The organism is Bacteroides sp. FSHCM14E1 (assembly GCF_019633785.1).
Classification (GTDB): domain Bacteria; phylum Bacteroidota; class Bacteroidia; order Bacteroidales; family Bacteroidaceae; genus Bacteroides; species Bacteroides hominis.
In genome coordinates this window covers 115,343-173,013 of sequence record NZ_JADKYL010000002.1, presented here as the reverse complement: position 1 = coordinate 173,013, position 57,671 = coordinate 115,343, and the positions used below count along the sequence as shown (strand labels likewise).

At 44.1% G+C, this 57,671-nt stretch carries 49 protein-coding genes (2 of these 49 running past the window's edge); 32 read left to right on the top strand and 17 right to left on the bottom strand.

What is annotated here, in order from left to right:
* The 25 genes from ISX59_RS03750 to ISX59_RS03630 form a co-directional block, all read left to right on the top strand.
* On the top strand, nucleotides 1-999 hold the 3' portion of the coding sequence (locus tag ISX59_RS03750; protein WP_220575682.1) for a DUF5458 family protein. The gene continues 381 nt to the left of window position 1, outside the view; 999 of the gene's 1,380 nt are visible here — the last part of the coding sequence; its start codon lies beyond the left edge, outside the window; the stop codon is at nucleotides 997-999.
* Between the two features lie 12 nt (nucleotides 1,000-1,011).
* Nucleotides 1,012-3,495, top strand: coding sequence for an ATP-dependent Clp protease ATP-binding subunit (locus ISX59_RS03745; RefSeq protein ID WP_005794654.1), 2,484 nt, complete (start codon nucleotides 1,012-1,014; stop codon nucleotides 3,493-3,495).
* Nucleotides 3,496-3,510: 15 nt separating this feature from the next.
* Complete coding sequence (gene tssD / locus ISX59_RS03740) at nucleotides 3,511-3,939, top strand: type VI secretion system tube protein TssD (RefSeq protein ID WP_032533091.1); 429 nt, start codon at nucleotides 3,511-3,513, stop codon at nucleotides 3,937-3,939.
* Between the two features lie 5 nt (nucleotides 3,940-3,944).
* Nucleotides 3,945-4,349: a type VI secretion system tube protein TssD gene (tssD, locus tag ISX59_RS03735; RefSeq protein WP_005794657.1), complete on the top strand. Its 405-nt coding sequence runs from the start codon at nucleotides 3,945-3,947 to the stop codon at nucleotides 4,347-4,349.
* 12 nt (nucleotides 4,350-4,361) lie between these two features.
* A complete protein-coding gene (locus ISX59_RS03730; RefSeq protein WP_011202659.1) occupies nucleotides 4,362-5,357 on the top strand; it encodes a hypothetical protein in 996 nt (331 codons plus the stop codon).
* Nucleotides 5,358-5,398: 41 nt separating this feature from the next.
* Nucleotides 5,399-5,755 carry a hypothetical protein gene (locus tag ISX59_RS03725; protein ID WP_224223382.1) on the top strand — a complete coding sequence of 119 codons (357 nt, stop codon included), beginning with the start codon at nucleotides 5,399-5,401 and terminating at the stop codon, nucleotides 5,753-5,755.
* A gap of 192 nt (nucleotides 5,756-5,947) precedes the next feature.
* On the top strand, nucleotides 5,948-6,355 hold the full coding sequence (gene tssD, locus ISX59_RS03720) for a type VI secretion system tube protein TssD (RefSeq protein ID WP_032533090.1): 408 nt from the start codon (nucleotides 5,948-5,950) through the stop codon (nucleotides 6,353-6,355).
* A 2-nt stretch (nucleotides 6,356-6,357) separates the two neighbouring features.
* The gene (gene tssD, locus ISX59_RS03715) at nucleotides 6,358-6,777 is read left to right on the top strand and encodes a type VI secretion system tube protein TssD (RefSeq protein WP_032533089.1); all 420 of its coding nucleotides are present in this window, start codon (nucleotides 6,358-6,360) and stop codon (nucleotides 6,775-6,777) included.
* Between the two features lie 4 nt (nucleotides 6,778-6,781).
* Nucleotides 6,782-7,240, top strand: a complete 459-nt coding sequence (locus tag ISX59_RS03710; RefSeq protein WP_005787085.1) for a DUF5456 family protein — start codon at nucleotides 6,782-6,784, stop codon at nucleotides 7,238-7,240.
* Nucleotides 7,237-7,677 (top strand): GPW/gp25 family protein, encoded by a 441-nt coding sequence (locus ISX59_RS03705; protein WP_005787083.1) that lies wholly within the window; start codon nucleotides 7,237-7,239, stop codon nucleotides 7,675-7,677. Before ISX59_RS03710 ends, ISX59_RS03705 begins: the two co-directional genes overlap by 4 nt.
* A gap of 30 nt (nucleotides 7,678-7,707) precedes the next feature.
* On the top strand, nucleotides 7,708-9,525 hold the full coding sequence (locus tag ISX59_RS03700) for a type VI secretion system baseplate subunit TssF (RefSeq protein WP_032533086.1): 1,818 nt from the start codon (nucleotides 7,708-7,710) through the stop codon (nucleotides 9,523-9,525).
* A gap of 25 nt (nucleotides 9,526-9,550) precedes the next feature.
* The gene (locus tag ISX59_RS03695) at nucleotides 9,551-11,401 is read left to right on the top strand and encodes a type VI secretion system Vgr family protein (protein WP_032540966.1); all 1,851 of its coding nucleotides are present in this window, start codon (nucleotides 9,551-9,553) and stop codon (nucleotides 11,399-11,401) included.
* 18 nt (nucleotides 11,402-11,419) lie between these two features.
* Nucleotides 11,420-12,109, top strand: coding sequence for a PAAR domain-containing protein (locus ISX59_RS03690; RefSeq protein WP_032540968.1), 690 nt, complete (start codon nucleotides 11,420-11,422; stop codon nucleotides 12,107-12,109).
* A 3-nt stretch (nucleotides 12,110-12,112) separates the two neighbouring features.
* Nucleotides 12,113-15,220 carry a toxin VasX gene (locus ISX59_RS03685; protein WP_220575681.1) on the top strand — a complete coding sequence of 1,036 codons (3,108 nt, stop codon included), beginning with the start codon at nucleotides 12,113-12,115 and terminating at the stop codon, nucleotides 15,218-15,220.
* Nucleotides 15,208-16,398 (top strand): hypothetical protein, encoded by a 1,191-nt coding sequence (locus ISX59_RS03680; RefSeq protein ID WP_233481276.1) that lies wholly within the window; start codon nucleotides 15,208-15,210, stop codon nucleotides 16,396-16,398. Before ISX59_RS03685 ends, ISX59_RS03680 begins: the two co-directional genes overlap by 13 nt.
* 85 nt (nucleotides 16,399-16,483) lie before the next feature.
* Nucleotides 16,484-17,332, top strand: a complete 849-nt coding sequence (locus tag ISX59_RS03675; RefSeq protein ID WP_032540971.1) for a TssN family type VI secretion system protein — start codon at nucleotides 16,484-16,486, stop codon at nucleotides 17,330-17,332.
* Between the two features lie 27 nt (nucleotides 17,333-17,359).
* Nucleotides 17,360-18,502, top strand: a complete 1,143-nt coding sequence (locus ISX59_RS03670; RefSeq protein WP_032540972.1) for a hypothetical protein — start codon at nucleotides 17,360-17,362, stop codon at nucleotides 18,500-18,502.
* 1 nt (nucleotide 18,503) lies between these two features.
* On the top strand, nucleotides 18,504-19,460 hold the full coding sequence (locus tag ISX59_RS03665) for a type VI secretion system baseplate subunit TssG (protein ID WP_032540973.1): 957 nt from the start codon (nucleotides 18,504-18,506) through the stop codon (nucleotides 19,458-19,460).
* A 5-nt stretch (nucleotides 19,461-19,465) separates the two neighbouring features.
* Complete coding sequence (gene tssO / locus ISX59_RS03660; RefSeq protein WP_005787050.1) at nucleotides 19,466-19,969, top strand: type VI secretion system TssO; 504 nt, start codon at nucleotides 19,466-19,468, stop codon at nucleotides 19,967-19,969.
* A gap of 12 nt (nucleotides 19,970-19,981) precedes the next feature.
* Nucleotides 19,982-20,509: a type VI secretion system transmembrane protein TssO gene (locus tag ISX59_RS03655; RefSeq protein ID WP_005794693.1), complete on the top strand. Its 528-nt coding sequence runs from the start codon at nucleotides 19,982-19,984 to the stop codon at nucleotides 20,507-20,509.
* On the top strand, nucleotides 20,506-21,399 hold the full coding sequence (locus ISX59_RS03650; protein ID WP_080715636.1) for a PKD domain-containing protein: 894 nt from the start codon (nucleotides 20,506-20,508) through the stop codon (nucleotides 21,397-21,399). The genes ISX59_RS03655 and ISX59_RS03650 overlap by 4 nt, the downstream gene beginning before the upstream one ends.
* Nucleotide 21,400: 1 nt before the next feature.
* The gene (gene tssR, locus ISX59_RS03645; protein WP_032540974.1) at nucleotides 21,401-23,773 is read left to right on the top strand and encodes a type VI secretion system protein TssR domain-containing protein; all 2,373 of its coding nucleotides are present in this window, start codon (nucleotides 21,401-21,403) and stop codon (nucleotides 23,771-23,773) included.
* A 40-nt stretch (nucleotides 23,774-23,813) separates the two neighbouring features.
* Nucleotides 23,814-24,116 carry a hypothetical protein gene (locus ISX59_RS03640; protein WP_233481277.1) on the top strand — a complete coding sequence of 101 codons (303 nt, stop codon included), beginning with the start codon at nucleotides 23,814-23,816 and terminating at the stop codon, nucleotides 24,114-24,116.
* 290 nt (nucleotides 24,117-24,406) lie between these two features.
* Nucleotides 24,407-24,628: a hypothetical protein gene (locus ISX59_RS03635; protein ID WP_032540975.1), complete on the top strand. Its 222-nt coding sequence runs from the start codon at nucleotides 24,407-24,409 to the stop codon at nucleotides 24,626-24,628.
* A gap of 59 nt (nucleotides 24,629-24,687) precedes the next feature.
* Nucleotides 24,688-24,888 (top strand): hypothetical protein, encoded by a 201-nt coding sequence (locus tag ISX59_RS03630; protein WP_032540976.1) that lies wholly within the window; start codon nucleotides 24,688-24,690, stop codon nucleotides 24,886-24,888.
* A 116-nt stretch (nucleotides 24,889-25,004) separates the two neighbouring features.
* Here the strand turns inward: ISX59_RS03630 and ISX59_RS03625 are convergent, their stop codons facing one another.
* Entirely contained in the window at nucleotides 25,005-25,214 is a 210-nt protein-coding gene (locus ISX59_RS03625; RefSeq protein WP_032540977.1) for a hypothetical protein, read from the bottom strand.
* A 471-nt stretch (nucleotides 25,215-25,685) separates the two neighbouring features.
* On the opposite strand from ISX59_RS03625, the gene ISX59_RS03620 reads away from it, so the two are divergent.
* Together ISX59_RS03620 and ISX59_RS03615 are read left to right on the top strand one after the other, a co-directional pair.
* On the top strand, nucleotides 25,686-26,249 hold the full coding sequence (locus ISX59_RS03620; protein ID WP_032540978.1) for a Crp/Fnr family transcriptional regulator: 564 nt from the start codon (nucleotides 25,686-25,688) through the stop codon (nucleotides 26,247-26,249).
* Between the two features lie 109 nt (nucleotides 26,250-26,358).
* Complete coding sequence (locus ISX59_RS03615; RefSeq protein ID WP_032540979.1) at nucleotides 26,359-27,498, top strand: acyltransferase; 1,140 nt, start codon at nucleotides 26,359-26,361, stop codon at nucleotides 27,496-27,498.
* 190 nt (nucleotides 27,499-27,688) lie between these two features.
* Here ISX59_RS03615 and ISX59_RS03610 read toward each other — a convergent pair whose 3' ends face one another.
* Together ISX59_RS03610 and ISX59_RS03605 are read right to left on the bottom strand one after the other, a co-directional pair.
* Entirely contained in the window at nucleotides 27,689-30,262 is a 2,574-nt protein-coding gene (locus ISX59_RS03610) for a hypothetical protein (RefSeq protein WP_220575680.1), read from the bottom strand.
* A gap of 51 nt (nucleotides 30,263-30,313) precedes the next feature.
* Complete coding sequence (locus tag ISX59_RS03605) at nucleotides 30,314-30,709, bottom strand: PH domain-containing protein (protein ID WP_032541002.1); 396 nt, start codon at nucleotides 30,707-30,709, stop codon at nucleotides 30,314-30,316.
* A gap of 224 nt (nucleotides 30,710-30,933) precedes the next feature.
* On the opposite strand from ISX59_RS03605, the gene ISX59_RS03600 reads away from it, so the two are divergent.
* Nucleotides 30,934-32,523: a glycoside hydrolase family 31 protein gene (locus tag ISX59_RS03600; RefSeq protein WP_032540981.1), complete on the top strand. Its 1,590-nt coding sequence runs from the start codon at nucleotides 30,934-30,936 to the stop codon at nucleotides 32,521-32,523.
* Nucleotides 32,524-32,602: 79 nt separating this feature from the next.
* Here the strand turns inward: ISX59_RS03600 and ISX59_RS03595 are convergent, their stop codons facing one another.
* From ISX59_RS03595 to ISX59_RS03580, 4 genes are all read right to left on the bottom strand, one after another.
* Nucleotides 32,603-33,076 carry a copper resistance protein NlpE N-terminal domain-containing protein gene (locus ISX59_RS03595; RefSeq protein WP_005776056.1) on the bottom strand — a complete coding sequence of 158 codons (474 nt, stop codon included), beginning with the start codon at nucleotides 33,074-33,076 and terminating at the stop codon, nucleotides 32,603-32,605.
* 41 nt (nucleotides 33,077-33,117) lie between these two features.
* Nucleotides 33,118-34,404, bottom strand: coding sequence for a hemolysin family protein (locus tag ISX59_RS03590; RefSeq protein ID WP_005776058.1), 1,287 nt, complete (start codon nucleotides 34,402-34,404; stop codon nucleotides 33,118-33,120).
* A 158-nt stretch (nucleotides 34,405-34,562) separates the two neighbouring features.
* Entirely contained in the window at nucleotides 34,563-35,363 is an 801-nt protein-coding gene (locus tag ISX59_RS03585) for a M48 family metallopeptidase (protein WP_005776059.1), read from the bottom strand.
* A 42-nt stretch (nucleotides 35,364-35,405) separates the two neighbouring features.
* Nucleotides 35,406-37,778 carry a TonB-dependent receptor gene (locus ISX59_RS03580; protein ID WP_032540982.1) on the bottom strand — a complete coding sequence of 791 codons (2,373 nt, stop codon included), beginning with the start codon at nucleotides 37,776-37,778 and terminating at the stop codon, nucleotides 35,406-35,408.
* A gap of 107 nt (nucleotides 37,779-37,885) precedes the next feature.
* Between ISX59_RS03580 and ISX59_RS03575 the strand changes: the two genes are divergently transcribed.
* The gene (locus ISX59_RS03575; RefSeq protein ID WP_005809635.1) at nucleotides 37,886-38,323 is read left to right on the top strand and encodes a putative signal transducing protein; all 438 of its coding nucleotides are present in this window, start codon (nucleotides 37,886-37,888) and stop codon (nucleotides 38,321-38,323) included.
* Nucleotides 38,324-38,355: 32 nt separating this feature from the next.
* Nucleotides 38,356-39,174 carry an alpha/beta hydrolase family protein gene (locus tag ISX59_RS03570; protein WP_005809632.1) on the top strand — a complete coding sequence of 273 codons (819 nt, stop codon included), beginning with the start codon at nucleotides 38,356-38,358 and terminating at the stop codon, nucleotides 39,172-39,174.
* 128 nt (nucleotides 39,175-39,302) lie between these two features.
* Here ISX59_RS03570 and ISX59_RS03565 read toward each other — a convergent pair whose 3' ends face one another.
* The gene (locus ISX59_RS03565; RefSeq protein ID WP_032540983.1) at nucleotides 39,303-40,124 is read right to left on the bottom strand and encodes a DUF4595 domain-containing protein; all 822 of its coding nucleotides are present in this window, start codon (nucleotides 40,122-40,124) and stop codon (nucleotides 39,303-39,305) included.
* A gap of 168 nt (nucleotides 40,125-40,292) precedes the next feature.
* Here ISX59_RS03565 and ISX59_RS03560 point away from each other — a divergent pair, with 168 nt between their 5' ends.
* Both ISX59_RS03560 and mnmA read left to right on the top strand, forming a co-directional pair.
* Nucleotides 40,293-41,579: an O-acetylhomoserine aminocarboxypropyltransferase/cysteine synthase family protein gene (locus ISX59_RS03560; protein ID WP_032540984.1), complete on the top strand. Its 1,287-nt coding sequence runs from the start codon at nucleotides 40,293-40,295 to the stop codon at nucleotides 41,577-41,579.
* A gap of 3 nt (nucleotides 41,580-41,582) precedes the next feature.
* The gene (gene mnmA / locus ISX59_RS03555) at nucleotides 41,583-42,644 is read left to right on the top strand and encodes a tRNA 2-thiouridine(34) synthase MnmA (RefSeq protein ID WP_005776066.1); all 1,062 of its coding nucleotides are present in this window, start codon (nucleotides 41,583-41,585) and stop codon (nucleotides 42,642-42,644) included.
* A gap of 31 nt (nucleotides 42,645-42,675) precedes the next feature.
* Here mnmA and ISX59_RS03550 read toward each other — a convergent pair whose 3' ends face one another.
* The 9 genes from ISX59_RS03550 to tilS all read right to left on the bottom strand — a co-directional run.
* Nucleotides 42,676-43,353 carry a response regulator transcription factor gene (locus ISX59_RS03550; RefSeq protein WP_005809625.1) on the bottom strand — a complete coding sequence of 226 codons (678 nt, stop codon included), beginning with the start codon at nucleotides 43,351-43,353 and terminating at the stop codon, nucleotides 42,676-42,678.
* A gap of 103 nt (nucleotides 43,354-43,456) precedes the next feature.
* The gene (locus ISX59_RS03545) at nucleotides 43,457-44,047 is read right to left on the bottom strand and encodes a DUF4251 domain-containing protein (RefSeq protein WP_005776068.1); all 591 of its coding nucleotides are present in this window, start codon (nucleotides 44,045-44,047) and stop codon (nucleotides 43,457-43,459) included.
* A gap of 68 nt (nucleotides 44,048-44,115) precedes the next feature.
* Nucleotides 44,116-45,546: a Na+/H+ antiporter NhaC family protein gene (locus ISX59_RS03540; protein WP_005776069.1), complete on the bottom strand. Its 1,431-nt coding sequence runs from the start codon at nucleotides 45,544-45,546 to the stop codon at nucleotides 44,116-44,118.
* A 24-nt stretch (nucleotides 45,547-45,570) separates the two neighbouring features.
* A complete protein-coding gene (locus ISX59_RS03535) occupies nucleotides 45,571-46,449 on the bottom strand; it encodes a VIT1/CCC1 transporter family protein (protein ID WP_005776070.1) in 879 nt (292 codons plus the stop codon).
* A gap of 5 nt (nucleotides 46,450-46,454) precedes the next feature.
* Complete coding sequence (locus ISX59_RS03530; protein WP_005776072.1) at nucleotides 46,455-46,892, bottom strand: hypothetical protein; 438 nt, start codon at nucleotides 46,890-46,892, stop codon at nucleotides 46,455-46,457.
* Nucleotides 46,893-46,923: 31 nt separating this feature from the next.
* Nucleotides 46,924-48,099 (bottom strand): MFS transporter, encoded by a 1,176-nt coding sequence (locus tag ISX59_RS03525; protein WP_032540985.1) that lies wholly within the window; start codon nucleotides 48,097-48,099, stop codon nucleotides 46,924-46,926.
* Between the two features lie 24 nt (nucleotides 48,100-48,123).
* Complete coding sequence (pbpC, locus tag ISX59_RS03520) at nucleotides 48,124-50,484, bottom strand: penicillin-binding protein 1C (RefSeq protein WP_032540986.1); 2,361 nt, start codon at nucleotides 50,482-50,484, stop codon at nucleotides 48,124-48,126.
* Nucleotides 50,485-50,503: 19 nt separating this feature from the next.
* Nucleotides 50,504-56,092: an alpha-2-macroglobulin gene (locus tag ISX59_RS03515; RefSeq protein WP_220575679.1), complete on the bottom strand. Its 5,589-nt coding sequence runs from the start codon at nucleotides 56,090-56,092 to the stop codon at nucleotides 50,504-50,506.
* 325 nt (nucleotides 56,093-56,417) lie between these two features.
* Nucleotides 56,418-57,671 carry the 3' portion of a tRNA lysidine(34) synthetase TilS gene (tilS, locus tag ISX59_RS03510; protein WP_044299718.1) on the bottom strand. The gene runs 42 nt beyond the window's last position, so 1,254 of the gene's 1,296 nt are visible here — the last part of the coding sequence; its start codon lies off the right edge, out of view — the gene reads right to left on this strand; its stop codon occupies nucleotides 56,418-56,420.

Below are 57,671 nucleotides of genomic sequence, written 5' to 3'. Positions count from 1 at the left end.
ATGGAACAGGCATACCGTGGAGTGATGTTGTTCTATAAGAATACGGAAGCGGACAAAGTGAACAACGTGACGATAGTCAATGCTTCCAAAGAACAACTGACCGACCTCGACAATCCCCGCTTCATTGATTTCGTTGCCCGCGAACTAAAACAGAACTATGACAAGTTGGATTTACGTCAAAATTACTCACTGTTAGCCATTCCGGGCTATCTTGGTTCGAATAAGGTGCTTGAAAAATGGGCGAAAATCGCTTATGAGAATAAAGTGATGCTCTATACGGACTTTGCCGACCTTGATAAGCCGGAAGATGTGGTGGAACTGTTCTCTTCCTCCAATATGGCAAGTGGGGAGGCCTTCAAAAGCAATACCTGCATGACCTGCAACTGGCTGGTGGGACGTGCCGGATATCGGGAAATCGGTGAAGAGGAAGACCTCCATGTTTCTCCGTCTATTGCTTTGATGGGTAAAGTTTACACCACTCTGATGTCTCAGGTAACTGCCGGTAAGAAGTATGGCGGCATTAATGAAATAGATGCGGTGGTATTCCCGTTGAAGAAAAGCGAAATCTCACAACTGGAGAAAATGGGTTTAATTCCGATGGTTAATGAATATGGTAAAGTGATGGCGTTCTCCGCAAAGACATTGTTCAACGGTGACAATCTGGGATTGCAAACTTATTCTGTGGTACGTGTATTCGACTATATTACCAAGGTGTTGTTTGATTTCCTGAACCGCCGTTCGTTCGAGAACTGGAGTTCTAAAACCGAACGTGACCTGAGAGGGCAGATTGTACAGTATCTTGATAGTGTACAGGGAGCCGACCGCCTTATCGAAAAATTCAAGATAATCCGTTTCGAGCAAGACCAAAAGCAGAAGGACCGTATTTATCTGGATATTCACATGACTCCGTTCTTCCCTGCCAAGAGCTTTGTTATCAAGTTGGACGGCACGAAAGGTGATGATGGTACAAACTGGAATACAAATTACGAACAGGCGTAATAAGAATAAAATATGGATTTTTTGAACATCAATGAAACAGTTCAGAGCGTAATCCGAATATCAAAAGGTGTCGCCCGTGAGTATGGCAATGCCAGCTATGCTCCGGCACACCTTTTGTTTGCCTTGATGCACAAAGAGGTAGGTCTGCGTTCGTTTGTCGAATCGTTGGGTAAGGATGCGGATTACTTGCGCGAATGGGCGGAGGTAAGAATAGAGGAGTACCCCAAGGCTGCCGGCGCAGGCGAGATAATGCCCGATCCGAAAGTTAGCGAACTGTTTGAGCAAGCCGATAATGTACGAATCAAGTGGGGACTGCTGGAAATCAATCCACTTTGCCTGCTGGCAGCCATTGCTACACCCGAAGCAGGTTTCAGTACGGACGAGTTGCGCTCGTTCCCTATTCGGGAGCGTGAGATACATGACCTCTTCACGAGCGGAATGGGTAATATGAAAAAATCCGTAAGTACGCAGACTGACCTTCCGGGGATTGAAGCCCCCCTATGGACAGCCGGGGCGGGCAATTTAGATAAGTACTGTACGGATAAGACTGCTCTTGCGGCAGACAAGAAAGTATATCCTATCGTGTGCCGTGACCGTGAGACACGCATGATGATGGAAATTCTGGGGCGGATGGGTAAGCCCAACGTGCTCATCATCGGCGATGCCGGTGTGGGTAAGACTGCCTTGGTAGACGGTTTGGCATGCAGCATCATTGAGGGTACAGTTCCCCAATATCTAAAGGACATGACTATCTATGAGCTTGACACAGGAACACTGATTGCGGGTGCTACCTACAAAGGGGAGATAGAAGAACGGCTGAAAGGAATCATCAAAGAATTGTCGGCTCACGGCAATGCGATTCTCTTCATTGATGAAATACATACGCTGATCGACCCCAAGTCGGGCAACAGCGGAGCGGCAAGCATCCTGAAGCCGGAGCTTGCCAAAGGAAATATAACGGTAATCGGAGTCACTACGGTGGACGAATACCGTAAACTAATTGAACCGGACCATGCCCTTAACCGGCGTTTTGAAGTATTGCAAGTATCGGAACCTGACCTTGCATCCACCGTAAATATGATACAGGCAGCTTTGGAAAGATATGAAAGCTACCACGGTGTGGGGGTAGATGTAGATTCGTTGCCGGAATGCGTGGCACTCGCCAAGCGTTATGTCAAGGAACGCCGTTTGCCGGATGCCGCTATTGATTTGATAGACCGTACCCTCTCTGCGGTTAAGATGATTAACCAGAGCGGGGAAAAAGATATAAAGGGACTGGCAGAGCAGCTTGCCGCAATTGAAGCGGCGGAAGACCAGCCCGAAGCGGAGCGCACGGAGAAGTTGCGGTTAGTCAATTTCACCATGAAGAACCGGTTAAGCCCTATCCTTCTGGGAATGCTCTCCGATGGACAGAATGAACCGGAGTCATCAGACTACGGTGAATGGATGGATTATATTTTAAGTGTACTTGACCGATTACGTGAATTGACCAAAGAGAAAATCGGGAAAATCACTTCCCATGAAGTGGCAGCCGTTGTTTCTTCTTCTACAGGTATCCCTATCGGCAAGATAGAGTCGGGCGAGAAAGAGAAGTTGCTCAATATGGAAGATATTCTGCGTCGTAGAGTTGTTGGACAGGACAATGCGCTGAAGGTATTGACAGATGCCATTGTCGAATCACGAAGTGGAATGAACAAACCGGGACAACCGATTGGCTCATTCTTCCTGCTGGGACCTACCGGAACCGGTAAGACCGAGTTGGCAAAAACATTGGCAGAAGCACTTTTCAATGACGAAAAGGCGATGATTCGTTTTGATATGTCAGAGTTTAAGGAAGAACATTCGGCAGCCCTGCTATTGGGAGCGCCTCCGGGATACGTGGGCTACGAAGAAGGTGGCGTACTCGTGAACCGGATACGTCGTCAGCCTTATGCGGTGGTGCTTTTCGATGAGATAGAGAAAGCCCATTCTTCCGTTTATGACATCTTCCTGCAAATCATGGACGAAGGCAAGCTACACGACCGTTTGGGCAAAGAGGGTGATTTTTCCAATTCTATCGTACTGTTTACGTCCAATGTAGGTAGCGAATGGCTTAGCAAGCAGATTAATGAGGGTAAGAATCCTTCTACCACTGACCTGATGGAAGTCATGGGCAGTTATTTCCGTCCGGAGTTTCTTGCCCGTTTGTCGGAAATCGTGCCTTTCTCTCCTATTAACGAAACAATGCTGGTTCGTATCTTTGAGATACAGTTAAAGGGAGTTATAGCATTGCTTGAGAAGCAGCATATTGACATTGAGATTACGGAGAAGGCAAAGAACCTGCTTGCTACCCGTGGCTTCACTCCGAAATACGGAGCACGTCAGGTGGCGGGTACGATACGTAACTATATCCGCCGTCCTATCTCAAAGATGATTGTTGCAGGAACATTGACGGCAGGGAATACAGTTGTTGTCGATGTGGCGGATAATGGAGATATTGATTGGAATGTGAAATGATAAAATGAAGATACTATGTTTGGACATAAAAGTTTTTTGAGGATAGGTGCTTTGAGCGATTCCAGTATTTCGGGATTGTACAAAGACAGTTACGAACTGGAGAGTTGCAGTTTCAACTTCTCACAAGGGGTAGACACTAACGGCAGTCCGCAGACAGAGGTTCGTGGTGGTACACTTTATCTCACCTATAGCGGATTGCCTCAGGAAGATATGCTTCACTGGATGTTAGGTTCGACAAAATACGAAGATGGAGCCATTGTTGTGTGTGATGACAATAATGAGCCTTTAGAGAAAATTTTCTTTGAGCAGGCAGCTTGCGTTGGTTTGGAGATAGATTATGTCCAACAAGGAAAAGGATATATACAAACTAAGATAACATTACAGGCACGTAAAATCAAAGTGGGTGAAACTACCCTTGAAAATCGTTGGACAATAAATAAATAGGCGTTATGGAATTATTTAGTTTACCCAAAATAGACAGTGACCTGACCGCATGGTTCATCCTTGACGGCAAAGAGTATGAGATGAGCCAATTTAGCATAAGTTTCGGACAGTCGGTTGATCATAAAGGTCAACCGCAAGACGAAGTCCGTGGCGGTAGAATGCTTGTTGTTTTGACGCAGGCGCTACCGGACAATCTTTATCGTTGGGCAATGACTTCATCTCCTAAAAACGGGGAGATTGTATTTCGTTCTAAAACCGCCAATTCACCTTTGCGGATAATGTTTAATAATGCGTATTGTGTGAGTTTTCAGCGTCAGGTTGGTAATGCTTCCGGTATGATTTCAAAACTATTAATTTCTCCTGATGAGATTTTGATGAATGGAATTAGCTTTGATAATCACTGGGGTTAAATAGGTGTAGATATGGCTTATAGAAATGAATATAAAACGCAAAGTGAATTTAATGTCATCTTGGAACGGGGGGATGACTATGAAGGATTTGTAGTTGGCTTGGGATATACTTGGATGAGTAGCAAGGTAATTCTACCGGTAAATCAAAACGGATGGAGTCCAATATCTCGGAATGTTTCGGTGGACGAGAGTTTTCATACGATAGTCTCAGAAAGGAAATACGATACCTCCCAATATGCCTATGAAAAAAGTCTGATGCAAGATCCAACAAAAGTTTCCGAAAAGGTCCGTGACTTAATAGTTAAAAACAAAGGTAATAATATCACTGAGATAAATTTAGGCCAAGAAAAGCAATATTTGCCCACGGATAATAGTCAGATAGGTATTGTAATTACTGACACTGGCAGTCGGTACGAAATTGTGATTAGTGCCACGGATAACTCAAATGGAAAGACTTATGAGGCAAAGTATGAGAGTTTGACGGACTTGGTGTCAGCGGTACGCGATTCTGGTAGCCTGCCTGCTGTAAATAAGGAAGGACCCAATCTGGAAGGACTGGCAGGGTTAGGATTCGGAATTGCTGAAACAGCCGGAAATTGGGCTGAGAAGATTATGGATAATCGAGGTGCGTACTTACCTAAGCAGATGCGTTTCTCGCCCAAAACGCTTCCGCCGATTATAAGATTGCCTTTAGGGAACTATCAAGTCCCCGCTAAAGGTATGAGTAGAGTGCGTGGAGTAGGTAAAGCTTTGGGATGGGCAGGAATGGTGCTTACTGGCTATCAAGTTGTGCGTGATGTGCAAAATGGTCGATTTGCCGTAGCAGGTACAAGAATTGCCGTAGCAGGTTTAGCTTATGGCGTTACTTTTATTCCCTATGTCGGTTGGGTATTAGCTATCGGTATCGGAGTGGCTGATTATACTTGGGGTGACGAGTTCTATGACTGGATAGACAATAGAGCTTCTGAATTGGAAATGTGGTGGGACGGTGTAAGATTAGCATTATGATTCTGTATGATTATTTATTTTACTGTTCCTACAAAATGGGTATGAGGTCACATAACTTTGACGGATTACCTGTGTTAGCAGGCATGATGATGGTAACTCCTAATATGATGTTACATTTAGCTATATTGCAAGTTGTATTACAGACATTAGAAATTCATTGGTTTGAAGAATTGTTAGCTCTAGGTTGGTGGGGACATATTATCTATTTAGGATTTTTTGTCGGTGTCTATTGCTATTATTGGTATAATGGTAGATATAAAAGAATAATTGAGAAATATAATTTAGAAAAAAATACTTATTGGAAAAGGCATCCATTTGTGACAATCTTATTGTACGTAATCACAAATTTTGTGGTGTTTTTCATAGTTGTATGTATTAAAAAGGGATATATATTTTGATTAGTGCATATCATGCAGAAAAGAATTAGCATTATGATGTCTACGGTTGTTCATTTGATTGCTCGTACAAAATGGGAATACGCTCGAATAACTTTAATAGATTACCGGTTTTAGCGGATATGATTAATAGTGTTAGATTATTATCAAGGATATAATCATTGGAAATGGGAATTTTAATTAAAATATAGATTTATGCAAACGCACCTGTACCTTCATAAAGAGAACACCGACCTACCCCACGACGAGTACCGGGGGAAGTATCCGCTGAAACACTTTGATTACGGATTGAGCCGTAATGTGGGGCGTAAAGGTGAAATCACTTCCGGCTTATGCGGCGGAGAAATACGGATCGTCATTGACGAATTTGCCGACGCTACCCTGCTGGGATGGCTCTTTGACACCTTCCGTAAAGAAGATGGGGCGATTGTTACATTAGATGAACACGAAACGACCTTTGCCAAACTGCAATTTTCGGGCGCATCGGTAAGGAGCTATCGTATGAACTACGATTCGCGGGTTAAAAAAGGTGTGGTGACTATCATTGTGATAGAAGCCAAAGAGATTGTAACGGACAATGACTTATTTTTTAAAAACAAATAACTATGGGCTTTTTCGACAGGCTGTTTAAAGGAAAAGAAGTGTTTGCGGACAGACGCAATCCGGATATGGTATGCGAGATGACGCTTTGCGGAGAGTCGCACATCTTGTCCGAGTTTGATATTGCCTATGAGCCGGATAATTCCTCGAAAGAATATATGGAAGCATACGCCGTGTTCTCGGAGCCGGTAAATGCGGAGGTGGAGAACTGGATAATGCAATCGAACAGAAAAGAGAACGGAGTAGTCCGATTCTACCGCAACAGCGATGCGATGGACGAAGGCGCACTGTTCGAGATAAAATTCAGTGATGCAAGTTGCGTGCATTATCGCAATGTATCGCAGGGAGACACATCGGTAAAGACCATTGTGATGACTTTTCCGTCTGTCCGGATGGGAGGTGATGAATTTGAACTAAAACGATAATACTATGGCTATATACTCACTACATGAAATGGCAGGACTACTCAAAACGGGTCTTTGGCAAGGCGGTGAAGTCGAGAAGCTCGGATACATCGGGACGGCAGTTCCCCATGCTTCCCCCGCACCGGCTTGCGGGCTGACGGGAGTATATATCAGTTATGATACCATGTTGGAGAGATGCGAAGTCTCGATGCAAGGCGGCGGGTGTGAATTATTCATTTCACAATACCACCCCTATACCGGAACTTATATGACCTATGTTCTGGAAAGCAATCTTTCCGACAGGAGATTACTTTTGGCTAAGTTGGAGGAGATACTGGCAGACCGGAGGAATCCCTACCTATGGTCGCATAACTTGTACAAAAGAAATTCATTCGGCATCGAGCGCCGGTATGACACAGGACATAGCAGTATGTGGGGCGGTAGAATAGCCGTACCACGACAAAGTAAATTCTTTGGAAGATGAAACAGAAATACTATAAACTACCGGTACGTTTGGAAAAGCTCTTCGAAGGAGATATCCGGCAACTGGAAAGATGTTCCGAACTGGAATCCATCGACCAGCACATCGAACTGTTGCTGACCACCTGTCCGGGTGAGCACCGTTTCGACCCCAAATACGGTTGTCGGATCTGGGAGTTGGACTTTGAGCGCATTGTTTCTACCGAACAATGGAAAGAACTGTTTACCGGATACGTGATGCAGGCGATTTCCACTTATGAGAAACGCATTTCCGACATCACCCTCTCGGTAAACCTACAAGAAGTAGTCAGGGAGGAAGTTCTGGATAACCGGATGATACGTAAGCGGGTAGATATTACAGTACTCGCCACATTGAATTCCACCGGTGCTCCCTGCGGTTTCGGTTACAAATTATACATGGGACCTTTATCAAACGAATAATCAGGCAGTTGAAATATAAAATTAAAACGTATGGCAAATCTATTCACAAAAGAAAGCATTAAAGCCCGGATGTTCAAACAGGCGGCAACCCTATATGACATACGAAATATAGATGGCATAGACCCCCTTATCCGACTGCTGATTGAAGCCTTGTCGGGCGAAATTTTCAAGCTGTCCGGTGATATGCACGCCATTGAAAGCCGATTGTTGGAGAAAGTCGCTTCCGCCCTTACTCCACACACGGCATTGGTTGCCAAACCCGCCCATGCTATTGCTGCTGCCCGACCATATACACCGCAAGCTACTGTATCTCCCACAGATCTGTTTTCTTATAAAAGCACGGAGATAGTGAAGAAGTATAAGATGAAAAATCTCTTCTTTACTCCGCTGCATGAAACCCGCATAATCAATGCCGAACTGAAGTTTCTCGTGACGGCGGATGAATTTTGCACAATCACTCCCGAAGGAGAACGTGACGCCACTGCCCGCTTTCGTTCCGATGTGCCGGTAATGGGGCGGAAAATCAGTATCGGGATGAAAATAGGCAACAATGTAACTACCCTCAACGACTTGCCGTTATATATAGATATACCGCTTGTAGCAGATAAAAGCAGTTATCTGAAATTACTGCCGTACTGCCATTGCACGATTGCCGGTATTCCTGTAGAAATTAAAGGGGGAATCGAGTACGACCCCACACGTTCGGTCAGTGAGAAATACGATCTTGGCAGGTTGATTACGGAAGAAATAACCAGCAAATATGCTTCCCATTACCTGACATTGAAAGCTCACGGATTAAAAGTCAGAGATTTGTCACGTAGCAGAGTGCCCGAAGAAATCTCTTTCCTGCTGCCAAGTGATTTCATTGCTGAATGTGATGCGGATACTGTTTGGATAGATATAGAATTTCCCACCGCTTTTTCAAAAGAAATACTGGAACAGATAAAGGTGCAGATGAACACTTTTATCGTAGTAAACAAATATCCGGCAAAGATTACCAGAAAGGTAGATTCCGTCTCGGCCATTCTCCCTTTGGAAAAGACGGAATTTGAATATTTCCTGTTTGTGGATTCGATTACCGATAACCACGGAGACCAGCTTAGGGAAATTTCCAGCACACAGGATGAAGGTAGAGCCGGCTGTTATTCGGTCAGAAGGGGCGGTTGCGAACGCTTCAATGCGATGGATGCCAAAGATTTTCTGAACCGTCTGACAGACCTGCTATATGACGAAAGCATGGCCTTCTCTTCGACAGACAAAGACGGGATGAAAGAGGTGATCGAGCAGATAGAGGAACGGGTAAACCAATTGGGAGATAAGAATAAAGACGGAGTCGGAGGACAGGAAATGCTGTCGTATGTAGTCATAGACCAACGTTATGACAAGGATACCCGGTTAACTGTGGATTATACTCTTACTAATGGCGAATTTGCCAATGACATCTATGCGGGAGAACCGTTGAATGACTGTGCAAATCCCGATATAGACAAAGATACGCTGCAGTTTGTCACTTCCGTTCATGGAGGAAAGCCGTCCCCATCCGTAAAGCGCCGGATGGATATGTACCGATTCATGCTGTTGTCACACGGCAGCATATACACGAAAGAGGATATACGCAACTTCTGCATGGCAAGGTATGGCGACAGCATTCGCTCTGTGGAGGTAAAGCTGGGGTATGCAGCCGGTAAAAAAGAAAGCGAAGGTTTCATAAGGACACTGGACGTGTATCTACGGTTATCGGAGGGGATGCAAGGATTGGACAGGGAAGAGTTCGTTGTCGATTTGGACAGTGAGCTCAGGCGGTTGTCTCCGGAGACCTATAACTACCGTGTTTTTATTAACTCATAGTATTCACCCATAAAACATATTAACTATGGCATCGACAAACTTGGACGCTGTAAGCGTGGAGATAAAAGTAGCAGGAAAAGTCTGCGATTATGTGACAATGGAACTCTTTCAGTCGGTCAGCACACATCACCGTTTCAAAATCAAAGTGAACTACCGTCCGGACAAGCCAAGTGTCTGGGCTATCGGTCCCGATGTGATATTCAAGCAACTGGGTGAGAAGGTATCCATCCTCATGACCCATCATGAGAGCGGAGAGAAAACGGAATTTCACGGACTGATTTCTGATATTCATGTGGAAGGCTTCGACGGTAATCAGGGATTTGTCATTCTGGAAGGGGGAAGTCCTACCATCCTGCTTGACAGAGACCCCTCTATGGACTGTTATATAGAACAAAACCTGAATACGATAGTCAGCGACATACTTGACAAGAGCGGGGTGAAAATGAATGTGACCAACAATCCCAAACATACGGACATCATCCCCTATGTCGCCCGCTATAAAGAGACAAGCTACGGGTTTCTTTCCCGTCTGCTGCGCTCCTACGGCGAGTGGTTCTATTACAACGGGGAAACGCTACAGATAGGAGATCCGGAAATAGATACGGAAATCCGTGCAGGGTATGATGTAGATCTGACGGGTATCAACATCAATGCCACCATCCGTTCGCTAAACCATAGTACCTATGAGTTCGACCCTGTCAATGATAAGTTCTATTACGACTTTAGCGGAACGCCTAAAGGCGCTACCCTTGGTTCCCGTTCGGCTGAGAAATGCAGTGAACCTATCTTCCCTACCGAAGCGAGACTCCCCTCGATAAGACCCGCATATAGTGCAATGGATTTGGAGCACTACGGGGATGCCGGATTTCACCGCAACTATTCCCAATTGTCTCAAATCAGGGCTACGAGCCGTTACTGCGGCATCCGGCTGGGAGAATTGGTGGTTACCCGTGTACCCGAAAGTTTCCCGGGAGTTAAGATTCCCGATTTGGGACGTTACCGCATCACGGAGATTACCCATACGGTAAACAGTAAAGGACAATATAGCAACACCTTCTGCGGTGTGCCCGGCGGTACGCCCGTCATGCCGTGGGGAGACGCCGTGATGCCGATAGCTTATCCGGAGATGGCAAGAGTGTTGAGCAATGACGACCCCAAGAATCAGGGGCGTGTCAAGGTGCGGTTCATGTGGCAGGAGATAGACGGCGGCGAGAGCTACTGGATGCGGGTGCAAAGCCCGGATGCAGGCAAGAGCGAGCAAGTAGCCAAGAACCGTGGTTTTGTGTTTATTCCCGAGCCGGGTGATTTGGTGATGGTAGGCTTCGAACAAGGTAATCCCGACCGTCCCTATGTGACAGGCAGCCTTTTCTATAAGGCTAATTCAGAGGGAGCAGCAACGGATAACAGTGTAAAGAGTATGCGGACACGCAGTGGGCATACGCTGGAGTTCAATGATGATGAGGGTGGAGACTGGGGCATTACGATTAAGGATGGTAACGGTTGTATACTCCATTTAGACACTAAAGGAAAGAATATTGAAATCACCGCACCGGAAACCCTGTCTTTGACAGCAAAGAACGTCAGCATCAATGCTGAAGAAAATGTTCAGATTGCAGCTAAACAGAATGTAGATGTAACTGCCGAAGCCGATATAAATCTTGCAGCCAAGGGCAATTTGATGCAGCAGACTGATGGTGACATGTCAGCATCCGCAAAAGGAAGCATCAATGCCGAAGCAAAAGCCGATGTCAATCTCTCCGGTCAAAATACAACGGTAGACGGCAAGACCAAAGCGACAATAAACGGTGCAGAAACATTAGTATCGGGCAAGATGACAACTGTGCAGGGAGCTGCCCACAAAATAGATGTAATGTAAAACATAGAACGTAAGCTTATGAAACAGATTGTGACAGTGACTTTAAATCATATATGCCCAATGGTCACAGGTGTAACGCCCCATATGGGAGGTCCAATCATAGGTCCCGGTTGTCCGGGAGTATTGGTAGACGGAACCCCGGTATCCCTTATGGGAGATGCCTGCGTATGCTGTGGTCCTCCTGACATGATAGCTCAGGGATATCCGGGAGTAATGGTTGACGGCGTCCCTGTTGTCGTACAAAACTGTATGACTGCCCACGGAGGTGTGATCCCGGTAGGAGTGCCCGGAGTCGTCATCGGTAGCGCCACCCCTATAAAACCGATTACGATGAATATCCGGAAAATACCGTTCCCGAAAATCCGTACAGTTGATAGCGTAGGCGCTGCAGTTACAGGCAATTCAAAGAAAATGAAAGAAGCCAAAAACAATATCGCAGAATTAAAAAAAGAAACTTCGGGTCAGACTCCAATGATTTATAATCTTAGATGGGAGAAAGAAGGCGTCCGTCTTTATTCCGATAGAATTGACGAAGGTACGAAAATGGTAGCCGATGTTACCAATATTCCGGATGGAGACACTGTGAAAATTAGTGTTCTGATTGATGAGGATAATCGTATTGTCAAACAGTTTGAAGGAACAGTAAAAAACGGAACGGTTGAAATAGACTGGGATATACTATCCAAACACTTTAAAAAGGAGGAGTAAAATATGGATGATGTTAAATTAGGTAGCTATAAATTTAGCGCTGAATATCAAGACATAAAGGTAGAGTCTCCAAAGCTTGACATCATTGACGGTATCAGGCTCTTTCCAATGCGATTCGGCATCTATTGCGACAGCGAGGAAGCAAAAGCAAGCGTTTACCCTTCCGGTAAGCTCACACTTCTCGATGGCCGGGGCGGTGCGATTCCTGTAGTCAAAGGTTATGGCTATCATTTGAGTCCGATGATTTTACGCAATGGTTGGCTATATGTATATAGCCATAATACGGAATCCGTATATATCTATGAATGCACAAATAATAAATATACATTAACAGGGATAAAAAAGAAAGATAATGCGTCTACGAAGAAGGATTGTATGGAAAAACATATAAACCAGACCAATGATTTCATCCTTTTACTCTCAGACGATGTGGTGCAGTTGTTTTATACATCCATTGAATTATCCGATTCTTTTATTAATGAAACTTATTATAATAAACAACCGATAGGTTCTGTTTTCAAATGTAAGGAATGGAGCGATGGTACAACTAAGAGTGATATTGAAAGAAGACATGTCGATGCTGATTCCATCTGGTTTATGCCGGATAAGACAGTGATGCCGGAAGACGGATATGCTAATGCAATAGCTTATGATTACGAACGGCTTATAGATTCTGTAAAAATACAACATCAGGAAAAAAGAACGAAATTCCGGGATGTATTTTTTGTTTTAGACGACCCTCTCGGTTGTGTAGAAAAACTTATCCATGATTTGAACGATGCGCGCATCGAGCATGAATCCTTGATTCGTTCTATCAAGATAGGAGTGTCTCCTGAAAAAATCAAGCGCTTACTTATGAAGAGCGCCGGAATGCAAGGTTTAGAAAATGGGGAGATAATCTATCTCTTATCCGAGATGGACTTGTTACAGGGAGAAGATTTTGATACCCGGAAAGAAGAGATTAAGCAAGCCCAGTATATACATACTCTGCTACTTTATTTCTATAATTTTGCCTATTCTAAAGAAGAAAATCACTTAAAAGCAGGAGCAAAAGCATTAGACCGGGATTCTATCGAAAAACTGTTAGCTACCGAAGAACGAAAAGAAAGCAGAGCAAAAATTGAAAATCTGCGTAAACTGATTGCATTGTATATTAATAGTCCCATCTTCACCCGACTTTGCGAACGGTTTACCGTAGATACAGTCAATATAGCAGCCGACGAAAATGATGTGATGCATTCTGAAATGAAATTTAAACTTCAGAGTTCCCTAATGACTATCTTGCTGGCGCTATCACCTGTTCCCCATATAAATGATAAAGGGCTGGATTTACCGGATGTATATAAAAAATACAATGATCCTTGCGCTTCTACAATAAAATCCATATTCGATGCTTTTATTGGAGAAGGTGACAATAAAGTAGGTTTATTACTAAAAGATATTCCTACTCTTGCTTCGTTAAACCTTGATATAGCAAGAGATACTAATGCAGCATATAAAGAGAAAAATAGCGCTGGGGTAGATGGAAGTTTTTCTGCATTTATGCTACTGATAGACAATGCAATAAATACTTTTTGGAGAATAGCATACGAAACAAAAAAAACAAAATTAGTGATAGACAGATTTCTAATAGATCGGGATAACCTGTTAATAGAGTTTGATAAAGGAGATGTCACCAGACGCCTCAATGAGATTGGACGTAGCCGACTAGACGAAACAGTAATTGATGGCAGAGGTTATATTCGAATTAAAGTAAAAAAACCAGAAGATTTAACAAAACCTGTTTATATTAAAACTATCGCCAAAAATCCAAAAAAATATCAAAAGTTTCTCAAGCGTATGTCATGTAATAAGTCTTATTTAGCTATATTTTCTTTTATACAGCTATCTGCTATTGTGGAGGGATATGACAAAGAAAATGAAGAACTAAAAACACTAGCTCAAACTGTTGGATTTGCATCTGCTATTGCAACAATACAACGTCGTTTTATTGAAACAGGGTTGGATTTGAGAGCATCAGTTTCGAATAGACAGGCGTTAATCTACCAAGCGTCTTTGGAACGGATTAGATTACAAATAACAGTACTTGGTGCTGTAGGAATGTTTGCTGATGCCGCTACTGCAGTATTTGATGGGATTGCCCGTATAAATAGGAATGACAAGGATGCTGCTACATTTTATTTTATATCAGCTCTATCCTTTGCTACAGGCGGAGGGCTGGCTCTATTGGGTCTTAAATTTGCTTGGGCTGGTGGTCCTTGGACCATTCTTGTTTGCGCCGCAATTGGATTGATATGTGGTTTCATTGCTAGTTATTTGATAGATAGCGATATTGAGACATTTATAAAACAAACAGTCTTATATGAAGATATAACAAAGAGTCTCACGGGAGAGCCTTACCAGCAAATTCAAAAACTTTCTTCCGTAGAAATCAGAACTAATATTTTCAATAATAGATTCCACAAAAAGAAAAACAATAAGCACCTTAAAGCTTTATCAGATTATAGATATCAGCTCGAAGCGTTTTTCTATACCCAGGTAATGATACCATTTTTCAGTGCTAAAATAGAATACAGACGGAAAGAATATGTTTATTCTGCAGATTCACGAGTACGTCCTCCTTTGTATGACGAGGTGCTGGTACACATTTATAGCGACATTACACAAATAGCGATGAATCTTTCTGGAATAAAAATGCGTGTTAAGTTCGTTAAAAAAATACCGGTGGGTGAGAATCCATATTTTGATGTAGATTTAAAAGAAGTGAACAGTAAAAGTCAGAATAATATTCCTTATTCATCCTACTTTCATGGCCAAGAACCTATAATGACCGACAGTTTTTATCATTATATTTTTCGGGATGGAAACCTTGCGAACACTTTCTATGCCAGTCCAGAACTATATATATTATTATATGTGAGTTTTAGGCACAATGATGGAAGTATTACTCCAATGCCCCGTAACGGAGAAGAGACATTTCTTATCTACAGGTATAAAGTTGATATTCCCCATGTACCTTTAGATTCAAGAAGGCTTCTTTATCACGAAGCAAAGACTGTATTAGAACAAGTATTTATATCTCCAAACAGTAAAGATGTGTGGAATTTTTAAAAATAGAAACAGTTATGGAAATGGAAACAGATAGAAACCGCCCCTCTACAATCAGAATTATAGCCGGAATCATTGTATTGTTATGCGGATTTCCGGTATTTGGGGTTTGTTGTTATGGAATGTGGCGCTTTACAAATTGGTCTTATGAGGAGCTATGGATTTTTGAGTATGTATGGGGTAAGCTATTAATACTCTTCGTATCCGGAATGATATTTTTGATGTCGATAGGACTGATTTTGGTAGGTGTATTAATCGCAACAAAGATATGGATGGGGAAAAGCAGAATGATGGAGCATATTATATATCCCTTTCCAACTGTATTAACGGCTGAGCTTGCCGATAGCATGAATGTAGAAAGAGCTGATGATAAATTTTTCGTCTTCAATCCGAGTTCCTTAATCCGGAGTACTTTGATAGTCATCGGGGGGATTCTTTCATGCGTAGGAATAATCGTCATTTATCGAGAAATAAATGATCCATCTAGTGATCTTTATTCACCTCCCATAAGTGGAGGAATAGTAGCCTCTTTTTTTCTGCTTTTAAACGGATTACTTGCTCCTTCCCGTCGTTTTGTACTAGACAGAATGAAGGGTACTGTGACTTTTCCCCGCCATTTGTTTTTTCCACGTTGTACCATTCCCTTTTCAAAAGTAATTCCGGGGTATTCTAACGGAAACTTAGGTTTTGCACATCCTTACAGTGGAATTGTCATTCCTGTCCTTGGTGCGTATGATTCCGGCTGGTGGTCATTTTATGTCCTCTATATGGATAAAAATCGTCCGTTACCTCAAGGGGACACTTTCGATCCTTACAGGGAGAAAGACTTTTTACGCCGGAAGGCAGAAGGATTCCCTAAACCGATATATCCTAATACCATACTTGTTACAGATGCTTATATGGGTTATATATATGGTACGGATGAGTTTAAGCAGAGATTATCTAAAATAAAACACAGAATAGTATATTATTATGACAGAGTGTCATGGTATTGTCAGAAGCATGAAATAGAAATACCGAATGATAACGATTTGGTCTTAATCGGCATCTGGAAAAAACAATTTGTATTTAAGTTGTTTGCTCCTGAAAATGTGGAATATATCGTACTTCCCGACGACACTGTATTGACCGACTGTTTTCTTTGTGATAGTAACACAGCGGAGGTAAAATATATCAAATAACCTGATAGCATGAAAGTACAGAAGTCATATAATCCATTAGAACAAGTATTTATATCTCAGATTAACTTAAAACAAGAGTAGAAATATGAACTCATTCTTCCAAACCCTTGCCTTAACCTACCTGCTCTACCCGATACTGGGATTGTTGCTGGTAGGCTTAGGCATTTTCATAGCCAAGAAGAACGCCTTGCTGGGCAACAAGCGGCTGGTAGGTTATACCGTCGGTGCAATCGTCATCCTGACGCTCCCTGCTTTGCTGGGATTTCTTGACTACGGTTTCATGCCCTACGGCTACATCTTCCTTGCCATGTTGTATCTCCTTCTGGGCAGTTATAACATACGAATGATTGCGTGGGTTTTTAAGGACGACTACAAGTACCGCCACGAAATCATTCTCACCGGTTTTATACTGGTAGTATCCATGTTGTTCTTCACCCTTGTCTTCAATCTCTGCAATGAACTGAAATACGGTCTGTGGGCATCCACCTGTCTGCTTCCATTCGTCATTGTCTCGGTATTTATCCGCACCTACCGAATCTTTATCGCCATTCCGATTCCCGTGTATGAAGTATGGAGATACACTGACGATACCGGGCAGGAGGGATATTTTGACCCGGGCAGCCTGCAAGTCCTGCAAATAGAGCTATACAAGCAAGAAAGCGACCGGGAACCGGTCAAGCTCAGTGTGAAAGCACCGGACGAAATGCAATTCGGCACATGGTTTCATCGGATGATTGACGACTATAATCTGAAATCTCCGCAAGCCCCGATAGACGACTATGCAGCAAAAGAGGGAGGATGGATTTTCTACCGGAAACCCACCTTGCTATCTCCCCGGCATTACATAGACTTCAACCTTACCGTAAAGGATAACCGCATCCGCAGCCGTGATGTAATTGTTGCTAAACGGGTAATGGAACATAATGAGAACTAAGAATATAAAAATAAAACTACATACTATATGGCAAAGAAAAATTTAGTAAACTGGTCGGACTGTATGCCGCTGTCAGCCGCCATCTTCAACCAACATGACGATTACTTTCTGGACAGCATTCGCGACAGCATAGAAGTACGAACCAACAGTTATAACTACGGGCTGTTGCCCGCACGGCAAAACAGGGATGGCGAAAACGGCATCCGTATCAGCCAGCACGTGACCGGACACATTGAAGTGCGGCTGAAATCCTGTGAAGCAATCACCTCTTCGGGCATCCGCATCCAATTTGATGCCACCGAAACGGGAAGCGAATTAGTGAAGAACTATTCTGTAGAATCGGATACCCGTAAGAATATCACGCAATGGGACATTATCCTCTCCGTGGATCCGTTCCACCGGGTAGGCTCGGGTGACCCCAATCCGGAGGAAGTTCCACCCCGCCATCCGAACGCCTTGCCCTCCTATCGGCTGTTTGTGATGCCCAAAGGAGAAATCAATGTGAGTGAGCTGGGGGCGCATTACCTGACCATCGGACGTATCCGCAAGGATGCCGAACGATTCATGGTAGATGCCGACTTTATCCCGCCCTGTACGACGATGAAAAGCCACCCCGAACTGCAAGAGTATCATGCCAAGTTCGGAAATATGTTCCGCTCACTGGAGAATTACAGCAAAATTATCATAGCCAAAATACATAACAGGGATAATCGCGGCGAACTGGGTGCGCACATCTCTCTGATATGTCGGGAGATGCTCCGCTATCTCGCCACCCTGCAATTCAGTTATACCAATAAAGGGCTGTACAATGCTCCTATTGATGTACTGGATTCCGTATCGAGTCTGGCGCATATCATGTATGTAAGTTTCAGCTACCTATCAGGGACGCAAAAGGAGGAAACGCAGAAATATTTCTACGAGTGGAGCGACGTAACGCCCGGTTCGTTCGACGAGCAACTCGCCGATACGTTGGAGATGCTGTACGAACATACGGATATCCGGGCTTCGATGGTTCGTGCCTATTCGTTTATGTACACACTTACCGAATTGTGGCAACGGCTCAGTACGCTGGAATATATCGGTCAGCATAAGGAGAATATTGTGGTATCGGAACGCACTACGGGGAACAATACTACGGGACAGAACAAAACATGGAGCATAATGGATTGATATGGAACATCGCTTACCCAAAGAGATAAAGGGGCTTCTTCCGCCCAATACAATGGACACCGACTTCAAGGCAGAGCTATACGGAGCCTTGCTGTCGGAAGCCGGGTTCGACACCGCTCAAATTATGATGGTGCGTGACGGTAATAACCTGAGCAATGTTTCGAAAGATATCCGATCGGTGAAGCATAGGAATCATGTCGGCATAGCGGAGGGGGCATACATAGAACTAAAGACCAACCGCCGGGGGATTTATGATTCGCTGCCGGAGGGATTGTTCCATGAGGCGCTCTTTCCCGGCAAGGTGAAAAATTTGGGACTTATTCTGGAAGAGATGCAGCAACATCGTAACGAAGAGTTCTTTATCCGACGTTTTTTCAGCCTGCTGGAGAGCGAAGTGGACAGAGAAGGGATACAGGCACAATTGCTCGAATTGCGGTATGATAAAAAGAACAAATATTCTGATTATGCGAAACTCTTTGCCGCTTGCTGGCCGGTCATTCATATTTTGTCCAGACAGGGGGCGTTGCTGTTCATCAAGTTCATGCCGCATATCCATTCGATCCGGGGCAGACTGGAAGAGGTAAGCGACGCACTGTCGCAGATTCTGGAAGCTCCGGTAAAGGTACGCCCCAAAATGGTGCAACGGACAATAAGGGCACAAAAACCGAACCGGCTGGGGAACATGAGACTGGGAGCAAACAGTGTGAATGTGGGGGTGCTTAATAGTGCTGAGGCTGATTTGCATATACACATAGGCGACCTGCCAACTCGGGAAGTCGAAAGGTTCCTGCCCGGCAACCGCTCCCGCAAAGCCCTTGAAATGCTGGCGGATATTTTTCTTGGCGCGTGGCAGGAGTTCGATGTGACGGTCAGCGTTAGCCCTGACGAACGCAAGACTTATTTAAAACCGACGGGTGACGCCAGTCCGTGTTACCTCGGGATAAACACTTATTTATAAGAATTATGAAAGCAAAGAACAGTGAGAAAATCATCCGTGGATATTTGGAGTTTGCCGGCGGACTGTTAATCAGTACGGCTTTGAGCATGGCACTGCTCACAGGCTTTATCCATACGAATGGAAGCGAATATAAGCTAATGGAATCCAAAACACAAGAATACGATAAGATTTACGCCAGACAGATTGCCCTGGTGGATAAGGTGGATTCGCTGTATAACTACCTGGTGCTGATGGGCAGTAACGACCGGCTGAATCAGGTGGTGCTCCAAAAAGTTATCAGTACACGCAAGATGGAACTTATCGAGGAACTGCAAATAATGGATAGCAAGGATGTACTTCTGTACAAAAAACTGGCTTCGCAAATCAACGTGTTTCTGGACACCAAAGAAGCCATACGTAAAGCGGTTATTGAAGAAAGCCTTGTGAGAAAAGACCTGATGCGGTGCATTCAGGACAATAAACAGGCTACCCGAAAGCTGACATTGGGAAACATTAGTGTAGAAAAGTAAAATAGGAAAGATATGAGCATAACCCCTAAAAATAAAAGCAGCAAAACCGTTAGCGAGCGTGAACGCTTTATCGGATTTGTATATGTGCTTACCCTGTTTATTGTTATCACAGGAGCCTGTGGATTTATTCTTTTCAAGTATGCAGGGACACGCCACATCTTCTCCAATAAAATAATGGTCATTAAAAAGATGGAGCGGCAAAAGGAATTTCAAAATATACAATCAGTACAGATTGTGAGCGCAGATACCCTATTTTCACGTATTGAACAGTTTGAGCCGGGCGTCAATGCCTCTTATGAGGAAAATGATATCAAGTTCCTGATAAACGACCTTGCCAAACAATGGGAAAGAAACAGTTTTGACAAGCGCAATAAGATGTTCTGGCATCTCGCTTCGGTATATGAAATGTGGTTTGCCGACAAGAAAGAACTATGGAGCAAGCAGGATAACATAATAAAATTCAAGAAGAATCTGGAGGAGTGCGAAGTCGGACTCCAGAAGAAGGAAGGCGAACTTAAAAATAAAGGAGGCAAGCCATGATGAATAAATTCCTAAATACTAAGGTTCTCTATATCTTTATCTCCGTTATCATACTTATTATGGTTTTTCTGCTGGTAATGAGAGCTTGCTCGCAGAAGCAGCCGATTCAGGCTACTGTAACTCCGTCTGACCCTGTCGTGGGGGAAGAAATATTTTTTTCCGATTCCACGTCGGGAGCGAGAATCTGGTACTGGGAGTTCGGAAACAACGAGACATCCACACAACGCAGCGGACACCATCGGTTCAAGCAAAAAGGGGTGTACAAAATACGACTGACCGTCAACGGAAATCTGGAACGCTACTTTGATGTGAGGGTAAAAGAGAAGACCAATACGGAAGACCTGCATCTGGTTCATATCATAGCTCCCAAGGAAGCTATTCAGGGAGAAAATATCATCTTCCGTGGCGAAGGACACGACGAACAATGGCGCTGGGAGTTCGGAGAGACGGGGATGATTGATTCCCGTGAAAAAACGGCTCTTTATGCTTATACCGAACCCGGAGAGTACGAAGTATTGCTTAATACGGAGAATACCCGGTATCCCATCAGACACCGGATAAACATTCTGCCCTACTATTCGGAGAATGATTCTACCGATGTAATGGTGCTCATCGGTTTAGACATCAAAGAGAAGTTGCAGAACATTGCAGACGGTAAACCCTTTAATGTAAACTACAACTATGTAGTGGACAAGTATTTTAATAATAACCCGAACACGCTGGTTATTATCAACAACAATAAATATAACGACTTTTATTCTTATTGCCAAGGACTGCACCATATCGGCAGAAAAGAAACGATTATCCAGAATGTCATCGTAGAGACGGAGGATGAAGAGAGCGGATATATCACCCAAATAACGGTTATGCAAATCGAAAAAAAGAAATGAAATGAGAAAGTTATTTGTCCTATTGATTTCTATCGTCGTTTTATCGGCTTGTGCTCCCGTACACCGCTTCACTCAACTGAGGAAGCTCCCTCGTGAATATTCTGAAAATTATTCCATAGAGGGGATAAAGGCACCCAGAAGCGCTGCCCACCGCAAACCGTGGATTGTCTATTCGGACAGGGTGGAGAATGCCGCCTATGTCAATCCGGGAGGCAGGGTAAAGTCTGCCGAGGTAGGATTACTGGATACGTTCTTAGTTATCAAGACCAAAGGAGATTATTTGCGGTTGATTAAATATAACCCCACAAATATCAAGCACAACCGTATGACCCAACGCAAAAAGGCGGAATATGTGGGCTGGATGCACCGCTCCCGACTGATACTTTCACCTTCTTCCATTACCGATGTACAGTCGGGACTGCATGACAAATTGTTGACTGCGATTACCGACACCACGGCAATCATGCAATCCGCAACTTATTTTACAACCGCCGATTCATTGAAAGTGTTTGGCGATCCGGAGCTACAGAATCAAACCGGCGTGGTGGGTATCCACGCTATTATATACGCGCTCAAGTATTCTGTTGACAGACGCAGTGTATTGGTATCGAAAACTCCTTCTCTCTCTGCCGATAAAATCGGTGAGCAGGTTATCGGATGGATTCCCGCCGTCATGCTGCAAGAAATCGGACATCAGGTGTTCACAGGAACGGCGTTTTCCAGAGTGCCGGCTTTGCAAAAGACGCTGAAATATGCTCCTATGATATATCCTTACCATACCGATTCCACCTGCTCGTTCGTCAGCGGAACATTAGAACCGGTTATTGACAAGAAGGACAACCACGTGTTCAACATCAACGGAAAGAGAATCTCTTATACCCGTGGAAATCAAATCAAGCAAGAATTGAAGCGAATAAATATCCTGTTCGCAATGGAACAGTCTTCCCGGCTACCGGAACAATACCCGATGCTGTTGAATGCCATACAGAATCTGGGACCGTTTTTTGCCGGTTCCGGTGAATCGTTCTCCTATCAATTCGGAGCGGCGGTAGCTACTCGCCGGGGCATGGAGACAATTCCCCTGACTGCTGACTACGAGATACTTATAGACCGATTGGTAAAAATGGCATCACATGTAGCTGACACAGAAAGTACTCCTTTGCCTGCATGGAAGGCAATGAGAAGTGCATTGGAACTTATCGGCAATACACCTGAAGCGGTTAATCTGATTATATCAGTCGGTGAAACGGGAGAACAGCAAGAGAATGCTCCCTCTTCCATTGTGAAAACCCTGAATGAAAAGAACTGCCGCCTGCTCGGTTGGCAACTGTACGCCTCGAACGACGATAAGTACAACAACTATGTGCTTCAACTTTCAAACATGATTGAACATTACGCCGAGTACCGCACTAAAAACAAGCGGAATATGATTTTGTATGCCGACCAGTTTTGCCGCAGCAACCTGCTGCGGGAAGCAGGCCCGAATTTTCTCATGCTCGACTATCCCTATGCCAGCATGACACAAGGCGGTTTCCTGTTTCCGGAGAAAGGTGAAACCCTGCCAATGGAATTGTTTGCCGGAGCGGTAGATTCCATCGTAACGCAGATAAAAGCGGATCACCAACTGCTCTCTGAAAGCATAGACCGTGCATTTGCCACGGTTGGCAACGGTAAAGACCGTTTAGACAGTCTTCTGATTGCAACCTATCATCTGCCTCAAGGGGTAAAACCGAATAAGGAGTTTAAAAAAATATTTGGTGATGTTGCTCCGGTATGGTATAGGAAAACAGGAAGAATTACCGTTCCGGACAGTTTGATGCGCTATTACCTGCTACTTTCCGACCCGGAACTGAAACAGACAATAGAACGCTTGGAAACACTCTGTGCAATAGAAGTGGATGTGAAGGACACGAATAAGCCAAAGAAAGGTAAAGTTAAACAGTTATGCCGCTATTTAAGGGAAAGGGTACTCCCCGATGAGGTGGAAACTATCGGCGCATCACCCGCAAATTCCGAAAGCAAAGTAGATACGGTGTATGTATCTACCGGAAAAATACGCCGCCACCTTTATCGCTTTTATATGTCAGAACTGCGCAACTGCCGGATCTGCAAAAATAAGCGAAAGGAAATCAGGCGATATTCTCTTTCTTATGCACACAGTCAGATATTTGGAGTTCCGGCTAACAGCTCTGTGCTTGATGACATAACGGTGAAGGATCTCAAAAAGAAAAAACAGTTAACCGACAAAGAGTTGGACGAACTTATTCAATATTTTAAAGAGAGGAAAGAAAATATGGCTAAGAAATACGGAGAAGAAAAAATAACGATGGAAGGACAAAGCTATTACTACATAGCTTCAGAACTGTTACCGTAGGAGAAAAAGTATTTTCCAAAGAAAAATAGCGTAATAAATTGTGATACGAAAAAATCATAAGCCGGCGTTTTGTGATGAAAATCCAATAGATTGCCATTTTGATGTGAAAAGCTTTCCTGCCGGGACAACGGTGCATAGCGACGATACGAATATCATCCACCTGATATTCTGCATGAAAGGGCATGCACGGATTACCAGCACATTCTTCTATGATGAAATCCTGTGTGCGGGAGAGGTAATGTTCGTTCCTTGTGGGAGTGAATACAGTGGCATGGCGTTAAGTGATGTTACGCTGCAGGTTCATAAATTTTTCATCCCCGCAGCATTTCAACAGTTTTTGTAAACAGTATTTGGGTGATACGCCCGGCAATTTGAGAAAATCAAAGCAATAACTTTCGGTATAATTTTTCCGATGATTAATTTATATGATAATATGCCAACTATCTGTGATAGACTATCCTGACAATACCTGTATCTTTGCACCCAAAACCAGAAATAGAATTTGTATGCAAGAAACGTATGAAGAAATGATGCAGGAAGCGGACAAACGGGTATCCGGCATTGACCTGAACGGAAAGCATATCATTAGATTGTAAGACTATTATTGTCTTCCTGAAAGAAAAATTGAGTGAAATGAAAGTGCTTGTAGAATCAATGCCTTTCAGTGATGAAACCGAAGAAATCTCTTTTTTCAAGTATCAAAAAACGATGTTGCTGGGACGGCTGATCTTATTTTCACAAGATACTCAATGTGGAAAGCCAGCGTCCGCTGGACGAAACTTTCTGGATAAGATACGGGAAAGGTTGAACAAGCGGATGCAGCAGGATGACGAGAAGAAAAGGAAGCGGAAATAGCAATACTCTTACGGTTTTTAACTACTTTTGCAAATGATTGAAAATAAAACGAATATGAGATGAATAGAAATTTATTAGTGACGGCAGCGGCTCTATTGCTGCTAACAAGTTGTGGAGAGCAGAGTAAATATGAAAAGGCGATTGCCGATTTCGTGCAGACAGATAAAAGAGGTATTTGGACGGATTTGCAATTCAAAGTAATTGAAATGGGTGAACGAACCGACCGACATCACAGTCAAGGACAGTGTAGCTATCTTTGAAAGTTCTAAAATTCCCTTTTCTGATAAATGAATTATTTTAGACCTTTTGTTCTTAATATTTTGCTTGATTTGAACTAAATTCTCATTTTCCATTTCTCTTATTATGTTTTTAACTGTTATGTGAGAAAAGCAATAATATTAGCTAAATCTAAAACAGTCAATGGCTTTTTGGATACAGATAATGCATAATATGCTGAAAAACAGATTGCTTTAAACAGTACTTTTTCATCACTGTATAGTTTGTTTCCATCTATGTACAACTTGTCGCTTATTCTTCTAAATCTTGTTGCACCTGCTAAATAGCCTAATTTTATAACTTCATCCATTTTTTTAAGTTTTATGAAAGTACTTTTGTATGTACAAATATTTTTTTAATAAAACTTGCATATGTAAAAAAAAAGATAAGATTTGGATGTAAGGTGCAAGTATATATTTATATAGCTTGCACCTTACACCTAAGCTGAAACATTTATATTTAGCCATTTGCATAATTCAGAAAAGGTTTGTATCTTTGAAATGAAGTTTTAGACAGACAGCAAACAGCCAAAGAACGATAGATAAACGTCTTTTTTGAAATCTAAATTGTACCTCCTAAGGCATTGATGTATTGATAAAGAGTTGAATTAAGGCGACTAAGTAGATGGATTCAGTACCCTGTCTCTCTCTATATATAAATATTGATAATCAATATTTTACGGAATAAACACCGACTTTACGTCCAAATTGTAAAGTTGGGTGTTTCTATTTTAAGGCTTAGTCTGAATGACTTTTATAGATATTCAATTATCCGAAGCTTTATGACGAATGTTATAGATAAGATAAATTCTGTGTGTCTGCTTTCTGACGATACAATACAAGCGTTGAAAGAGAGTGTGACCTTATGCCGTTTTCCCAAAAAACATTTGTTGATAAAGGAAAATACATTTTGCAAGTTCGCTTATTTTATAGAAAAAGGGATGACCCGTTCTTTCTGGCTTGTGAACGGAGAAGAAATAACTACTTCTTTTTCTTGTGAAGGGGGAATTGTCTTTAGCATGGATGAATTATATTATAATAAGTTGAGTGAAGAATTTGTAGAAACACTTGAAGACGTTGTTGCATACAAAATATCATTGGCTGACTTGAACAGGCTTTTTCAAACCAATATCGAACTGGCTAACTGGGGACGGATTATCCATCAAAATGAATATAGACGTTTGCAGCGTTCACATAAGGAACGGCTTGCATTGCCGGCCAAAGAACGGTACGAAGAGTTTAAGCAGCAGTTTCCTCAAGTGTGCCAGCGGGCTAATTTGGGATATATCGCATCATATCTGGGGATCAAGCTTTCTACACTTAGTCGTCTCAGGGCCCAAAAATAATTTTTATACGATAAGATTTTGCCATAGAACAAATTTTATGTTTTTCAAGTTGCGTAACTTTGCCACATTATTATGTAACCGTTAACAAAAAACAAATTTGTAAATTATCATGCAAAAAGGAACTACTACTGCATTTTTAGACACAAAACCTCATTATGAACTTCTTGACGGATTGAGAGGGGTCGCTGCTCTCATGGTAATATGGTACCATATATTCGAAGGTTTTGCAACAAGTCCCATGGACCAGCGATTTAATCACGGATATCTGGCTGTCGATTTCTTCTTTATCTTATCGGGGTTTGTTATCGGCTATGCTTATGATGACCGTTGGAAAACGATGAAAACAAAAGACTTTTTCAAACGCAGATTAATTCGTTTGCATCCGATGGTGGTTCTGGGAGCTGTTTTGGGTAGCATTACGTTTTGCATACAGGGTTGTGAGAAGTGGGATGGTTCACAGGTTTCCATTTCGATGGTAATGTTGGCTATGCTTATGGGGATATTTTTGATTCCTGTTGCGCCGGGGGCAGGTCTTGAAGTCCGTGGAAACGGTGAGATGTACCCTTTGAATGGTCCCAGTTGGTCTTTGTTTTTTGAGTATATCGGAAACATACTATATGCATTGTTTATTCGCAAGTTGTCTACGAAGGCTCTCACGGTGCTGGTTGTATTGGCCGGAATCGGACTGGCTTCATTTGCCATATTCAATTTTTCCGGTTATGGCCACTTGGGTGTGGGATGGTCAATGGCAGATTATAATCTGATCGGAGGTTTCCTGCGTTTATTGTTTTCATTCTCTATCGGATTGTTGATGACGCGTGTTTTTAAACCGCTTCAGGTTAGAGGCGCCTTTTGGATATGCAGTCTGGCAATTATTGTTTTGCTTTCCATGCCTTATATCGGTGGTAGTGAATTTCCGTGGATGAATGGTATTTATGATTCCGTATGTGCCATCATTATTTTTCCGTTACTTGTCTATCTGGGTGCTTCGGGAAAAACAACAGATAAAAAGTCATCTAAAATCTGTGAATTCTTAGGAAACATATCTTACCCGTTGTATATAGTACACTACCCTTTCATGTATCTGTTTTATGCGTGGGTATGGAGTAAAGAACTCAGCTTTTCACAGGCGTGGCCGATGGCATTGGTTGTATTTTTCGGAAACATCTTACTGGCTTATCTCTGCCTGAAGTTCTATGATGAACCGGTCAGAAGATGGTTGACTAAGAAGTTTCTGGCAAAGAAATAAAAATAACATCACTGTATCATAAATGAAGGGGTTGCAAAAAAAGATTTTTGCAACCCCTTCATTTATGTCCGGCATATAAACTTAAAGTCTGATACCCCTGCTCTCCATTATCCTGCATATAGAGATAGGCCAAAGAATAAATTTAATCTTTCCATCTTATACAAGACAGATTTCAGTGTATATAAGAAAATCAATTCTCGTATATTCCGATTAGACCATCCGCCGTGATGGTTTCTGCATTTATTTTTAGTTTCCGGCATCTGCTATTATTGTAGAAGCGGATGTGGGCTTTACCGTCCTTGTCCGTACTAACTGAGGGATTCCAGTAAAGAGTACGGCGATAATCGGGAACGGGAGGAAGTGCAGAGTAATTCGGCTGATAGAACTCTTTGACCGGACTATATCCGTCAAGCCATGTTTTTCTGACACCTTTGCCTGCCTCTGTCGGTATTTTGCCTTCCGGATAGGTTTCAATCAATACGGCGCAACCATATAAGTCGGATACATCGAATGGCGAAAACCGTGGGTCTGCATACCGGCAAATAGTGGAAAGGTTTTCAGTAATATAAATCGATTTGATGGCTTCAAGCCTTATATATTTGTATTTATTATAGTCCATCTCAGTATGTCGGGTACATTCATAATTGATAACGAAGAGCGGCATTTTACTTTTGTAATATAGATAATTCCTTTGTGGGACAGGACTGAAATTCTTATTCATATTCAGCATCAGTTCGTGTATGTCGTCACCGATGAATTTTCCGCTGTCCTTTATGTCGTCCAGTTCAGAATGGACGTCATAATAAGCTATTGATTTTGAACGACTGTCGTAAATCTCTTTTTCTTTACTTCTTTTTTTAGCTTTGATGGTCACCTCTTTCAATCGATAGTTCTTTTCGTGGTTGCCTGCTTTAGCCAGTGAATCTGTATAGGCGGCAAAGAAGGTTTCGATGTCGTCTTCTGTCAAGACATTTGTTTCTTTATCCGGAATAGTATCTTCTTCTTTTTTCGTATTGGCGATGTTCACCTGCATATCGGCATAATGATATTTTGCGGGGGGAGGGCTGAACAATCTGTCTAATAGAATACGATAATCTTTCTTTTTTCTGTTGACTGTCACTGCCAATATCAAGTCCCATTTCCCATAGATATCCGATATCAGTGAAAAACGTCCTAAACTATCGGTAGTGATAGCCTCGATGAAGCTGCTGTTTTCTTCATTTTCTCCCCGTTTTTTCAAGAAGCACGATACTTCTACGTTGGGTTTTGGAAGTTGCCGGACGAAAGAAACAACCTGGCCCCGTGTTTCGATACCTTTTTCGGGACCATATTTGAGGTTGAGAGGTTCAATTCCGGTCATTTGCTTCCAAGAGTAGCGGCGCCAACCCTGTATCCTCAATAACAGATCGATTGCCATGCGGTGTGTGTCGTCTTCCGCTTCAAAATAATAGCCGGGATTGCGGACATACCCTTTTATCTCGGACATTAATAGGAGGTCGGTTAGTATATTGCGTCCTGATTCCACTTCATTCATGCCATCTCTTACGGATAAAGCAAATGTGTTTTGTACCGGTTGCATTTCAACTCCGGTTAAGGTAAATTCCAGATTTACTAATTCATAGGGATTGTATGCTTCTTTGTCTGTCCGTGCTTTTATAGATAATCGTTTTTGGGGGTGAATGAATATCAAACGGTCGGACAGGACTTCTCCGCTACCATTGAATAACGCGATACGGGAGACTCCGGGTGTCAATCTGCTTTTATCTATTTTGAAGCGAATGATTTCATTTCCTTCAACGTCGATCAGACAAAACTTGTGAAGCTTTCCTCCGTTGATAACTGCTAATCCCAATAGAGTGGCGGGAGTATTGGGATTCTTTTGCAAAGCAATCTCCACACTGTCTGTGTATGACAGATTATCAACATGTAGCGCATACCCTGTTGGCAGGGCTTCCGGCATATTAAACTGGTGTTTTTTACCATTGAACTCAACGACTGCTTTTTGTTTATCACCTGTAGGTGTGTAATTGAAAACTCCCCGTCCGTCATGGATTGCGGTGAAATGGGTTGTTTCCTGTTTTTCGTCGTTGATAACAGTACCACTCAATGTTATGGGGTTGCCATAGGCATCTGTCGCTTCGAAAGCGATTTGTGACTCTATTCCCTGAATCAGGTTTCCACTTTCGGGGAAGAACTTTAAATTTACTTTTTTGCCTTTTGTCGGTTTGGGGCGCTCCATCGGGTAATTTCCTGTTGAATATTTCCGCATCTCTTTTTCAGCGAAGTTTCCTTCTGTTTGGGGCTTGTCGAAGACCGGCAGAAGTCTTGAAAAAATAATATCTTCCCCAAAGTTAAGCATGTATTTCGTATAGGCACGAACCTCGTAAAAGCCCGAATAAAAGGGTATTTGGTTTAAAGTGAAATCTCCGTGACATTGACCGTTCTCTATTTTTAATATCCGTTTGTCGATTATTTCACCTCCGGGATTCAATAACTCGACATATAAAGTTTTACTCAGGTTTGTGGCCGGGTATAGATCGGAGGTGACCAGAAAACATTTAAACCAGATATCATCACCTTGATAATAGCTGGTATTATCGAATTGCAGGTAAACTTTCTCCTGTGGAATATGTTTTGAGAAATTTTCTATCAGACAGGCGTATTGGCTTAACTTTTGGACAAGGCTGTCTTTGTTTTGTGCAGATACATGAAGACAAAACAGGCATAGGAATAAGTATCCCGTCCATTTTTTTGTTGTTTTCATCTTATTATAGCTTGGTTAAACGGTTATTCTTATTTTCTGCTATACCTTGTTTCAGGTAAAGTTCCTTACTGTCATGCCGGGATTTACCTCTTGCAGGGCTTTTATCAGTTCCTGAGGTGACTCCGGGTCTACCATGACAAATCCGGTGGCATGTTTGATTTTTATTTTCTGTATACCCAAGGCATGGGGAGTATATGTGATACTGGTGATATGATTGAAAGAGCGTTTTTGATGGAAGCCGTTCACAATTTGCAGCATTCCGTTTTCTTTGACGATGTATCTACAGGTTGCTTGCGAAAAGTAGATTGTCGCACCCGGACCTAAGCATGCAGCGCCTATCCATATTGCCTGAATTGTTATGAAACTGATGACAATGCAAGCTACTATGCCTATAGCGAATAGCCAAAGCCCTATCTTGGGATTTCTTGCTTTAAATGTTTGTTCCATCTTTTTTAAGATTATGTTTGTAACTGTCTGATAAAGATAGGAAAAAATAGAATAAAAGAATGGAATAACTTTCTTTTTTTGAGTATTGGCTATGAAAAGATTGATTTGGGTTCTATCCGTGCAGAGATAGACCGGAAAAATAATTCTTTGCCGGTAAACCATTAATTCTGCCTTTTTATCTATTTTTGCCACTTGAGAATTTTTTTAATATTAATCTAACTATCATGAGACGAAAAGCGACTTTACTATTGCTCGTAACATTCGGACTACTGCTTGGCGCAGTGGCACAGGAAAAAATGAAAACAGTGATCGAACCCTTGAAAAATGAAAGATGGTGGGGAGGATTCGTAGCTTTAGGTAACCAGATGCCGTTTGGTGATCATTTGCGGATGCAGGATATGTCACGCAATAATATGAATAATCAGGTAGTTCCGTTCATGCTTTCTTCCGAAGGCCGATATATATGGGCTGAGAAACCTTTCTGTTTTGAGGTGAAAGACGGACAATTGATTATCTATTCGGATTCGGAAAAGATAGAACCGGTAAAAGCGGGGAATACACTGAAAGAAGCTTTACTGGCAGCATCGGCGAAACATTTTCCACCTTCGGGACAGATACCGGAACCTGCTTTCTTTTCTCTTCCACAGTATAATACATGGATTGAACTGATGTATGATCAGAATCAGGAGGACATTATGAATTATGCCCATAAAGCCGTAGAAAACGGATTTCCCCAAGGCGTATTCATGGTAGATGATAACTGGCAGAGATATTATGGTAACTTTGACTTCAAATCCGAAAGATTTCCTGACCCGAAAGGAATGACCGACGAACTGCACAAGATGGGATTCAAAGTAATGCTGTGGGTTGCTCCTTATGTATCGCCGGACAGTCCTGAATTCCGTGAACTGGAAGCAAAGGGATATTTATTGAAAGATAAGAATGGACGTACAGCCATCATCCATTGGTGGAATGGTTACAGTGCCTGCTATGACACCACGAATCCGGAGGCTATGAATCATCTGAAGCAACAGTTAAAAGCCAATCAGGAGAAATATGGTATCGATGGGTTTAAATTTGATGGTGGAGACGTTGCTTATATGACAGGAGAATATGCTTTTCATGATAAAGAGGCCGATGTGAATACTTTTATGGAGAAATGGGCCGAGATAGGTTTGAGCTTTCCCTACAATGAATTGCGTGCTGCCTGGAAGCTGGGTGGTCAGGCATTGGTACAGAGGCTGGGCGATAAGGATTATTCCTGGCGTGCGACTCAGTTGCTAATTCCCGATATGACTGCTGCGGGATTATTGGGACATTATTATACTTGTCCGGACATGGTAGGCGGAGGCCAGTTTGGTGCTTTTCTGAATGTGAAGAAGTTTGATGAAGAGTTGATTGTACGCTCCTGTCAGGTACACGCCCTGATGCCGATGATGCAATTCTCCGTAGCTCCCTGGCGCATCCTGAGTAAAGAAAATGTAGCGATTTGTGCTAAGTATGCCCATTTGCATCAACAAATGGGAGATTATATTCTGGGATTGGCAAAGCATGCTTCCGAAACGGGTGAACCTATTGTTCGGCACATGGAATACCAGTATCCTCATCAAGGATTTATCGATTGTAAAGACCAGTTTATGTTGGGTGACAAATACTTGGTTGCTCCGATGCTGACTTCCGGGACAAGCCGTACGGTGATGCTGCCCAAAGGTAAATGGAGAGATGATCGGGGGAAGGTATTTAAAGGTCCGAAAACAATAACAATAGATGTTCCGCTGGAGCGCTTGCCGTATTTTGAGAAGCTGACTAAATAGTAACTTCTATAATTAAAGAGAAAAGCCACGCTAACATTACATAGCGTGGCTTTTGTTTTGGGTTTAAACTACTTCTGTGTTATTTTACACGAATGATGTTGTAATTCAGGTCGCTGGCAGATACTTCCAGGCTGTCGTCAGCCAGAGTAAGGGTAGTATCATTGGCGATTACGAAATAAACAGGTTCGCTTCCGTCACTCGGATTCAGTTTAAGAGCCGTTTTCTTTTTATTCTTTACGGTTTTCTCCACTGTCACCGGTTTTCCTTTAGAAGTGAAGGTTTTGTCTTTACCTTTGCCTTCGGCATCCAGATAAGTGACGTCCAGTGTATACGTTGTATCGGCCGCATTCGCCAGTGTGTTCAAGGTTAACACGTAGCGGATACCCGGACCGTCAGCAGCGGGAAGTACACCTTCATAAACCTGAGTTTCTTCCATAGTGGGTTCCATAACCACTGCCAAACTGTCTGCGGCTGCTTCTTCAGCTTTTGTTCCTTTTGATTGGCAGGATACCAATGCAGCAACAACGGCTGCCAACATAATTACTTTTTTCATTGTTAAGTGCTTTAAATTAATATAAAAAGTGAGTGCTATTCCTACTCTTCTTCTTTCTTTATGACAAGCAGCTTATCGACCCTCCCGCGGTCCATGTCCACTACTTCGAACTGCAGGTTTTTATAAATGAATATATCTCCGGCTTTTGGAATGCGTCCTATCAGGAACATCGCAAGTCCGCCCAATGTGGTAAAGTCTTCCGACTCGATGTCATCATAAGAGAGAATTCCCATCTCTTCCATAAAGTCCCCGATGTTCATCGAAGCTTCTACCAACAAAGAGCCGTCCTGTCTGCGAACGATTTCCTCTTCTTCAGTATCGTCCTCTTCCAGAATGTCTCCAAAGATACTTTCGGTCAGGTCGTGCAGGGTAATAATGCCCTCCGTGCTGCCATACTCGTTAACAACAACTCCGAACTTATTTTTGTTCTTCTTAAATAGCTCTAAAACTTTTTTTGCGTACAAACTTTCCGGTATAAATAGTGCCGGACGGGTGATTTCTTTCAGATCAAACTCCTGTTCGGTGCCTACCATTAAGATAATATCTTTTACAGAAACGACACCTGCTATCTCTTCTGTATTATCATCGATCAGCAGGTATTTGCTGAAGTGTTTATCTTCGATGGTCTGAAGGACTTTTTCTTTACTGTCTGTCGTATGCAGAACGATCAGGTCGCGACGATGGGTCATCAGTTCGTTGGCACGTTTATCCGAAAACCGGAATACATCGCGCAACATTTCGGTTTCTTCTTTGTCGATGACTCCCTGTTCCGAACTTTGATGCAGAATCATTTTCAATTCTTCTTGGGTCATCAGCCGCTCTTCACTTTTCAGCCCAATCAGCTTATTAAGCAGGCGGGTAGAGATGCTGAGTAACCATACGAAAGGATAAGAAATTTTAGTCAGCAGAATCATGACGGGGCTTAACAGGGTTGCATAGCGTTCCGGATTACTAAGAGCAATGGATTTGGGAACCAGCTCTCCGATGATCAGCGACAAATAAGTAATGATGACTACTGTGGTAATCATAGCGAGGTCTTTTGCATAAGGTTCGGCTCCCGGAATCATAGCGAAAAGGGGAACTACATCGTCGGCAATGGCCACTCCACCATAAGCACCCGATATGATACCGATCAGCGTAATACCAATCTGGATGGTAGAAAGAAATTTTTCGGGTTCTTCCAATTGTTTCAGTACTCCCCGTGCTGATTTATTTCCTTTGCTTACCAGGGTTTCAAGGCGTGCTTTACTTGAAGATACTAAGGCGATCTCGTACATGGCAAAAATACCATTCAGTACGAGTAAAAGAATAATGATTAAGAATTCCATATAGATGTGAATAGTTTCATGACCGCAAATTACACTAAAGTACGGACTCATGCAAAATCTATCGAAATTATTAATGAATTTTTTCAAAAAAAGTTGAGGCCGACCCTCCGGATGTGGGGGCCGGCCTTATGTAGGATCAGAAAATGTTGTATCCGGGTTTATTTATTCTTGGTGTATTCGTCAGCTTTTTCTTTAGCTCGGGCTACGCGTTTGGCTGTATCCGGATGTGAAGAGAACATTTTCTGGAATTTGGATTCTTTCGGGGCTTCGGCCGATAATTCCAATAATTTGTTCAATGCATTGTACATTGCGTATGGATCGATATTATGTTTGATGCTAAATTCAAAACCATAGTCGTCCGCCTCTGTCTCCTGTTTCTGAGAGTATTGCGCACCGGCCAATGCTTCCGCCATGGCACCCAGTTCAGAATCTGACAGTTTAGCTACAGTCGAGCTGGCAGCTCCTGCGGCATTTTTTACGGCCGAACGGAGATAAGCATTCTTCATTGCATCTTTTGAGTCTGTATGAATCACGTGTCCGATTTCGTGTCCTACTACAGCCATTACTTCATCGTCTGTCATAATGTCCATCAGACCGGCACAAATGCGTACACTGCCGTCACCACATGCAAAAGCGTTCACATCCACAACCTCGTATACGCCGAAATTTACTTTCAGTCCGTCCACTTCTTTGATGTGTCCGGTCAGTTTCTCCAGTCGTTTGCCATACTCACTGTCAGCAGCTGTCAGCGGATTGTGGGTATCCATCCATTGCATATATTCTTTGCTCATAGCTGCAATGTCGGCATCCGACAGCGTGATTGCTTTAGCTGCGTCACTTCCTGCCTGTACCACTTTGCCTACATTGATTTTTTTACCGCCGATTTTAAATTGTGCCGAGGCAGTCGTGAAGCACATTCCACATAACAGTGCTGCGATAAAAACAATTCTCTTTTTCATTTTAGTAAGTTTTTGTAATTAATAATATAGTTGTCTATGTGTTTAATATTCAAATGTGATTCCTAATGTAGGCATTAAAGTTCCGCTTTTTTGAGAGATGTATTTCATCTTATAGCGTTGTTCGGCTATCGGAGCCGACGGATTTTCGATGACTCCCGTACTCATCAATATGTCCGGCTGGCGGAACTTGCTGTTTGTCACATTTTGCAGGTCAATGTAAAAACCGAGCATACAGCGTTTCAAATAGAATGTTTTGTCAACGCGGACATCCAGTTGCCCAAAGGCCGGCAAGCGTCCTGTGTTATATTGGCCGTAATCATAATAGGGCCGTCCTTGGGCATTCCATGCCGTCACCAGAGAGGATTTGTCAATATCGTAAGGTGTGTAGGGGGCTCCGCCGATGTAACTGACCTTCATTCCCAGACTCCAGTTGTGAGGAAAGTTATAGGTTCCACTCATATTGAATATGTATCGGTTGTCCCAGGCGGAAGCTATGTATTCGGATTCTTTGTTGTTGCGGTATTCACTTTTGAATAATGTGAACGAAGAGGACAGATTCAGCTTTTTGGCTATCAGCCATTTCATCAGTATTTCTGCTCCATATGCCCTTCCTTGTGAGGTAGAACTTAATGCTTCATTCCCGATCACTCCGTAATCGTTTCCTTTACAGGCCAGAGGTATCCCGTCGACAATAGAGAATGGTATTTTATCATATTTTTTATAGAAACCTTCAATAGATAACTCGAAGGTATTGCGCGGACGCCAACTCAGCCCTATGCTTTCCTGACTGACTCTCATGTAACGGAGGTATTTGTTGACCAGTTTGCCATTGTTATTCTTGAATCCCAATCCGGTATAAGGAGGCAACTGATAATACAGTCCGGCATTCCCGCTCAAGTAGACTCCATCCGTCAGCCGGTAGGAGAGTGACAGGCGGGGAGACAACTGATCGGACATTCCCTTCATGCCGGAAGAGAAGTTGTTGGCATCAGTCCGTACTCCGAGTGAGGTGGTAAACCGTTCGTCGGGTGTAGCATAACTAATGGTTCCGAATAATCCCCAGCGCCAAAATCCCAAATAGGTATGATAATCGAAGGTCTTGCCTCCATCGATATAAACCCGTTGGAAAGTGGTATTGGTATATTGCGAATAGTCCAGGTTAGCTCCCAAATTTACTTTCCAGTTTCCGAACGTCGAGGCATTTTCTATCCGGAACTTGGTCTCCTGTTCCACCGAGCGTAATTTCAATGACAGGTTTTTTGCACTACTTTCGTCGTTGTTCAGATATTTGGTGTTGCGGTTATTCAGATAACTGTGGCTTATAACAACAGATTGTACATGGGCTCCGGCATAATGACGGTATACCGCTCCCAGTGTGAAGGTTTCCTGCTGAATTTTAGGTAAATAGCTGAGGATATATTCGGCTTTTTCTCCGTCGAGTTTCGTGTTCAGTTTCATGTTGTCGATGCCGCCAAGCCCCAGTACAGTCAGTTCGTTAGTCGTATTGAAACGGGTTTTCAATTTGAATTGCGCATCTGTAAATGTAGGCAGAAATGGTAGGCCCAGCATATCGAACAGGAATTGGAGGTAAGACTGCCGTACTGAAACCAGATAGGAAGTCTTTTTGCCAAGATGTCCGTTAGATGCTAAAGATACCTCCGAGGCACCCAGTGTCGCCTTGAGTGAATTGCGTTCCATGTCGCCGTCACGCAATTTGAAGTCAAGCACCGAGCTGAGTGAATTGCCTTTGTCGGCAGGAAAGGCTCCGGTATAGAAATTCACTTCACGGACCAAGTCGGCATTGATGATTCCTACGGGACCACCCGATGCCCCTTGTGTACTGAAATGATTAATGTTAGGTATTTCCACTCCGTCCAGATAGAATCGGTTTTCGGATGGAGAACCACCCCTGACAATCAGGTCGTTCCTGTATCCTGCCGGAGAGAAAGCAACCCCCGGATATGACTGTACGATGCGTGAAATATCCCGGTTGGCCCCCGGACTTTTCTCAATTTCCTGCAGGCCGATGATGCGTAGTCCGACAGGACTTTCCAGATCACGCCGGAAGGGGGAGGCGGTCACTGTGACTCCTTCCAGTTCGGTCAGGTTCTCTTCCGTTTCGATTTGGATGGTAAGATCTTTAGTGGAGACAATATATTCGGGGGTAAGTACCGTTTTATATCCTACCGCAGATGCCTGAAGGCGATAAATACCGGGGGGGACTTCCTGGATGTTGAAGTGCCCTTCAGCATCTGTCACCGCTCCACGTCCCAGCCCCAAGATCAGTACATTGATAAATTCCAGTGGTTGACGGCTGGCTTTGTCAATTACAGTCCCCTTGATTTTGTGCGTTGGTTGCGCACCGGCTGCCGTGAGCAAGCCCAAAAGAAACAGGAAGAAAACAGTTTTTTTCATTGGCCTGGTTTCAATATACTTTGTGAATTCTGTGCAAAGTTATATAAAAAAGGTTTTGCCTCTCGTTTTTATCTGCTATTTTTGTGGGGAAGTTTTAAATATAAATTATGAAAACCATAAAGCTGATTACTTGTAATGATGCCGTTCAAGCTCATATCATTCAGGGAGCACTTGCTAACGAAGGCATCGACTCTCTGTTACATAATGAAAATATGTCGACATTGTTGCGAGGTTATGTCCGTGACATCTCCGGAGTAGATGTTTTGGTGGCCGATTGTGATTACGAAGCGGCCGTGCGATTGTTACAGCAGAATCAGATGATTCCTGAAGAACAGAAGTTTTGTCCTTTCTGCGGTTCGGATCAAATTAGGTTTGTTCTTAAAAAGGAGCACCGGATGAAAGCCATCAGCGCTGCCATCGCTTCTATGCTGGCAGGTGTTCCGCCGGGAGATAATCATTGGGAATATATTTGCAGCCACTGTGGAAAAGCTTTTGAGAAACCGGTTGCGGAATTCAATCCTGTTGTTCCCGAAGTGGGGGATTAACAAAGGTAAACGCTAAAAAACATAGATTAAAAATGAAAAGAAGAAACTTTATTTTGGCTTGTCTGCTCTTACTCGCTTTACCTCTTAGCGCTGCAAAAGTGGATACGCTGATGGTGAAGAGCCCCTCTATGAATAAGGAGGTTCAAGTAGTGGTAGTGACTCCTGATGTTGCTTCTGGAAAACAGGCGGTGGAGTGTCCTGTGCTCTATTTGTTGCATGGTTATGGCGGCCATGCCAAGACTTGGATTCAGATAAAACCGAACTTACCGGAAATCGCAGATGAAAAAGGGATTATTTTTGTATGTCCCGACGGGAAAGACAGTTGGTACTGGGATAGCCCCAAGAATCCGGCGTACCGGTATGAAACATTTGTTTCTTCGGAGTTAGTGAGTTATATTGACCGGAATTATAAAACGATTGCCGACCGTAAGGGGCGTGCCATCACCGGACTCAGTATGGGAGGACATGGGGCTATGTGGCTCGGCATCCGTCATAAAGATGTGTTTGGAGCAGCAGGAAGCACCAGTGGAGGTGTCGATATCCGCCCTTTTCCGCAGAATTGGAGTATGAACAAACAGTTGGGTGAAATGGCTTCCAATAAAAAGGTGTGGGATGAACATACGGTAGTCAATCAACTTGATAAAATTCAGAATGGCGATCTCGCTTTGATTATTGATTGTGGTGAAGATGATTTTTTTCTGAATGTAAACAAAGACTTTCATAACCGGTTGTTGGGGCGCAAGATCAATCATGATTTTATTACCCGTCCCGGTGAACATAACGGGAAATACTGGAATAATTCCATTGATTATCAAATCCTCTTCTTCAGTAAGTTCTTTGCCAAGAAGTAGGGAACAGGTGATAAAGAGCATTCTGGGATTATAAGTGCCACTCTTCTCCCTCCGTATATGAAGCCTGGGTAGGTTTGGATGGGGCATTACTTCACTACTTCGTGAGGGCAGAGGCAAAGCCGTTCTTCTTATTCAATATTGATATTGATGGTTCTCGTATCTGTTTTCGTTTCATTGTATGCATTACCGTTTATATCGATCACAGTACCCGTAGAGGTAGTCTTTGCTATGATTCCGGTTGGTTTGCCGTCTTTATCCAGTTCATAAGTGTATTTTGTATATTCCTCCTCGTTTCCTTCCGGAGTGTTTCCGATAATCAGATACTTTGACTGGGTGCCCAACAGTCTGGCATAAATAGCGTCGGTGTGGAGGGACAGGGGGTAAATATCACAAACCTGCAGGCAGGGAAGCTGATACAGGTTCTTCGTATTTCCCACCTGATAATTGGTTTGCTGGCCATTGGCTATGATATGGCTTAAATTTCCGTTATCGTATGCCAATTCCACAGAAGAATAAGGTGTACCGTCTATTTCTTCGTCGATCCGAGTAAGATATTCGCTGGAATATGTGAATTTATACTTTCTGATCTGGCTGGACAATTTATAAGTGCATTCGGTGGCATATCCCGTATCTCCTAAAGTATAGGTACCCGTATTCCCGTTTTCATCCGTCAACGTCACTTCGTTGCCGGAGTAGGAAAGAGTCACTTCGTGTGTCAGGTTCTGTCCGTAGAACTCCTGTACAGTGGTGTGGGTCGTTAATTTATTGTTATTGAATACGTAAGTATCCGTGCGGTATACATCGCCTCCGTCACTGTGCAAATTTTCCTTCAGGGTCATTTGGTTGAAATCGGGAACCGGGGGAAGATTCTGCTCTTCCTTATCATCGGTACATGCCGAAACAGCCATGACAGAAAATGATAAAAGGAAACAGTATAAAAGTTTATTCATATCAATAATGTTTTATTCGCCTGCAAATGTAGTTAATAACCTCTTTATCTACCACGATTATGGTATAAAAATGCCTTCAATGTGCGATTTCTTCCCCGGTCGGATTCTTCTATCTTTGCAACATATAAAAATTGGACACTGACAATAAACTCTAAATATAGATAGCAAATGGAAACGAAGAAATTACATTTTGAGACTTTACAACTTCATGTTGGACAAGAGACTCCCGATCCGGCAACCGATGCACGTGCCGTACCTATTTATCAGACAACTTCTTATGTATTCCGGGATTCGGCCCATGCTGCCGCACGTTTCGGATTGCAGGACCCGGGGAATATTTATGGACGTCTTACCAATTCCACTCAGGGAGTATTGGAAGAGCGTATAGCGGTTCTCGAGGGTGGAGTAGGCGGTCTTGCCGTTGCTTCCGGAGCCGCAGCCGTGACATATGCTATCGAGAATATCACTCGTTCCGGTGACCATATTGTAGCTGCCAAGACCATTTATGGGGGCACATACAACTTGCTGGCACATACTCTGCCTACTTATGGAGTAACAACCACTTTTGTAGATCCGTCCGACCTTTTTAATTTCGAACGGGCTATTCGTGAAAATACAAAGGCGATATTTATCGAAACTCTGGGAAACCCCAATTCCAATATTATCGATATGGATGCCGTAGCCGCCATTGCCCATAAATATCGGATTCCGCTGATTGTGGATAATACTTTCGGTACGCCTTACCTTATCCGTCCCATTGAGCATGGAGCAGATATCGTAATACATTCTGCCACTAAATTCATTGGTGGACACGGCAGTTCGTTGGGAGGGGCTATTGTCGATTCCGGTAAATTTGATTGGGTCGCTTCCGGTAAATTCCCTCAACTGACCGAACCTGATGCAAGCTATCATGGTGTACGGTTTGTAGATGCTGCCGGGGCAGCTGCCTATATTGTCCGTATACGTGCCGTACTGTTGCGCGATACGGGAGCTGCCATCAGTCCGTTCAATGCTTTTATTCTGTTACAGGGATTAGAGACTTTGTCTTTGCGTGTAGAACGACATGTAGCCAATGCTTTGAAGGTTATTGATTTTCTGGTGAACCATCCGAAGGTAGCAGCTGTTAATCATCCATCGCTGCCCGATCATCCGGATCATGCTATCTATCAGCGTTATTTCCCTGATGGAGCAGGTTCTATCTTCACTTTTGAGGTAAAAGGAGGAACGGAGGAAGCGCAGAAATTTATCGATAGTCTGCAGATATTCTCTTTGCTGGCCAATGTGGCCGATGTGAAGTCGCTGGTGATTCATCCGGCCACTACCACACACTCGCAACTGAATGCACAGGAGTTGGCGGAGCAGGGAATTAAGCCCGGAACGGTAAGACTTTCGATAGGTACGGAACATATTGAAGATATTATTGATGACTTGCGTCAGGCATTAGAGAAAATTTAAAAAATGGATATAGCAGCATTATTATCAGGAGGAGTAGACAGTTCGGTTGTGGTACACTTGCTTTGTGAGCAGGGATATAAACCTACACTTTTTTACATAAAAATAGGGATGGACGGAGCGGAATACATGGATTGTTCCGCCGAAGAGGATATCGAGTTATCTACTGCCATAGCTCGGCGTTACGGTTTGGAACTGGAAGTTGTGGACCTGCATCGGGAATATTGGGATAATGTGGCTGCTTATGCCATCGAGAAGATACGGAAGGGACAGACACCGAATCCGGATGTGATGTGCAATAAACTGATCAAGTTTGGATGTTTTGAACAGCAGGTAGGAAAAGATTTCGATCTTACGGCAACCGGACATTATGCTACGACTTTGCAACTGGGGGAGAAAACTTGGTTGGGTACAGCTAAAGACCCTATAAAAGACCAGACCGATTTTCTGGCACAGATTGATTATCTGCAAGTTTCAAAGTTACTGTTTCCGATAGGAGGACTGATGAAGCATGAAGTTCGCGAGATAGCTTTGAAGGCCGGGTTGCCCAGTGCCCGCCGGAAAGACAGCCAGGGAATTTGTTTTTTAGGCAAGATAAATTATAACGATTTCGTCCGTCGCTTTCTGGGTGAAAAAGAAGGGGCGGTGATCGAACTCGAAACAGGTAAAAAGATTGGAACCCATCGCGGCTATTGGTTTCATACCATTGGCCAGCGAAAGGGGTTGGGATTGGGGGGAGGCCCTTGGTTCGTTGTGAAAAAGGATATTCAGGATAACATTATTTACGTCTCACATGGGTACGATGCTGATAAACAGTACGGATACGAATTCAGGATGAAAGACTTCAACTTTATCACAAGTAATCCGTGGAAAGATTCGACAGGCGAGGAGGACGTTACGTTTAAGATCCGGCATACACCGGAGTTTATCAAAGGGCGCTTGATACAGGATGCAGACGGTTACCGGATTATCTCTTCCGAGAAATTACAGGGAATTGCTCCGGGACAGTTCGGGGTGATTTATGATGCCGAATCCAGAATTTGTTTCGGGAGTGGTGAAATAGGATGATGCCTCGCCCGAAAATCTTTCTTTCGTTTTTTCAAATATAATATTCCGCCAAGTCAACAATGCCTGCCCGCATGGCATATTTGATGGCCTCGTGCACATTGTTCACTCCCAGTTTACGGAATATATTCTTTCGGTGACTGTTGATGGTATGGAAGCTCAGATTCTTCTCTGCGGCTATCTCTTTGGTCGTTTTTCCCAAAGCTATTTCTTTCAGGATTATTTTTTCTGTCGGTGTAAGCAGGCGGTCTTCCTGCGGCACGAAAGTATGCACGGATGAAGCAGTGTTTGTATTTCCGCTTCCCGATAACAGCAGATTGCTTACGTGATTGCAGATAAAGCGTTCTTTGCGTGATGCGCATTGCAGAGCCGACATAATTTCTTCTTTGGAGTTATCTTTCAACACTACTCCGAACGCATGGCTGCTGAACAAGACCTGCCTCAGGAAGCCGATACTCAATTCGTCGGAGAACAAGAGCCAATCCGACTCTTTGAATCGTTCCTGAAGGATAATCAGTTCATCCGCACCGGAAAAATCGAACAATGTATAATCTAAAATAACCACCGCTTGCGGATGAATGCGTAATAGCTGAACCAACTCTATTTTATTGTCGGCTTCCAGCAACAGGCTTACTTCTTTCTGCTTGCTTAACAAAAACATCATTCCTGCTTTCGTGATGTCTTGGTTATCTGCGATGATATATTCTCTCATAATCTATCCATAAAAAAACTCCGTTGCAAATGTACACTTTTTGTGCGATTTGCAACGGAGTTATGTGAATTAGTTACGAGTAGAGGGCCACTCGTTACTTTTATTACCATGAACGGCCTTTAAATACATCCGACTGACTCAGCGGAACGAGGTTACCGCTCAGAGTTAATGTATTGGAGTTGAAGTTCGGGTTAATGGTTACAGTAGCGTTATTTCCACCGTTGGTCAATGTGATAAATACCTGAGCCGAGATACCGATACCCTGTACGCTGAAGTTACAGTTTACGTTTCCTCTTTTATCGGTAGTCACTTTTACGTCCGAAGTAGTTCCATCCACAGTTACACCACCAATTCCGTTAGGGCCGGGGTACGGAGTGTTGAATGCCACCTGCACAGTTGCTCTCTGTCCATTCAGCATCACAAAGTTAGTGTTTGACGACACGAAAGCGGTCTGGCCACGTTTGAAAATCACTTGGTCGGCTTCCAATACAAACTGTTTGTCTTTGATAGCTTGTACGGCTTGTTGATACGCTACTTGGTCGGCAGCCTGTTCTTCGGCTTTCAGTCTGGCTCTTTCGGCGTCTCTTTGTGCCTTGCGGTCTGCCCGACGCACCTCCCTGTTAGACTCTTGTGCATACATCATGGTCGATGCACTTACTAATACCAATGCTACTAATGCAATAAACTTTTTCATAACTTTTTTTTGTTTAGGTTTAAAACTGTTGTTCGTTTATTCCAAGAACAACTCCCTTTTCAGATTGTTCACTTGCGTCTCACAATTTTATATCCGATAGCGGCAATCGTAATGCTCATTAACGGACTGATAATGTTGAAGAAGCAATAAGGAAGATAAACCAGTGTCGGAACACTTAATATCGTGGCCTGTGTCATTCCGCAGGTATTCCATGGTATCAAGACGGAAGTTACTGTAACAGAATCTTCCGTAGTCCGGCTGAGCAGACAGCTTTCATAACCTTTCTTTTCATATATATCCCGGAACATGTTTCCGGTCAGGATAATGCTGATATATTGGTCGGCTGTGGCGAGGTTCAGGAAGATACCCGAACAGACCGTAGAAGCCACCATGCTAACCGTATTTTTCATGAAGCGGACAAATACGGAAGTGATACTTCCCAACATTCCGCTGGCAGTCATGGCTCCTCCGAAGCACATGGCACAGATGATAAGCCATACCGTATTCATCATACCCGCCATGCCACGGGTGGCCACAAGTTCGGTGAGTGCTTCGTTGCTTGTCTGTAGGCTGGTTCCTCCATAAAGGGTCATCATCAATCCTTTAAAGATGGACTGAATACCTTCGGAATTCTGAGCACCGGATATTTCTTGCAATAGATCGGGTTGGAAGAATACCGCAAATACTCCTGCCAATGCTGCCGACAAGAACAAGGTGATAATGGAAGGTACCCGACGGGCAATCAGTATGCCTGTTCCTATCGGTACAATCAGCAACCATGGCGTAATGTGGAATTTTCCTGCCAGTGCTGCCGAGAACTCTGCTATATGTTCTGTATTTCCGGCATTGTGTGACAGCCCGGCTACAGTGAAGATTATCAAGGTGATGATTAATGATGGCACAGTGGTTATCAGCATATAGCGGATGTGCTTGAACAGGGGGGTGTCGGTAACCGAGGCGGCTAATATCGTAGTATCCGATAACGGTGAGATTTTATCTCCGAAGTAAGCTCCCGAAATAATAGCTCCGGCGATCCATCCTTCTTCAAAACCTTGTGCTTTCCCGATTCCCATTAGGGCGATCCCGATGGTGGCAATCGTGGTCCAGGAACTTCCGGTCATAACCGATACCAATGCGCAAATAATGCAGGTAGAGGTCAGGAAAAAACTGGGATGAATGATTTGTATACCGTAATAAATCAGTGTCGGAACTACGCCACTGATCATCCACGCACCACTCAGGGCGCCAATAATTAAGAGGATAATCAGTGCGGAAGATACACCGGTAATATTGTTCGTAATAGCCAGTTCAAAGTCTTTCCATCCTATCTTGTAGAATCCCATGCCGATCAGTACACAAACAGCTGTTGTGGTCAGGAGGGACACCTGGCTGCCTCCGCTGAGTGCATCGCTGCCAAATGTGCGTATGGTGGCAAATAGCAGGGCAACCAGTACGATCAAGGGGATCAACGAGACAAGGGGCGAGGGGATTTTTTTCATGATTCTTCTTTTCCTTTTTTATTTTCAAGCATCTATTCCTGTAAATGTTTTCAGTGCGTAACCTATCAGGAAGCTGATACCGGCTACACTGAAACTGAGTACCGCCATTTCGGTAAATCTTTTGCGGAAGCTCTCTCCGCGTGCCACGGAATAGTAGTAATTGAACAATGCGATGATCATTAAAGCCATGGCCAACATTACCCCTAAAGCTATCAGTACGTTTTCAATCAGGATGAACGGAGCAACCAGTGCCGCCACCGTGATGATATAGGCGATTCCCGTATAGATAGCTGCTTTCACCGGGTGTTTGTTTTCTCCGCCTTCCGATTTGGTCGAGAGGTATTCGGACGAAGCCATTGATAAAGCTGCCGCTATTCCGGTGATGCTTCCGGTCAGGGCAATCAGCCTGGAGTCGCTTAATGCCAAAGTGAAACCGGCCAGTGCTCCGGTAAACTCTACCAAGGCATCATTTAGGCCGAGTACTACCGATCCCATATATTCAAGCCGCTCTTCGTTGATCAGTCCGATTAGTTTCTGTTCGTGGATTTCCTCTTCTTTGGCCAACTGCTGGAGATCCGGAAAATCGGTATATTTGGCATAATCATGATGTGCGTTCTCTTCGCTCGATTCCATCAGCTTAATTGCAAATGTAATACCCAGGACCCGTGCCAACCAGTAGTATTTGGCTATACGCATCCGGTCGGGTGCTACATCGGTTCCTGTATACTTCTTCAGTGTGGCATAATGTGCCTTTTCTTCTGCTGAAATCAGGCGTAATACTCTGCGGTTCGATTCGTCTTTTTCAATAGAGGCCAGCCGTTCGTATACGATGCTTTCGGTTTTTTCGTTTCTTTGGAAACGGATAAACTCTTCATTCATTTCTTTATTCAGGTTCGTTTTCATAACTCTTAATTTTGCAAGATATCCTGTCTTCTGCACCACCAATAGCGGATAAATAATACCCCTGTGAACATAAGTGCCAGTGAGAGTCCGGTGTAGAAAACCGAGATGAACGTATCGGGTAACAGATGTAGCGAACGAATGGTGATTCCCATCGCTATCATGAAGCACATGACAATCCATCCCTTTGCGTCGAAAAAAGAGAAGGGGCAATTCTTTTCCTTTTTCTTTTGTTCGATCCGGCGGGTATGTTTATAGTAGAGCTTTCGGAAGACGAGAATAAAAAACAATAGGAAGACAACCGTAGCTTCGCCTACCTTGAAGTGCCAGTGGCGTGAGTCATTGAGCCAGGTCACAATACCTATACGCAGGAGATTGGCCCCCGCTATTATCCAAACGATACCGGCTGTGATTAATAATACTTGTCTGTTTACTCCGTACTTCATGTCTATATAACAATTATTAGGTGACTTCGGATTATCGTTTTGAGAAAAAAGTAATCAGCAGTGAACCGATGGTCAATGCTATTCCCGTACCAACGACTCCATGCCAACCGAATGCCTGCCAGAATGTTCCTGCCAGAAACGTCCCCGTAGAGGCACCTATGAAGTAAGTGGTCATAAAAATTGTATTAATGCGGTTAGAAGCACTCGGACAGAGTTCGAAGATGCGGGTCTGGTTACTTAATTGGATACATTGCATACCTATATCGATGATAATGATGCCGGCAACTATACCCCAATAAGAGTTTTCCCCTGCAAACAGCAGGAACCAAGCCAATAAAATCAGTCCGCATCCGATGAAATTGAATCGTCTGACCCCGACTCTCCGTACATACTTTCCTACGAGGGAAGCTGACAAAGCACCGGCAATGCCACACAACCCTAACATACCGATGACATGGCTGTCGGCATAGAACGGGGCACCTCCCATCTTAAATGCCAGACACGACCACATAGCCAGAAATGAACCGAAAGCAAGTGCTGCACGGACAGAGAAAATGCGAAGTTCGGGATATTGCTTCAATAATGAATACAAAGACTTCATTAAGTCGCTATACCTTCCCTGAAAGTTAGGGCGTATGTCCGGCAATACCCGCATGACCACAATGCCACATAACAGCATCATACCTGCGGCGATATAATACATTTCGCGCCAGCCAAACAGTTCTCCTATAAATCCGCTGACCACTCGTGAAGCCAAGATGCCGGTCAGTAATCCCGAAACTACGATCCCTACGTTCCGTCCCTTGTTTTCCGGACGCGAGAACTGAGAGGCTATCGGGATAAATATTTGTGGCATCACCGAACAGATACCTGTGAGAAGCGAAGCACAAAGAATGATATGGATGTTGGGAGCCATTGCGATGACGAGCAACGAGAGAATCAATACGGAGAAACTGGTAAGAATGATACGTTTCCGCTGGTATAAGTCACCTAAAGGAACGATAAACAATAATCCGAGCGCATAACCGATCTGTGTCACCATGGCGATCAGATTGGTTTTAAACTCCGAAACGCCCAGTTCATGGCGAATCATGTTCAGTAAGGGCTGGTTATAGTAAAGGTTGGCTACCGATATGCCTGCAACAATGGCGAGTGTCCAAAGTATTGAAGCCGGTAATTCACCATTTTCTTTCAAAATCTGTTTCATGGCGCAAAGTTACCATTTTGGGGGCTATTCCACAAAGAACGTTGTTGAAATTGTATTTCCTTCGTCGTCTACTGCTGTCAGCGAGTGCTTTCCCGGAGCAGGGCGTAGAGAGAATTTATGGAAGTCCTGTGTCTGCATCAGGTAGGTTTCGTCCAGATGCCAGTAGACAGTTGTGTTGGGATGGCTGTGGACCAATTCGACGGTCAGCTGTCCTTGGTTACCATCCATCTGTTTAGGCAGATGGAGCCGCGCTCCCATCGGAGGATAGATAAACTGCATCGGCTGGAAACGGTCTTCTCCGCATCCGGGTTTGAAGGGGGGGAGCGGATGATACTCAGGATGATGCTGTTTATAATACCACTCCCATACGGGTGGAAGGGTAAACCAGTTTCGGCGGGCAACCGGTTCACGGTCAGCACAGTTTTCGTAGATACGGAACCGTTCATCTGCTGATAGGGTGACCGGGTGGTGATAGGGGCAGGCTTCCGTTCTGAGGCCTTCCGGAAGAATTAGCAGGGTATCTGTTTCTTCACAAAACCGTCCTTTCAAATGTCCGGATTGCCGACAGATCTCTGCTTCAACCAGTTTACCTTGTGGGCGCTCGAACCAGGGAGAGGAGGGGAGCAGATTGAATACATCGAACAGGACAGGCCCCGCTGTACGGGCCCCTACCAGTCCGGGCTTGCCTTCACCCGTAGCATTTCCGACCCATACACCTACGGCATATTTTGGAGTTACCCCCACTGCCCAGGCATCCCGGAAACCATAACTGGTACCCGTTTTCCAGGCAATGGTTTGCATGGAAGGGATGGTACGCCAGTCTATCTCTTCGGGGCGGTTTACTTCTTTGATGGCGTCAAATGTCTGCCAGACTGCTCCGGGTTGGAATGGCGGATGTTGAATGATGGCCGGGGATCGGTGGGCGGAGAGGGAGTCCGATAATAATAAGGTACAAGGGGTCTGTACCAGTCCGTTGAGGCTGCGTCCCATATTGGCATAGGCCGAAGCGACATCCCAAAGGGTAGCTTCCGCTCCTCCCAGAATCAAAGAAAGTCCGTAGTGTCCTGAGGGACGGTTTAAGGTGGTCAGCCCTATCTGCTTCAGAAAATTGTGGAACTTGGGTACTCCATACCGTTGTAACATTGTGACCGAAGGAATGTTGAGCGAACGTGCGATGGCTTCCGAAGCCGGTACGGCACCTTCGAATTGCTGGTTGAAGTTTTGTGGAGTAAAGCCATTAATGTTGACCGGAACGTCCGGTAACAGAGTATTGGGAAGAATCTCTCCTTCCTGTAGCATTGCATAATAAAGAAAGGGCTTGAGAATGCTTCCTGTGCTGCGTGGTGACCGGATTACATCTACCTGGTTACCGCTCTTTTTCTTGTCGAAGTGTACATTGCCGCAATAAGCAATGGCCTGATTGGTACGAATGTCAATTACGAGGATGGCCATATTTCGGATATCACTTCGCTTGAATTCGCTGTTCCACCGTTCTACCAGACTTTCTATCTGAGTTTGTATACCCTTGTCGATGGTCGATACGGAATATTCTCCATTTCGGGTCTGATAGAAATGGTCTGTCAGATGGGGGGCTATCTGTGGAAGAGGCAAAGGTTCCTGGGGGAGTGGCTCGCTGATAGCCAGTTCATAAGTGGAAGTATCGAGAATACCTTTTTGGTGCAGGTGTGTCAGCAGTCGGTTTCGTTTGTCAAGTAATGCTTGCCGGCTTTTCGAAAGGTGGATCATGGCGGGAGAGTTGGGAAGTACGGCAAGCATAGCCGATTCCGCCCAGGATAGTTCTTCTGCCGAGTGTCCGAAATAGCGCCATGCAGCAGCATCCAGTCCCACTACATTACCTCCGAAGGGGGCATGCGAAACATAAAGTGACAATATCTTCTTCTTGGAATAACGGAACTCCAGCCGGGTGGCTCCTATCATCTCGATCAGTTTTTCCTTGAATGTACGCGGCTTGTTCCGTGCCAGCCGAATCGTTTGCATCGTAAGAGTGCTTCCCCCGCTGACGATTCGCTTGTGTCTGAGATTTTGCAGGGCGGCTCTGCCTATTGCCAAGGGGTTGACTCCCCAATGGCGGTAGAATTGACGGTCTTCAAATTCAACCAGACAGGTAGCTACTTTTTCCGGTGTGTTGTCGCGCGGAGGGAAACGCCATTGTCCATCCGTGGCGATACGGGCACCGAGAAGTTCCCCATTACGGTCGACCAAGACAGTAGAATAGGGAGAGGTGAATAATTGCCGGGGAAGACAAAATAAGTATAGGAGAAGTAGGAGGAAGAGAGAAATCTTCCACCAACTTTTGAAATATTTCTTCCACCCCCTCCCTTGTGGGGAGGGGGGAAGATTGTTTGGTTTAAGAATACGGTTCATCAGGTTTTATTTGATAGTTTTACCTGATGACTTGCGTCCTTCCGGCCTGTGTCCTTGCCTGTGCATTAGCATCATACATCGCTTCACACTGGATAGCCGGCATAACAAAATCACCGGCATAGGTCGCCTGTAAGCGGACGGTAAATGTTTTGGCTTGTCCCTGCTGTAAGTTAAAGTAGGTCAGTATCCGGTCATCGCGAATATCCTGATAGCTATAAGGAGCAGAGGTTGTAATCTGTCCTGCCATTCGTTCATTAAAGATCTCCCAGCCGGCAGGAATGATATGTGTCAGTGCCAGATTCGTATAATCCGTCGTACCACTGATGTTGGCTACAGTTACCACTGCCATAAAGTCCGTACCCTGATTCAGAGAACGTGTATCTATCGGCGAGCCGTTATTGTCTAAATACCTTACGTTCAGGCGTAGATTATTGGCCATCGGCGGCAATGTGTCGTTCAGTAATTGGGTACGTGTGATCAGATCTGCGTTTAGAGATCCTTTCCCGTTATTTTTCAGGATTACTTTTCCTTCATGTGGTGAAGTGGGGAGTGATGCCTCGTATATGGCTTTGGCTGATTTTACAGCCGGTTGCTGTTTGCCATTCAACGTCCAGTTAAAGTCCAGCGTACCGGACAGTTTTTCTGCCAAACGTCCCATTGCCATCAATGAAAAGGCAGTAGACTGTGTGCTGAACCATGTCTCTTGTGCCAGGTTGTGTGAAACGATTTTGGCTTGTTCCATGGCCTCACGCTGGCGGTTCATCAGCAATAAGGTTTCAAGTATCATTGCTTCGTCACGATCGGATGAACCGTATACATAGTTATTCGATGAATAAGGTTCTACGGTTGTCTTAGCACTGAATACCAGTTCACCGGCTGCTTTCTCTTTGCCGTTGAGTGCATAGGCGGCTGCCAAACGCCATTTGGCTTGTTGCGAGAGTGCCGGCAATTCTTTCATCCGGTTCATGGCTCCATGTTCAGGTGATCCCGCCATAGCCAGTGTGTAAAGGCGGAAAGCCTGCTGGAGGTCTGCCTGCCAATACCACCAGTTCTGCTCTTGTGTGACGGGTTGCCAATTCTGGGATGCTGCCTTTTGGAAGCGTTTCCATTTGTTCAATACATTGCTGTTCACTGCATAACCCTTTTCTTGTGCCAATACCAGGAACATACCTGCATAAGAGGTGATCCATTCGTTTGCCGAGGCATCTCCCGGCCAATAGACGAAGCCTCCGTTGGGAAGTTGACGCCCGTATAGTTGACGGATGGCTTCCTGTACATTGGTTTTTATCTTTTCCGATTCCTCGTTGTCTACTGTTTTGAACTGGCTGACGAACAGCAGCGGAAGGGCTTTTGAAGTCAGTTGCTCTGTACAGTTGTGCTGATAATTGTATAGGAAATCGAAACGGCGGCTTATGTCGACAGACGGGATGCGTGAGACCTCCAACTGTATACTGTTTCCTTCCGAACCGTTACTTAACTGGTAATGGAGCTCTTCACTCTTTCCGGCTTCCACCCATTTACTCTCACGCAAAGTGACTGTCGGATTCGGATTACGTACCTCTATCTCGATTGTTTCTTTGGTACTTTGTCCGTTACCGTTAGCAGCCAGATGGATGGTAGCTTTCCCGGTTTTCGTACCTGTCTTTAATTTAAAGAAGATAAGCCGGTCACCGGTTTGGTTGAAAGTAAGCGTCTGCTGCTTGCTGCCGTTCACTTGTACTCCGGCACCGGAAGCCTGTATGGATACGTTTACATTCTTCACACTGTTTTCCAATGCGAATACGTTAACAGGAACTTCAATTTCTTCACCGGTACTCAGTACACGTGGCAGTGTCGAAAGAATCATTAACGGAGTGCGTACAGGAGCTGTTTTTTCTGCATTTCCGTATGCTCCGTCCTGACCGGCCACTACCATGGCACGTACAGAACCTACATACATCGGTAAAGTGATCTGGTGAGTGCGGCTTTTTCCTTTGGCAATACTGAAAGGACCGATGAATTTCACTACCGGTTTGAAGCGGTTTGCTTTCTGGTCCGATGGCTTCAGGGTTTCATCACCGCCTGTGCTGAACATCGATCCATAGCTTCCCGCTGTGGCTCCCAGTACATCGTCATACATATCCCAAGTACGGATTCCCAGTGCCTCACGGGCATAGAAACTGTTCCAGGGATCCGGTGTCTTGAAGTTGGTTAAATCAAGCAGCCCGTCATCTACAATAGCGAGCGTATAAGTCATCGGTTTACCGTGCCTTTCGCTTACGGTCAGGTTGAATGCCTGTTCGGGACGAAGCACTTCCGGCATCTTGATTTGCGGCTCAAGAACCGTTTGTTTATCAGTTACGAATACCGGCATTATACCGTACATGCGGATAGGGAGGTCGTTTACCGTTTGCGCATGGGGTTGCAGCAGGCTGATATGAAGATAAACATTCGGAGCCATTTCGGGAGTCACCTTAAACTGATATTTGGTGTCCTCCTTCCCCGATACTTCAATCCACTCCCGTTGAATTACGGACGAACCGTTTTCAAGTGTTACCAGTGCTCTTCCTCCTGCGGAAGCCGGCAATATGGCTGTTACGGTTTCTCCCGGTTCGTAGGAGTCCTTGTCGATGGAGAAAGATAACATCTTGATACCACTCGGGTCACTCTTGTTGGAACGTCCCCGCCAGTCAGGCCAGTCCACATAGATGGTACCTCCCGTAGCATGTCCGCTTTCGCGGTCTTTCACGTAAACCAGATACCGTCCCCAATCCGGATAATTCACTCTGAAGCTGAATTGTCCCTTTCCGCCTACTGTGTTGAGTCGTCCTGTAGCTACGGGGCTGATGGAGCTGCTGTTGATGTATGTTTCGAATGATTCGTTATCGTTTTCCCACCACCAACTCCAACTGATGCGGTATATTTTGTATTCCAGCCCGGAACGGTTCACCGGTTTTCCGTCGGGACTGACTGTAATGACATCAAACACATGATCTTTATCTGTTTCGATATATCTGCCCTGCGGTTGGTTCAGGTTGATACCTACGTATGACGGGAAAGGAGAGTAGGGGACAGACTGAGTTTGGATACTGGCATCTCCACCCGGCTCGAATACCTGAGTCGTGATGTTGGCTTGAAGCATGCCCGGGGCATTTTCCGAGGCAGGAAGTTTCAGCATGAATCCGGCATTGCCACTTTCGTCCAGTGTACCACTGAATACATCGGTTCTTACCGAGGTGAATTCCGTAGCCGGATTATTGAAAATGTAAGTTCCATAATTCTTGAATTGGGTGTTGACTTTCGATAAAGACATTTCTATCTTTGCCTTCAGGCGTGATGCAGTGGCTCCTGTCAGCCATGCTGACGAAAGGTGTGCCTGTACTTCTTTATCTGAAGCTTTCAGGATTTCTCCCGGCAATTTCAGGTTTATTTTCAGTCGGTTCGGCTTGATGGTTTCTACCCGAAGCGCTTTGTGAAAGGCAGTACCTCCCACCTTTATGTACGCATTCCATAGTCCGGTTGGGTCTTCTGCCTGCGTCGGGATCTTGAATGTATAGAATCCATTCAGTCCGTTGGTTGAAATAAGTTTGCTATAAAATTGCCCCCTTGGATTATAGAGCTCCAATGCTACAGGATGTTTGTCCGGGATACGTTTGGCACGATCTTCCAGAATAAACGAGATATGCAGAGTGTCTCCCGGACGCCATACTCCTCTTTCACCGTACACAAATCCTTTCAAGCCTTTTTGGATGTCCTTGCCGCCCACATCAAAGCGGCTGGTGGACTGTTCTTCTCCGTCTGCTACTTTTACGTAGGCTTTTTGCTTGTCTGATTCCGCTACTACGATGAAAGGCACTCCTTTCGTTTCAATTGTGGCGAAACCTTCCGAATCCGTCACTGCTTTGCCTACAGGCTGTAACTGGAAATTGTAAACAGTGACTTGGGCTTTTTCCACCGGTTTGGTATCCAGGATGTTGTTTACTGCTATCCAAAGTTTATTCATTGAATTGCGTTTCACAATCATGCCGATGTTGGAAGCCAGCACATTACAGGTGGCTATCCGGTCAGATGTCATGTAATAAGACGGGTGACAAGGGTTGTCCCGTTCATCCCATCGGTACTGACTCCAGTCGGCATTTTCATTTCCGCTGAAATAATAATATGTTTCGGGTTTGTCCCAGACTGCTTCATCTTCTTCCGGAAGAGTGCCGGATGTGACTTTGGTCAAAGATTCGGTTTCTTCGGAAAATTGCATTCTCGGGCTTTCACCACCACAAGGGTAGGCCGAATACTCCTGTTTGAAGGAAAGGATGACACGATAAATAGCACCCGGTTCCTGATGGATCAGACCTGCCAGGTCAATAGAATAGTTTTCCCATTTATGAAGGTCTTTTGATGAATCTTTGCCTAAAAACAATGTTTTTTTGTATACCAGTCTTCCGGACCTTCTTAATTCATTGGCCGAAGAAAGCGAATTGTTTTGCATAAACATCAGTACATTGTTTTCAAAGATGCGGATAACCCGCAAATCTACTGCATACAGGTTGACGGCCCGGAACGGAATGACAAGGTTTTTTGAGTCGGGAATGATGGCACCTGCAGAGGCTATTTCTACCTGAGGTTTCAGACTCAGTTCGCCAAAAGAGATAGAGTGTGAGTTTCCCAGTGCTTTTCCTTGGCCGTTTTTTATGCCTTCGTGTATTTTCAGTGTAAGCTTGCTGAGCTGACTGGCTTCAAAATAAACATTCACACGGTTATCCGTTACCTGAAAGATATACGAAGAAATCTCCGGTATTTCGATCAGTCCTTTTAAATCCTGAGCATCCGAAACCGGGTCTGAGAAGACGATTTGTATTCCGTTTTCCGGTTGGTCGATGCGTTCGGCAGAAAGGAAGCGGAAACTGTCTTTGGCAGGAATAGTGATTGTTTCACTTTGCTTCCGGTCAATTCCGGCGGACTTTCCGTCTGCTGTGATTTCAAGTTCGTAGTCTTGTTTATTTCTTTGGATATTGCCGATGACGAAGCTATAGGCTGACGGATTGGAGGTGGACTCTACGGTGACTGTCGGAGAAGACAGCCCGCCACTGGCAGAAAGCATTTTTTCTACCTGCTCCTTAGTCGTTTTATCGCTGAAACGGATCTCTCCTTTCACAGTTACTTTATCGGGTGAAGAGGCGGTTATTTCAAGCGGAGCTGTATGTAATGTGAAATTGCTTTCCTGTACTCGGAAGGAGAAGTCGAATGATTTCAATTTGCTATCCACTTCAACGAAATTTCCCAGCTGGAATGTTCCCTGATACAATTCTCCCGGTTTCAGTTGTCCCTCTTCCGGAAGAAACTCGACAGTATTATTACTGACCCAATAGGCCTTCCCTTTTATCGAAGGAGTGAAGCGGAACGGATTATCCTTTAGTTCATTGTTTAAGTCCACCATCGGTTGGTCCTGCGTCAACTCAATCCGTATGGGAGAAGATTGAGAAATGACACCGCCCGTATAGGCATTGACGTAAGGAGCGTATTCCGAAGACGGAATAATTTCTTTAGCGCTGCGTGTGCAAGCGAATAATCCTGCGATGATGATCATAAACACACAGGAGAATAGAATTAAAAGATTCTTTTTCCCTTTCATAATGAATCATGTTTAGTTAGTTATTATTTTATCGTCCGTTCGTTTTTATCTCTACTTTCAAGATTTGGATTTACAAAGATACAATTTATCCGATAGAAAGTGTCGCGAGGCTCTGTTTTTTGGTTTGCCCGGCAGATGTGTAGCTTACGTCATCTATAGTGAGGGCATGTGGCGCTTCGGATGTAGTCATCATTTACACACCGAGGTAAATGCTTTTACATACCGGGGTAAATGCCTTTACACGCCGGGGTAAATGCTTTTACATGCCGGGGTAAATGCTTTTACATGTGTCGGTAAGGGCTTGGTAAATGTAATCAGTTGATTATTAGTTGATATCTTTGGGGGAGATTCGGATAATCATTACCCGCTTTGTGTTGTCACTTACTTTAAACCGATTGTCCGTTCGTTCTCCTATTAACCAGGCAATTCGTTCTCCGCAACACAACACCCATTGTTTCTTCTTGTCGCTTAGGGAGAACTTCCGATCCGTCAAATAGTCGCTTACACGCTTTTTGCCGATCATTCCAAAAGGAATAAACACATCACCTTGTTTCCATTTTCTTATACACCATGCTGCATCCATCTTGTCTGCATCAAAGCAAGCTGTTTTTTTATCTTTGGGAATTATAAATTCAGGAGTATAATCATATACCTCCGTAACCAGACGGAAAGGTGGTTTGGCTTCTTCCTCCTTTATATCTTCTTCAATTAGCAGTAATTCCCGGTCTTTTATGACTTTCCACCCTTTACCGATGAAGACTTTTCCCGGCTGTCCGTCGAGTGATTGCTGTATACTTTCTATTTGGGCGGCGTTGAAACCGAGCGGATGCAACAGTTCGAAGAGGATGGCTCCCGGTACCGGTTCTTGCAGTAAAGCCTCTATCCGGATACCTTCGGAGGTGAGCACGCGTGTCCGTGCTTCTTCTATACCTTTATTGTATAGAGTTGCCGTGTCATTCAGGTAGTTAGTCGTGCGGATAATGCTCTCTTTAACCGATGGATTGATTTCCTGCATCAGAGGTAACAGGTTCAAACGAATTTTATTCCGGGTATAATCATCCAAAAGATTGGTACTGTCCGTTACGTAATCCTGATTCATGCGTTGCAAGTATGTGATTATTTCATCGCGGCTCAGGCAAAGCAAAGGGCGTACGATGTTTCCGTTCTTTGGACGGATTCCGAGCAGTCCGTTAATGCCGGTACCCCGGATCAGGTTCAGTAATACGGTCTCTACGCTGTCATCTTTATGGTGAGCTACTGCGATAACAGCTGCTCCACGCTGTTTCCTGAGCGTTTCGAACCACTCGTAGCGTAATTCACGGGCCGCCATCTCGATAGAAATGTGTTTGTCGGCGGCATATTGAATTGTATCAAAATGTACGGTATGTAAAGGCACTTCCGCTTCATGGCACAACCGGCGTACAAATGCTTCATCTCTGTCCGATTCTTTATCCCGCAGATGGAAATTGCAGTGAGTAGCTTCACAGGTGTACCCCATTGATAGCAACAATCGTAGCAAAGCCACAGAATCGGCTCCGCCGCTTAGTGCTACCAATACCTTGTCATTCAGATAAAAGAG

Excerpts from the sequence above, each read along its gene's own strand:
- ISX59_RS03590 (WP_005776058.1), bottom strand. The coding sequence starts at position 34,404 with ATGGAATTCTTAATCATTATTCTTTTACTCGTACTGAATGGTATTTTT.
- tssD (WP_032533089.1), top strand. The coding sequence starts at position 6,358 with ATGGGCTTTTTCGACAGGCTGTTTAAAGGAAAAGAAGTGTTTGCGGAC.
- ISX59_RS03570 (WP_005809632.1), top strand. The coding sequence starts at position 38,356 with ATGAAAAGAAGAAACTTTATTTTGGCTTGTCTGCTCTTACTCGCTTTA.
- ISX59_RS03575 (WP_005809635.1), top strand. The coding sequence starts at position 37,886 with ATGAAAACCATAAAGCTGATTACTTGTAATGATGCCGTTCAAGCTCAT.
- tssD (WP_005794657.1), top strand. The coding sequence starts at position 3,945 with ATGGAATTATTTAGTTTACCCAAAATAGACAGTGACCTGACCGCATGG.
- ISX59_RS03745 (WP_005794654.1), top strand. The coding sequence starts at position 1,012 with ATGGATTTTTTGAACATCAATGAAACAGTTCAGAGCGTAATCCGAATA.
- ISX59_RS03540 (WP_005776069.1), bottom strand. The coding sequence starts at position 45,546 with ATGAAAAAAATCCCCTCGCCCCTTGTCTCGTTGATCCCCTTGATCGTA.
- ISX59_RS03525 (WP_032540985.1), bottom strand. The coding sequence starts at position 48,099 with ATGAAACAGATTTTGAAAGAAAATGGTGAATTACCGGCTTCAATACTT.
- ISX59_RS03545 (WP_005776068.1), bottom strand. The coding sequence starts at position 44,047 with ATGAAAAAGTTTATTGCATTAGTAGCATTGGTATTAGTAAGTGCATCG.
- ISX59_RS03690 (WP_032540968.1), top strand. The coding sequence starts at position 11,420 with ATGAAACAGATTGTGACAGTGACTTTAAATCATATATGCCCAATGGTC.
- ISX59_RS03600 (WP_032540981.1), top strand. The coding sequence starts at position 30,934 with ATGAGACGAAAAGCGACTTTACTATTGCTCGTAACATTCGGACTACTG.
- ISX59_RS03710 (WP_005787085.1), top strand. The coding sequence starts at position 6,782 with ATGGCTATATACTCACTACATGAAATGGCAGGACTACTCAAAACGGGT.
- ISX59_RS03695 (WP_032540966.1), top strand. The coding sequence starts at position 9,551 with ATGGCATCGACAAACTTGGACGCTGTAAGCGTGGAGATAAAAGTAGCA.
- ISX59_RS03675 (WP_032540971.1), top strand. The coding sequence starts at position 16,484 with ATGAACTCATTCTTCCAAACCCTTGCCTTAACCTACCTGCTCTACCCG.
- pbpC (WP_032540986.1), bottom strand. The coding sequence starts at position 50,484 with ATGAACCGTATTCTTAAACCAAACAATCTTCCCCCCTCCCCACAAGGG.
- ISX59_RS03565 (WP_032540983.1), bottom strand. The coding sequence starts at position 40,124 with ATGAATAAACTTTTATACTGTTTCCTTTTATCATTTTCTGTCATGGCT.
- ISX59_RS03615 (WP_032540979.1), top strand. The coding sequence starts at position 26,359 with ATGCAAAAAGGAACTACTACTGCATTTTTAGACACAAAACCTCATTAT.
- ISX59_RS03620 (WP_032540978.1), top strand. The coding sequence starts at position 25,686 with ATGACGAATGTTATAGATAAGATAAATTCTGTGTGTCTGCTTTCTGAC.
- ISX59_RS03670 (WP_032540972.1), top strand. The coding sequence starts at position 17,360 with ATGGCAAAGAAAAATTTAGTAAACTGGTCGGACTGTATGCCGCTGTCA.
- ISX59_RS03515 (WP_220575679.1), bottom strand. The coding sequence starts at position 56,092 with ATGAAAGGGAAAAAGAATCTTTTAATTCTATTCTCCTGTGTGTTTATG.
- ISX59_RS03725 (WP_224223382.1), top strand. The coding sequence starts at position 5,399 with ATGAGGTCACATAACTTTGACGGATTACCTGTGTTAGCAGGCATGATG.
- ISX59_RS03705 (WP_005787083.1), top strand. The coding sequence starts at position 7,237 with ATGAAACAGAAATACTATAAACTACCGGTACGTTTGGAAAAGCTCTTC.
- ISX59_RS03610 (WP_220575680.1), bottom strand. The coding sequence starts at position 30,262 with ATGAAAACAACAAAAAAATGGACGGGATACTTATTCCTATGCCTGTTT.
- ISX59_RS03635 (WP_032540975.1), top strand. The coding sequence starts at position 24,407 with ATGAAAGTGCTTGTAGAATCAATGCCTTTCAGTGATGAAACCGAAGAA.
- ISX59_RS03625 (WP_032540977.1), bottom strand. The coding sequence starts at position 25,214 with ATGGATGAAGTTATAAAATTAGGCTATTTAGCAGGTGCAACAAGATTT.
- tssD (WP_032533090.1), top strand. The coding sequence starts at position 5,948 with ATGCAAACGCACCTGTACCTTCATAAAGAGAACACCGACCTACCCCAC.
- tssO (WP_005787050.1), top strand. The coding sequence starts at position 19,466 with ATGAAAGCAAAGAACAGTGAGAAAATCATCCGTGGATATTTGGAGTTT.
- tssD (WP_032533091.1), top strand. The coding sequence starts at position 3,511 with ATGTTTGGACATAAAAGTTTTTTGAGGATAGGTGCTTTGAGCGATTCC.
- ISX59_RS03585 (WP_005776059.1), bottom strand. The coding sequence starts at position 35,363 with ATGAAAAAGAGAATTGTTTTTATCGCAGCACTGTTATGTGGAATGTGC.
- ISX59_RS03535 (WP_005776070.1), bottom strand. The coding sequence starts at position 46,449 with ATGAAAACGAACCTGAATAAAGAAATGAATGAAGAGTTTATCCGTTTC.
- ISX59_RS03665 (WP_032540973.1), top strand. The coding sequence starts at position 18,504 with ATGGAACATCGCTTACCCAAAGAGATAAAGGGGCTTCTTCCGCCCAAT.
- ISX59_RS03730 (WP_011202659.1), top strand. The coding sequence starts at position 4,362 with ATGGCTTATAGAAATGAATATAAAACGCAAAGTGAATTTAATGTCATC.
- mnmA (WP_005776066.1), top strand. The coding sequence starts at position 41,583 with ATGGATATAGCAGCATTATTATCAGGAGGAGTAGACAGTTCGGTTGTG.
- ISX59_RS03650 (WP_080715636.1), top strand. The coding sequence starts at position 20,506 with ATGATGAATAAATTCCTAAATACTAAGGTTCTCTATATCTTTATCTCC.
- tssR (WP_032540974.1), top strand. The coding sequence starts at position 21,401 with ATGAGAAAGTTATTTGTCCTATTGATTTCTATCGTCGTTTTATCGGCT.
- ISX59_RS03685 (WP_220575681.1), top strand. The coding sequence starts at position 12,113 with ATGGATGATGTTAAATTAGGTAGCTATAAATTTAGCGCTGAATATCAA.
- ISX59_RS03700 (WP_032533086.1), top strand. The coding sequence starts at position 7,708 with ATGGCAAATCTATTCACAAAAGAAAGCATTAAAGCCCGGATGTTCAAA.
- ISX59_RS03630 (WP_032540976.1), top strand. The coding sequence starts at position 24,688 with ATGAATAGAAATTTATTAGTGACGGCAGCGGCTCTATTGCTGCTAACA.
- ISX59_RS03550 (WP_005809625.1), bottom strand. The coding sequence starts at position 43,353 with ATGAGAGAATATATCATCGCAGATAACCAAGACATCACGAAAGCAGGA.
- ISX59_RS03595 (WP_005776056.1), bottom strand. The coding sequence starts at position 33,076 with ATGAAAAAAGTAATTATGTTGGCAGCCGTTGTTGCTGCATTGGTATCC.
- ISX59_RS03530 (WP_005776072.1), bottom strand. The coding sequence starts at position 46,892 with ATGAAGTACGGAGTAAACAGACAAGTATTATTAATCACAGCCGGTATC.
- ISX59_RS03560 (WP_032540984.1), top strand. The coding sequence starts at position 40,293 with ATGGAAACGAAGAAATTACATTTTGAGACTTTACAACTTCATGTTGGA.
- ISX59_RS03580 (WP_032540982.1), bottom strand. The coding sequence starts at position 37,778 with ATGAAAAAAACTGTTTTCTTCCTGTTTCTTTTGGGCTTGCTCACGGCA.
- ISX59_RS03655 (WP_005794693.1), top strand. The coding sequence starts at position 19,982 with ATGAGCATAACCCCTAAAAATAAAAGCAGCAAAACCGTTAGCGAGCGT.
- ISX59_RS03605 (WP_032541002.1), bottom strand. The coding sequence starts at position 30,709 with ATGGAACAAACATTTAAAGCAAGAAATCCCAAGATAGGGCTTTGGCTA.